Genomic DNA, 55,724 nt, shown 5'->3' on the forward strand with positions numbered 1-55,724 from the left:
CGGTCGAGTACCCACACCTTCTCGAACGGCCGAATCATCACACCGGTTACGGCCCACCAGGACGTTTCAGCAAGATCGTGTTATGAGCTCTAAGGCCAGCTGATACAGGCACTCACCTGTCGGCCCGTCTGCCCTCGCGGGCGGCGGGCTCAACCGCACCGCCTCTGGCGCAACTCCACCAAACACGTGCCACAGGCGAGAGCGAGCCTCACAACGACGCGGGCTCCGTATCCGATGCCAGACGGGCATGGAGTTCCACGTCGAAGCGGACGCCGTCGTATTCGAGTTTCTGCCGTTGCTGTCCTTCCACCGCGAAGCCAGCAGCGCGGGCCACTCGGCATGAGGCGGGATTGTTCACACGGTGTCCAAGCTCCAGCCGGAAGAGTTCCGCGTCGTCGAAAGCCCAGCGGGCCACGGCACGGCAGGCACAGGAAGCAATGCCCCGGCCACGAGCCGTTGCAGTCGTCCAATAGGACACCCATCCAGTGGCATGACGCCGATCCACTTGGCTGACACACACCTGGCCCAGAACGAGGTCATCGCCATCGACGACGGCGAAGGAATAGGCAGAGTCCGCAGCCCACTGGTCATCGCGAGCCGTTATCCACCGTTCGGCAGCCTGGACAGAATTGACTGGCTCGCTGGCCTGGCCACGCATGAGCGGATCCGCGAACGCGGCCACCACCCCCCAGGCATCCTCGGCCCTCCATCCCCGCAACACCAGGCCAGAGGAAGTATCCACACGATCGCGCACGGCGCGAGTCTTCCTCAGCAAACATCGCCTGTCACGTCGGTTTTCCCCAGCAGTTGAGTGAGTCGGCTTCCACCGCAGGGAGTGCCGTCATTTCTCGGTTCTGGCACAGATCTTGGGGAGTGGTCGCGGAGCGTCATCTCGGTGTTCGATTGTGAGATTCAGGCTTGATGCCCCATTTCATCGGAAGTGAGCTGTTGATGGCGCTGTGACCAGGGCGGTGCAGACTCGGTGAGATGAGCCGGGCTCAGAGCATGTCGGCGGTAGTGCTCCATTTCGCGCGGCGTCCCGTCGCCTTTCACTGGTCCTGCGCCGTATGCCCCTTCCTCTCGGACCGGGGAGGCCACTCAACGAGCGGTGGCGTCAATGAGGATTGCTCGAAGTCGTGCTTGGCACTCGGCAACGAAAGCGGGGAAGGTGTGTCGGTAGTAGGAGATGCCGCTGACGCCCACCGCGATCGCCCAGGCGCGGGCGCGGGCCCAGGTCGCATCGTCCAGGTTCAAGGTGTCCCAGTAGGCCTGTCGTGCTTGTGGCGGGAGGTCCCAGAGTGTGGAGTGCTCGGCGTCGGGAAAGCCGACCGAGAGTCCTCCGAAGTCGATGACTGCATGGAGCTTGCCTTCGCGGACCAAGAGGTTGGTCGGCTTGAGGTCGCCGTGGAGCCATACGTGGGGTCCGGAGGGCTCGGGCAGTGCGAGCGCGGCTCGCCACAACTGTTCTAGGGAGTCAACGTCGACCTCAGAACCCACAGTGGTTCGGCAATCGTTGAGACACCTGGCGATCCACTGGTCGCATGGCCCCAAGCTGCCTCCGCGGTACCAGCTGAGGTCATCTGCACGAGTCGCACCCATGAGGTCAATGTCGTGGAGTTCCCGCACGACCGCCGCCAGGTCGGCTCCGAAGGCGGCCCAGTCCTGGACGGTGGAAGGGCTGGCCTCGTCACCGTCAATCCAGCGGTAGACCGACCAGACTAGAGGGAAGACGTTGGTGGGCGTCCCGGCGTGGACGGGCTCGGGAATCGGAGATGCAAGTAGGGGCGCCAGGCGAGGAAGCCATTCCTGCTCCTTTCGCACGGACTGTCCCTTGTCGGCGGTTCGTGGGAGTCGCACGAGCAGGTCATTGCCCAGCCGATACATGGTGTTGTCCGTGCCCGCGCCGGCGGGCGACAACGGCAGGTCAGCCCACTCTGGGCGCTGGGCCTTCAGCAGCGACCGGACTAGCGTCTCGTCGACTGGGATCTCATCCTCGTGAAGCGTCACGTCGGAAGTCTCACCGCAAGAAGGAACGAGAAGCCAGTGACTTTCTGAGGTTCTGGTACAGAGAGTCGTCTCGGAGCGTTACTGGAGCAGGATCATCTTGCGGAGAAGTTCGAATCCGGCTCGGCCGTAGAGCTGCCTTTTGATCTTCTTGATGCGGTTCACGGCTCCCTCGATGCTGCCTGAGCTCCAGTCCAGGGTGAGCCCGGCGGTCACGGCGTCGAGGTCTCGGAGCAGGTGAAGTGCGAAACCGGTGAGCCCGGGTAGCCGGCTGTCGTCGACGGCGTCGATCCAGGCAGGGAGCGTGGCGCTGAGGCGGCCGCTGAGCATCTCGCCGAAATCGCGGACGTGTCCGGCGGCCGTGTCCAGTTCGGGGCAGCGGACCAAAACCTCCTTCAGACCGGCCCGGTCTTCCTCGGTCAGGGTCGCGGGGTGGCGGGTGAGCCAGCCGGTCACTTGCCGTACTGTCGGCGGCCGGGGCGGCGCCACGGACGGAGCCCCGCGCAATGTGGCTATGTGGGCGCGGACCATGCCATAGGTGACCGGTGCTTGCTCGTCGACCAGCTCGCTGTGCAGTCGGGTGACGCTGGTGCATCCCTCGGCGAATCGTCGTTCCAGGTAGGGCTTGTAGGGGTCCAGCCTGCTGGGCCGGGGCCGATTGTCGCGGATGGTGTCCTGCCAGCGGGCGGCGTTCGCGTATCGGAGCACGGTGTTGAGGCCCCAGCCCAGGTGCCGGGCGATCGCCCGGCGTGAGTGGCCCTGGGCGAGCATCTTGTGGACCAGGGCATGTGCTGCCTTCTTCCGCTCGGCCCGCCGGCCGGCGGGCACCGAGTCGTCCTGCGGCCGACCGGAAGCCAGTCGGGTAGCCTCCGGCAGCATGCCGCTGGGTGAAGGATTGTGTAGGCAGTCGCGATGGGCGGCGACGCAGGTCTCCACGGCTCGGCCGAGGCCCTGCCACAGATGGAACCGGTCTGCGACCTGCAGAGCGTCGGGGGCACCGCGCCGGGCGCCCTCGGCGTAGGCGCCCGCCCGATCCCGGCAGATGATCTCCACGCCGGGGTGACGGACCAGCCACGCGGCCAGTGGTCCGGCTTCACGCGTCGGGAGCACATCGACCACGCGATGGTCTTCGACGCTGGTCAAGACGGTGGAGTAGGTCTGGCCACGACGGATCGCAAAGTCGTCCACGCCCAGCACACGCGGCGTGCTGAACCGTGGATCGGGCAAGGCCATGACCCTGCGTAACAAGGTCATCCGTCCCGCGCCGAAGCCCAGCTGTGCCGCCAGCCGGGCGCCGGCCCGCCCGGCCAGCGCGAGCCCCACTCGCTCCAAGGCGTGGTTGAGCCGAGTTGTGAACCGTGCGTGCGGGGCGGCCAGCCGGGAGAACGGCTCGGCGAACGTCCGGCGCGGGCAGTCCGCCATTCCGCAGACGAAGCGCCGGACAGTCAGCCGGATCACAAAGCCCTGATCAGCGAGCGGAAGGTCTCAGCCTGCGCTGGTAACGGTCGTGGACTCGGTCCGAGAAGCGACCGCAGTCCGGACATGCAGCCTCGGTCACGCGGCCTCTCGCCACCACCTCGACGGTGCCGAACGCGGCCGTCACCGTTTCGACATCCACGTCGTCGACGCCGGCGAACACCAGCGAGTCCCAGAACGGTGCATCGGTCTGCATAACCAGCACCATCACCGCCCACAACCGACCGCAGCAGCGGCCAACAGACACCTGAGGGAGCGTCACTTCTGATCGACGGACAACAAGGCGTACGCGGTCTCAAGCGAACCCGGTCCTCGCAATCGAACATCGGGGTAACACTCCGCGACGACTCCCCAAGATCTGTGCCAGAACCCATTTCTCATCGACATCCAGGCGGCGAAAGATCACCAACCGCCTCCCAACCCCGTCCACATCTGCTGTTCCTAGACATGCACGAAGCCACCGCCCAGAGCGACTCCGAGCGCGACATCCAGCAGGATCTTGCCCGGATCATGCACCGCCCGCGGCTTGCGCCACGGCGCCAACGCCGTCGATATCGCGGTGTCCAGGCCCAACTTGCGGACACTCTCGACCAACAGCACCGCCCCGGCCTGCGAGACCGCCCCGCTGCCACCGCCCTCGACGCGAACACGCGGGTACAACCCGATACGCTTACTCACCTGGAGAGTGCTTCTTCCCGTGCAGCCAAAAGGACCCTAGACAAGTCCCATCGTTGCAGGTCAGGAGCACTCTCCGCTTATTTGATCAAGCATCGGACAACCCACCTCGCGAAAGCCCGAGGTTAGACACTCATGTCGAGTCTGGCGTAGTGGTGGTTCCTGGCCGGTCTGACATCCGTGGTGCGGCTGCTGCCATGAGCGCCCGACGAACCGCGCGCTGACCATGCTCCCCTTCCAAGCCGCTCTCCCAAGGTCTCACCGCCATGCCTCCACCGGCGCGGCTAGCTCCGGTCGACGGCATGGCAGCGTGGCTGAGGCTGGTGGGGGTGCAGCGAGGCACACACGTGCATGGTCGGTCGGCGCGCCCGCCGTCGTGGCTGACTGTCGTCGGCTGAGGCTCAGACACTCCGGGGGCCAGTCCGCCAAGGGACGTTCGAGGCGAAGGAACCGTGCCACTCGCGTGCCAGATCCTGCGGGGAACCACGGGGAGCAGCAGGAACTTGACTTGGATGCGACCAGGACGCCGACGCCACTTCGCCGCAGGTCAGCCCACTATCCGCCGCTAAGGACCCAAGCTTCCCAAGCTGAGGTTCTGGCCTCTAGCCTCCGCTCATGGTCGACATTCACCTTCCGCGGGCCTTGGTTGCTCTACACCTCGACGTGTACGCAGCTCGGTTGAGAGTGGTCGAGCATGTTCGTGCGCACGGGCCGGTAGGTGACTGGGAGCCCTGACGTCAACGCTGAAGCAGCCAGACTTCAGCAAGCCAGTGAAGCGCGTGAGACCGCCCTTCGGCAGGCAATCGAAGAGTGAGGGCCTCTTCGCCCCGAAGCAACTTGGTTGGTCGCTCGACCTTGGGCCGGCGTGGCTCTCACCTGCTGTGATGGTCCGCAGGTGTGTGCCGTTGTCCGCGGGCGTTGTCACGCAGTTACGTAGACATTCACGGCTATCGCTCAGGGGCGGACGTATTGGGCTGTGAGAGCGGGCAGGTCACAACCAGGCGGCAGGAGCCGCTCAGAGCATCGGCGCATCTCGGCCGCGGCGCCCCGTCGTTGACCGTGGTTGACCGCTCGGTGTGGCACGGTTGTGGCGCGCGGCCTCGATGTCCCGAAGCAACTTAATCAAGTAGTCCCATCGCCCCAAGCGCTTCCGCGCCGGAGCTTCCCATATCACGCAGATTCTTCGCCGCCTCGTCGGATTTTCGACTCAATTCATAAGCGTGCTGCCTGGTAAGAGGAAGTCCGTCTAATGCAAGGTGCAAGGCTACATATCGACGCTGCAGCTCCGTTAGTTCGATGGAATTGGAGCAGCTATAGTTTTTCGGTATCGTCAGGGCGAAATCAATTACATCTACAAGCGCTTGTCCCGGCATGTAATATATTTCTTCCATTGGGGCTCCTTCTGGGTTTTCTGTCGGTTGTACGCTTTCCACTAGCTCCGCCGGAATGTCTAGATAATGGTGGGCTACCCAGTGCATGTCCGGCTCCGACAGGGCATGAGATATTGCGGCGCGATCCCAAATGGCTAGCGTGCGCTCATTGAGGGATAGCTCATTGGCGAGTTTCATTCTCTTGCCGGATGGGATGGGCTGATTGGAGAAGAATATGATTCGGCTGAATTTGCGGTCCGAAGATGCAGCGATTCTTTCCACATCGTTTCTTATCTTCTTGGCATACTCTTTTTCGAGGCTGCAAGCTACGGCCACGGTCGCGGTGGTAGCCCGAAGTGAAAACCAGGTGGAGACTTCGTATGGAAGGGTGCTTTCGAAGCTTTCCGCGTCCCTCCCTCCGTCGCCACCTGAGCTCACCGGCCCAGTGGCTACCAGCAAATTCTTAGCTATGCGGCGTCGGGCAATTTCGGTACACAGTCGCTCGAATCGATGGTGTTCATTTCGTGAGCCTAGCTGGCTCAGGTAGTGATCAATCAGCTCGGCAAATTCTGCGGTGTTCATCTGGTGAACTCTCTCACTTTCGCTGGCTTTGTCAGAAATTCCTGATGAGTCGACTTTCGCGCTTTCTGCTCAGGCTTTGGTGTTCCTCATGGTTTAGCTGGTGTCGATGATTCTGCCAGTAGTGCGAGGCCGGCGGAACGGCTTTGGGTTGGAGCTGCTTTGGCGCGAGTAATCATGGCCCCGTAAGCTTCCTGCGAGTCGGGAAGTCTGTGGACCTGCCCGTTAAAGCATGACGTTGGGGCCATGATCTTTGAGGCTCGCGCCAAAGTGGCCGCCTAAAGCCGTGGAGCCGACCACCCCAGTCACGACGGCCCCTTCTCTCACACCAAGCGGCTGTGTGCTTTGAGCGCGGTACGGATGCCGGCCGGGCTGGAGCGGGGCGGAGACAGGAGCGCAGGCCCGGCCGGTGCCCGGGCCGCGCGCGGGGAGCGGAGCGAGCCGCCTTGATGAAGTAGAGAAAGTTCTATCGCACCGGCGTCAGGTGCTTGCCGTCATGGCTCCGCACGTGGGGCCCGTTCCCGTCGAGGGCATCCAGCAGCCGGATCGCGTAGACCTCGGACATCCACTCGGTGACCTCGTCCGGCGTGAGCCAGCCGACCGCGGTCGCTCGGTGCCAACGTCGCCACCGCCGGGTGCCTCGATCTTGCGCACCCTCAGGCCTGGTTGCGCTTCGGTATCGCCGGATGGCCCGCGCTCGCCTTTCTCGGCGGGACGCTCCTCGCCCACACCGAGACCCCGGTGGAGGACCGGATGTCCGTTCCTGCGGTGCCTGCGGCTGACTCTTTGGCGCTGGAGCTCGTCAACGAGGAACAGGCCCCGGGGCTGGAACCAGCGCCGATTCCTGCGGCTGATGAGTCTCCGGTCCCGCCTCCCGCCGACACATCTCCGCCCGTGCCGGCCGCGCTTGTTGCCCATGCCCGGAAGGTCGCCGACGACCACCGCGCCCGTACCGGCACACCGATCGACACCGACATCCTCCGCGCCCGCCTCGGAGTCCCGCCCCAACTCGCAGCCGCCATTGCCGCCCAGCTCGCCTAACCCGAGAGGAGACCCACCATGCCTGCCCGCGACCACTTCCACTCCGTGATGCGGATCGGACCGGTGCAGATCGGTACCCACCGCGATCGGCACGGCCGCACCCAGCACGCCGCCGTGTGCACCGCCGATCGCTGCGGTTGGTCGTCCGACTTCAGCAGCCAGTCCGCCGCGCAGCTCGCCGCCCGTACCCACCGCTGCAAGGTCCGCTGAAGGAGACCCGCCATGGAAGTACCGCTCTGGCTCGCCCTGATCGCCGTCGGCTGGCTCGGCGTGAAGCTGATCCGCCCGCCCTGGTGGCTCGTGCTCGTGCTGCTGCTCGGCGGCTACCTACTCGCCGGCAGCCTCCTGGCCCCGTGATTGACACCGCCGTCAAGTAACCCCGACCGAAGGGAGAACCGCCATGTTCCGCCCGAGGAACCCCACCAACCCGTTGCCGACCGGAACCGTCCGGAGCGACGTTCCCGCCGTGCCGCACCAGACCCCGGCCCCTACGGCTCCCGTACGTCCCACGGTTCAGCTCACGCCCGGTGCCGTCGTCGCCGTCATCGGTGGCGGTACGGCCGTGGTCCTGGTCGTCGGCGCGGTCCTGGTCTCCATGCTCCTCGCGGTCGCCGTCACCGCCGCGTCGCTCGCTATCAGCGCTCTGGTCATCCGGTCGCTCGTGGCGTCGCAGAACCACCGCTGACCGGCTTCCGGGCGGCCTCGATACCGCCAAGCATCCGCTGCCCGGAAGCCGTGCTCCTGCCCGAAACACAGATCCGGAAGGAAGCACCATCATGACCGACCGCACCGCCCGCCGCCGGGGGAGTGCACATGCCTGAGTCGCAGCTCGACCGGCTCACCCTCGGCGACCTGCTGAGGGCGGCCTCGGCCCCCGAGTTCCACCGCTGGGAGGACCAGATCCGCCGCACCGGTGGCTGCTCCGACCCAATTCACCTGACCGGTTGGACCCTCACCAAGGACAAGACCACCGGCGAGACCCTTCACCACTACTCGACCGAGACCGAGCCCGGCGGACGTCTCCGCCTCGCCTGCGGCAACCGCCGCGCTTCCCGCTGCCCCTCTTGCGCCTGGACGTACGCCGGAGACACCTACCACCTGATCCGCGCGGGCCTGGCCGGAGACGACCGCCGCGATGTCCCCGCCACCGTCCGGGAACACCCCCGCGTCTTCGCTACCCTGACCGCTCCGTCCTTCGGCCCGGTTCACAATCGGCCCGACAGTGGCACCTGCCGTTGCATGCATCCGAGCTCGGTACCGCCCTGAACCCCGAGACGTGCGACTACGCCGGATCGGTCCTGTTCAACAACCACGCCGGCGACCTCTGGATGCGGTTCACCACTCGCCTCCGACGGGAAATCGCGGCCCGCGCCGGACTCACGCAGGTGGAACTGAAGGAATCTGCCCGGCTCTCGTACGGCAAAGTCGCGGAGTTTCAGAAGCGTGGGGCGATCCACTTCCACACCGTGATGCGGATCGACGGGCCGAACGGGCCCGGCACCCTTCCTCCGTCCTGGGCCACCCTCGACCTGCTCACCGACTCAATACGCGCAGCCGCTCGACACAGTTACACCTCGGTGTCCGCTCCCGCCGCCGACGATCAGCCCGCTCGTACCTTCCGCTGGGGCACACAACTCGACGTCCGCCCGGTCGTTGCCTTTGGCGACGGCTCCGACGTCACCGAACAGGCTGTGGCGTCCCACGTCGCGAAGTACGCCACCAAAGCGGCGGAGAACACCGGCACTCTGGACCGCCGCATTGGTGAGCTCTCCGAACTCGATCGCCACAGCGTTCCCGACCACGCCCGCCGTCTCATTGCCGCATGCCACCTCCTCGATCCGCTCTACCCCGAACGTCGGTTGTGGGCCTGGGCGCACATGCTCGGGTTCCGCGGGCACTTCTCTTCGAAGTCCCGCCGCTACTCGACCACCCTCGGCGAGCTCCGCCAGGCCCGCGCCGACTTCCGTGCCGCGCAGGAATGGCAGTCCCTCGGCCTGGAGGACCGCATCCCGGACACCGTGCTCGTCCTGGCCGACTGGCAGTACGCCGGCCACGGTCACTCGCCCGGCGAATCCGTCCTCGCCGCGACCATCGCCCGTGGTCTCCAGCTCAACCGCGAGACCGCCCGTGCAGCCATGGCGGAGCTGGTCGACGAGGGTGAGTGGTGACCATGGCGCTTCCTCTGCCGCGTCGCTATCTGACGCCTGACGACCTGGTCGAGATGTTCGAGCTGCCCAGCGTCGAGACGGTCTACCAGTGGCGCCGGAAGCGGACCGGCCCCCGCGGCCTCCGTGTCGGCCGGCACCTACGCTTCGACCCCGACGACGTACGGGCCTGGGTCGACTCCCGCCGGAGCGAGGCGGCTGCCTGATGGCCGGACACATCCAGGACCGCTGGTTCGTGACCGTGACCGGCCCTGACGGTAAGCCGCGAAAGGTGAAGTCGGATCGCTACGGCTTGGGTTCCCGTTACCGTGCGCGCTACGTCGGGCCGGACGGCACGGAGAAGTCGAAGAGCTTCCCGGACCGACAGAAGCGGCTCGCTGATCAGTGGCTGGCCCATACCGAAGCGGACATGGCGCGGGGTCAGTACATCGATCCTCGCGCGGCCCGGACCACCTTCCAGCAGTACGCGGAGGGCTGGGTGTCCACGCAAGGGGACGACCCCAACACGCAAGCGTCGATGGAGTTGCAGCTCCGGTTGCATGCGTTTCCGTACCTCGGCACGCGTCCGCTCGGTTCGTTCCAGCCGGCGCACATCCGCGACTGGGTTCAGCAGCTTCAGGCGAAGGGCGTGCGTGGCTCGTACGCTCGGACGATCTACTCCAACGTGCGGGCGACACTGAGCGCGGCCGTGGACGACGGGCACCTTCCTCGGAACCCTTGCGCTGCCCGCTCGGTGCGGCCGCCGACCGTGGACACGAAGCGCGTCACGCCGTGGTCGACGGAACGGCTCTTCGCGGTGCGTGCGGGCATGCCGGAGCGGTATCAGGCGATGGTCGACCTGGGCGGCGGCTGCGGCCTGCGGCAAGGCGAGATCCTGGGCGTCGCGGTGGACTCGATCGACTTCCGGTCGGGCACGTTGCACGTCGTCCAGCAGCTCAAGCTGAGCCGCAGCAAGCCCGTCTTCGCTCCGCCCAAGGGCGGCAAGCTGCGGGATGTGCCGCTCCCCGGTCCTGTCGCTGACGCACTGCGGGCACACATGAGGCAGTTCCCGCCGGTCGAGATCACGTTGCCGTGGAAGGTCGCGGGCGGACCGCTGGTGACCAAGCGGCTCATCTTCATGGGACCGCGTGGGGGTCATGTCTGGCGTACCTCGTTGAACGAGGAAGCGTGGAAACCGGCCCTGGCTTCGGCTGGAGTCATCCCGACCTCGGCAGCCGGCGCTCCGCACGCCGAGTCACGCGAGAACGGCATGCACGCCATGCGGCACTTCTACGCGTCGGTGCTGCTGGACGCCGGGGAGAACATCAAGGCGCTTGCCGAGTACCTCGGCCACTCGGACCCTGGCTTGACGCTGCGGGTGTACGCGCACCTGCTGCCGTCGAGCCAGGAGCGTACTCGGAGTGCAGTTGCTGCAACGTACAAATCTGAGGCTTCGGCAATGTCTTCCGCTAGAGCAGCTGCTACAGGTGCTGGTACTCACGGGGGTGCCTAGTGTGCATCATGGCCTCGTATTGCAACCTCGTATTGCAACCTCGTATTGCAACCTCGTATTGGAACCTCGTATTGGAACCTCGTATTGGAACCTCGTATTGCAACCTCGTATTGGAACCTCGTATTGCACGCACGCTAGAGAACGGGGCGTCGGGGGCGTCGGGTGTAGGTACGCAAATGTCAGTGGGTCACCTGCGAGAGGGCTGGCCGTGGAACCAGCCCTGACCTGGTCAGGTCAACCTGAGCGGCCTCACCGCGTTGTCCACGTCCACGGGCGTGGACAATTCATCCATGGAGATAGACAGCCGCTACATCCTGCTAGATCCATCTACATTTCTACAGTCGATGTGGAAGTTGCGTCGGCCCTACCGCATTCACTCGGACCGTGCTGCAGATTTGGCTAAGGGGTGGCAGCTATGTCAAAGTCTCAGCGGCATAAGAATGCCGCCCGGCTAGGGGCGGCATTCGCCTCCGTGCCGCTTTTCAGTCATGACCTTGATCCGGTGTAACCAAAGCACAGCAGGAGAACTTCATGGTCCCACGTACGGGCATGAGCATCGACGTCCACCCACGTGATCTACCGATTGTTCTGATCGGCACGGGTGGCGGGGCACTCGCGCTGTGGGCAGACGCATCCCCTGAGATCGCCATCCCGGCGGCTCTACTGATCATGCTCGACATCCGCGTGCGCTTCTGGCGCGGTCAAGTCTGACGGCCCACAGACGGCCCAGCGCACCAAAAAGCCCCCCACCACGCGGAAAACCCGCAGGTGGGGGGCTTCTTCAGCTCTGCTTACTACTTCTTGCCCTGGTTCTTCACGGCCTCGATGGCGGCCTTCGCCGCGTCCGGGTCGAGGTACGTGCCGCCCGGCTTGACCGGGTGGAAGTCGGCGTCCAGCTCGTAGGCGAGCGGGATGCCGGTCGGGATGTTCAGGCCCGCGATGTCGGCGTCGGAGATGCCGTCGAGGTGCTTGACCAGGGCGCGCAGGCTGTTGCCGTGGGCGGCGATCAGGACCGTGCGGCCGGCCAGGAGGTCCGGGACGATGCCGTCGTACCAGTACGGCAGCATGCGGACGACGACGTCCTTGAGGCACTCGGTGCGCGGGCGCAGCTCCGGCGGGATCGACGCGTAGCGCGGGTCGCCGCTCTGGGAGAACTCGGTGCCGTCCTCAAGGGCGGGCGGCGGGGTGTCGTACGAGCGGCGCCACAGCATGAACTGCTCCTCGCCGAACTCGGCGAGCGTCTGCGCCTTGTCCTTGCCCTGCAGCGCGCCGTAGTGGCGCTCGTTCAGCCGCCAGGAGCGGTGGACGGGGATCCAGTGGCGGTCGGCGGACTCCAGCGCGAGCTGCGCGGTCCGGATGGCGCGCTTCTGGAGGGAGGTGTGCAGGACGTCGGGGAGCAGGCCGGCGTCCTTGAGCAGCTCACCGCCGCGGACTGCCTCCTTCTCGCCCTTCTCCGTGAGGTTGACGTCCACCCAACCGGTGAACAGGTTCTTCGCGTTCCATTCGCTCTCGCCGTGGCGGAGGAGGATCAGCTTGTACGGTGCGTCGGCCATGGGCCCGAGCGTAATCGAAGCCGTCCGGGCGCCGCGCGGCCGGTCACAGGGCGGACAGGCGGCGGCCTGGGGTGGGGGAAGGGTAGGGGAACGCGCGGGTGACGGGTGCGGGAACGCGCGGGTGACGGGTGGGGGAACGCGCGGGTGACGGGTGGGGTGCGCGGGCGTGACGGGTGGGGTGCGCGAGGGGTGCGGGGAGCCGGGGGTGTGGTGGATTGACGGTCGGCGTCAATTGACTGGCGCACCGGAAAGCAGCGTTCGTAATGTTCGTACAGCTGCCGGGCCTCTTACCGGTGGTGTCCGTTCCTTACGTCCCCGGGGGGATTCCGCATGTCTGTCGCCGGTCTCGGGCGGGCCGCACGGGAGTCCGTGTCCGGTCTCCCCAGGCAGTTCTGGTGGTTGTGGACCAGCACGCTGGTCAACCGTCTCGGGGCGTTCGTCGCCACCTTCATGGCGCTCTACCTGACCATGGACCGGGGGTACTCCGCCTCGTACGCAGGTCTGGTCGTCGCGCTGCACGGGCTCGGCGGGGTCGTCTCCTCACTCGGGGCCGGGGTGATGACCGACCGGCTGGGGCGCCGGCCCACGATGCTCATCGCGCAGACCTCGACCGCCGTGTCCGTGGCCGTGCTCGGGTTCATGGTCCATCCGGCGGCGATCGCGGCCGTCGCCTTCGTCGTCGGTATGGCGAGCAACGCCTCGCGGCCCGCGGTGCAGGCCATGATGGCCGACATCGTCCGGCCCGAGGACCGGGTGCGGGCCTTCTCGCTGAACTACTGGGCGATCAACCTCGGCTTCGCCGTCTCCTCGGCCGGGGCCGGGTTCATCGCCGAGTACAGCTACCTCGTCGGGTTCCTGGGCGAGGCCGCGATGACGCTGGCCTGCGCCTTCGTCGTCTTCATGAAGGTGCCCGAGTCGCGGCCCGACAAGCCGGCGGTGTCCGGGCGCGGGGCAGTCGACGAAGACGAGATCCGGCTCTCCACCGTGCTGCGCGACGGACGGTTCATGGGCGTCGTCGGGCTGTCCTTCGTCATTGCCCTGATCTTCCAGCAGGGGTACATGGGGCTGCCGGTGGCCATGGGGGCGGACGGGTTCTCCAGTTCCGACTTCGGTACCGCCATCGCCGTCAACGGTGTGCTGATCGTGGTGCTCCAGATCCCGGTCACGCGCTTCATCCAGCACCGCGATCCGCGCCGGCTGCTGATCGTGTCGTCGCTGCTGGCGGGGTACGGATTCGGGCTGACCGCGTTCGCCGGTTCGGTCGCCGTGTACGCGCTGACCATCTGCGTCTGGACGGTCGCCGAGATCGTCAACTCGCCCATCCAGAGCAGTCTCGTGGTGCGGCTCTCGCCCGCCCGGGGCCGGGGCCGCTACCAGGGCATGTACACGATGTCCTGGTCGGCGGCGGCGCTGGTCGCGCCGCTGATGTCGGGCCAGGTGATCGACCGGTTCGGGGCGCAGTGGCTGTGGGGGACGTGCGCCGTCCTGGGGACCGGGGCCGCCCTCGGGTACGGGATGCTGATGCGCAGGCTTCCCGCGGCGGAGGCGGAGTCGACGGTGGCGGCTTCGGCCCCGGCCCCGGCCCCGGCCCCGGCCCCGGCCCCGGAGCCGGAGGCGGTGCCCGGGGTGGTGCCGGAGGCGGTGCAGGCGACGGGCAGGGCAGGGCGGCCGAGCGGCTTCCCGGAGCCGGCCCGTCAGCCACGCAGGTAGGACAGGTCCTCGTCACTGAGGTCGAGATCGCCCGCCGCGAGGTTCTCCTCCAGGTGGTCGAGCACACCGGTGCCCGGAATCGCCAGCACCGACGGAGACGTCGCCAGCAGCGAGGCGAGCTGCACCTGAGCGGTGGTCGCGCCCAGGCGTGCCGCGACCTTGCCGAGCCGTTCGGTGTCGAGCGGGTTTCCGCCACCGCCGAGCAGGAAGTACGGCACGTAAGCGATGCCCGCCGCCTCGCACCCCGCGAGCAGCCCCGAGTCATCGGCGTACTCGTTCTGCACCGCCGTGACGGGCGCGATCGCCCGAGCCTCGGCGAACTGGGCGGCGTCGACATGGCTGACGCCCAGGTGCCGGATCAGCCCCTCCGCCCGGAGCTCGGCCAGCACCGCGAACCGTTCGGCGATCGACTCGCCACCCGGTTCGGCGAGCCCGCCCACCCGCAGGTAGACCAGGTCGAGCCGGTCCAGTCCGAGTGAGCGCAGATCCGCCTCGACCAGGCCGCGCAGTTCGTCGGGCGTCGCCTGCCTGCTCGGCACACCGTCCGGCCCGAGCAGCGGCCCGACCTTCGTCGCGATCACCAGGTCGTCACGGTAGGGGGTCAACGCGGTGCGGATCAGCTCGTTGGCCCACACCGATTCCCGGCCGTAGAAGCCGGCTGTGTCGATGTGGTTCACGCCCAGTTCCACGGCGCGCCGGAGCACCGCGACGCCGTTCTCCGAGGTGCGTGTCGGACCGTCGAAGGTACCCACGGCGAGGCGCATCGCGCCGAAGCCGAGCCGGTTGATGGTCAGGTCTCCACCGAGGGAGAAAGTCTTGATCGTCATGGGACTCATGGTGTCCGCGGCCACCGTTCCGGGCGAGTGCGTGGCAGTTTGCTGCCAGACTGGCGGGGTGCGGAATGAACAGGTGTTCTCGGTCCAGGGGGACGCGGAGCTGGTCGCGCGCGCCGGTCATCTCTTCGCGTCCGCGTGCACCGAGTTCCTGTGCGCCGCCCGGGATCTGAGGACCTGGTCCCAGCCGGAGGCCAGGGCATCGGTCCAGGAACGGATGCGTGCGGCGCCTGCCCCGGCCTTCACCACGCGCAAGCTGCTCAGCCCCGTGGCGCTCGTCGAGGAGGAGGCCCGCGCGCACCTGAGGGCGGTGCAGAGCAAGGGGGCCGAGGTTCGGATCAGCGGCTCGCCGCTGCCGTACGAGACCATCCTCATCGACCGGCGGGTCATGATCCTGGCCGACCGGGAGACCCCAGCCGGCCGTGAGTACACCGTGACGACGTCACAGATCCTGGTCGAAGGCGTCCACTCGCTGATCTCGGCGATCTGGGACAACTCCACCGATCTCGAAACCTATCTGCGCAGCGACGTCCCTCACCTCGACGCCGAGGGCCGCGCGATCCTCAAAGCTCTGAGTACGGGGCTCACCGACGCGTCGGCGGCCAGGCGGCTCGGTGTCTCGCTCCGCACCTACCGGCGGCGCGTGGCCGAACTGATGGCCGCACTCGAAGCGGACTCCCGCTTCCAGGCCGGGTTGCGTGCGGGCGAGCTGGGGCTGCCCCGCTGACCGCAGCGACCGTATGCCCGCCGTGCTCCGCTGCCCGCCGTGCTCCGCTGCTTTCCGTGTTCCGTAGCCTTCCGTGTTCCGTAGCCTTCCGCGTTCCGTAGCCTCCGCGTTCCGTAGCCTCCGTGTTCCGCAGTCTCCGTGTTCCGCGGACTTCGTGTTCCGCACGCGAAGGGCGCCCCGCGCGAAGCTGTGCGCTTCGCGCGGGGCGCCCTCCCGGCTCCGCGCCCGTCGTCCGACCGGGGCCGGTCAGCCGCTGCAGCCACCGCACTGGCACGGGGCCCCGGACTGGCAGCCGCATCCGCAGCCCGAGCCGCAGCCGCAGGCGCCGAGCACGGTCAGGCGCACCACGTCGGCGGCTGCCTCCTGCTGGGGGTCGGTCGTGGGGGAATCGGCCATGGTTCCTCCTCCTCGCGTACGACAGGGCCGTACGCCACAACGACGCGCGTACGACCGGGGCGCACGGACAAGGCGTGCCGCCCTACCCCATTGCATGCCCAACCGGGCGGGCGCATCAACGGCGCACGCGCGCAGAAACACATGTGCGATCCGATGCGACCGCGTACGCCGCCGAAGAACCACCCCGCCGCCCCGCCGTGCCAGTCCGGCCAGCCGCCCCGGCCAGCCGACCCAGCCCGCCCCCCCGCCCTGCCCAGCCGGGCCCGGCTTCCGGTTACGCGCTCTCCACCGGTGCCGGCTGCTGGATCTCGTCGGCGTGCTCGCCCGTCACCAGGTACACCACGCGCTTGGCGACCGACACCGCGTGGTCGGCAAAGCGCTCGTAGTAGCGGCCCAGCAGCGTCACGTCGACGGCCGTCTCGATGCCGTGCTTCCAGCGGTCGTCCATCAGGTGCTGGAACAGGGTGCGGTGGAGCAGGTCCATCTCGTCGTCGTCCTGCTCCAGCTGGAGCGCCAGATCGACGTCCTTGGTGATGATCACCTCGGCCGCCTTGGCCATCAGGCGCTGCGCCAGCTGGCCCATCTCCAGAATGGTGGCGTGCAGGTCGCGCGGCACCGCCGATTCCGGGAACCGCAGCCGGGTCAGCTTGGCGACGTGCTGGGCGAGGTCGCCCGAGCGCTCCAGGTCGGCACTCATCCGCAGCGACGTGACCACGATCCGCAGATCGGTCGCCACGGGCTGCTGGCGGGCGAGCAGGGCGATGGCCCGCGCCTCCAGGTCGTGCTGCAGGTCGTCGACCTTCTCGTCGGCGGCGATCACGCTCTCCGCGAGCTTGAGATCGGCGTCGAGCATGGACGTCGTCGCCCGGCCGATCGCCGACCCGACGAGCCGGGCCATCTCGACCAGACCTTCGCCGATCGAGTCGAGTTCCTCGTGGTATGCGTCACGCATGGAAGTCCCTCTCCAGTCCTCACCAGTGCCGGGGCCAGGTATGAACCCCACGCTGCCACCCTGGGCGGCATACGCGTCGGCTTTCGGCCGACCAAGTGAACCGGCCCTTGCCCCTCGGTGAACTCTGGGCGACGAGTGTTCGGATACGCACCCGGATGGCTGGGAGAGTCCTCCCGGACCCGCATAACCTTGACGTATGGACGTGAACGCGGCGGTCGCCGCAGCAGCGGCGATCGGCGGTGCCTGCACCGGCGTGATCGCCATGCTGGCGTTCCGCTGGAGCGAGCGCGACCAGAAGATGCCGACGCGCACCTCCCTGCGGCCCGACAGCAACGCACCCCTGCCCCCCGGAGTGGACACGGTCCTGTCCGTGCTCAGTTCCTCGGCGGTGGTGCTCGACGAGAGCGACGGCGTGGTCAAGGCCAGCTCCGCCGCGTACGCGCTGGGCCTGGTCAGGGGCGGGCGGCTCGCCGTCGACGCGATGCTGCACATGACCAGGGACACCCGCCGCGACGGTGAGATACGACAGGTCGAGCTGGACCTCCCCCGGCGAGGTACGGGCCGCGGCGAGACCCTCGCGGTCTCCGCCCGGGTCGCCCCGCTGGGCTCCCGGCTGGTGCTCCTGCTGGTCGAGGACCTCACCGAGGCCCGCCGCATTGAAGCGGTACGACGCGACTTCGTCGCCAATGTCAGCCACGAGCTCAAGACCCCGGTCGGTGCGCTCTCGCTGCTCTCCGAGGCCGTGATGGACGCCTCGGACGACCCGGAGGCCGTGGAGCGGTTCGCGGGGCGGATGCAGATCGAGGCGACCCGGCTGACCAACCTCGTCCAGGAGATCATCGACCTCTCCCGGGTGCAGAACGACGACCCGCTGGAGGACGCCGAGCCGGTCCGGGTGGACGAGCTGGTGGCCGAGGCCATCGACCGCTGCCGCCAGCAGGCCGGCTCGAAGCAGATCACCATGGCAGCGGGCGGCACCGCGGAGCTCCGCATCTGGGGCAACCGGGGCCAGCTCGCGGCGGCGCTCGGCAATCTCGTCGAGAACGCCGTCAACTACAGCCCCGCCCGTACCCGAGTGGGCATCGCCGCCAGGCACGTGTCCGTACCCGGCGGGGACCAGATCGAGATAGCCGTGACCGACCAGGGCATCGGCATCTCGGAGAGGGACCGCGAGCGGGTCTTCGAACGCTTCTACCGCGTCGACCCGGCCCGCTCACGGGCCACCGGTGGCACCGGCCTCGGCCTCGCCATCGTCAAGCACGTGGCCGCCTCGCACGGCGGGGAGGTCACGGTCTGGAGCTCGGAGGGCCAGGGCTCCACCTTCACCCTGCGGCTGCCCGAAGCGGGCGCCGCACGGGAACGGGACCGCAGCTCGGGCGGACCGCTCGTCGTCAACGAAGACGAGGGGCCCTACGGCCCCGCTCACCCCGACACCCTTGAACCATTTCCTGCCCCGGAGGTCCTTCCGTGACCCGAGTGCTTGTCGTCGAGGATGAGGAATCCTTCAGCGACGCTCTGTCCTACATGCTTCGCAAGGAGGGTTTCGAAGTCGCCATCGCGGCCACGGGCCCGGACGGTCTTGACGAGTTCGAGCGCAACGGCGCCGACCTCGTCCTGCTCGACCTGATGCTGCCGGGCCTGCCCGGCACGGAGGTCTGCCGCCAGCTGCGCAGCCGGTCCAACGTCCCCGTGATCATGGTCACGGCCAAGGACAGCGAGATCGACAAGGTCGTCGGCCTGGAAATAGGAGCCGACGACTACGTCACCAAGCCGTTCTCCTCGCGGGAGCTCGTCGCCCGCATCCGCGCCGTGCTGCGGCGCCGCGGTGAGCCGGAGGAGGTCACGCCGGCCGCCCTGGAGGCGGGACCGGTCCGGATGGACGTGGACCGCCACGTCGTCACGGTCTCCGGCGGCAAGGTCGACCTCCCGCTCAAGGAGTTCGACCTGCTGGAGATGCTGCTGCGCAACGCGGGCCGGGTCCTGACCCGTATGCAGCTGATCGACCGGGTCTGGGGCGCGGACTACGTGGGCGACACCAAGACCCTCGACGTCCACGTCAAGCGCCTGCGCGCCAAGATCGAGCCCGACCCGGGCGCACCGCGCTTCCTGGTGACGGTGCGGGGTCTGGGGTACAAGTTCGAGCCGTAGGCCGGCCCGTGCGTGGACTGAGCCGCCCGGCCGGCCCGTGTATGTGAACGGCGAAGGGCGCCCCGAACAGGAGGGCGCCCTTCGCCGTTCACGCACGGGCGTGTGCGTACGGCCTTCGGTCTGAACCGCGCTGCGAGGTGGGTGTGGACCGCGCGGCCGGGGTGCGTGCCCGTGCGGCACGCACCCGCGTGCGCGCTGCCGCGCAGTTCACGGATCGCGTGGCCGCCCACGCGCCCAAGCACCCGCGTGCGTGCCCGCGGTCAGTCCGTCTGTGCCGAGGCGGACGCGGCGTCGCTCGGGGTGATCTCGCCGCTGTCCGACTCCGACCCGCCCGCCGGAGCGCCCGACGACGCGGAGGTGGAAGCGGACGGGGAGGCCGGGGACTGCGACGGCGTCGGCACCGAGCTCGGGCCGAAGCCCTGGAAGTAGCTGGTCGCCGGGACGACGAACGCGCTGAGCGAGACCTCACCGGTCGAACTGAACCGGAAGACGACGGGCTGCGCGTTGCCGACCTGCGCGGCCTCGCGGCCGTTCGGGATCACGGCGGACGCGTTGCCCTGGCCGCCGAGGACCACCCTGCCGCCGGCCGGGACCACGACGGGGCCGGAGCCCGTGGCGGCGTGCAGCTCCACCGAGGCGCTCGTGCCGGGCAGCGTGACGGAGTCCAGGGTCTGCGACTTCGTACCGCTGTTGAACAGCGTCGCGGAGACGACGGCCGGACCCTCGGCGTTGCGCTCGGGCTGGGTGATGAGGTTCGCGTTCTGGATGCTGATGTCACCGGAAGTGGTGGCAGCAGTGTCCGGCCTGACCTTGAGCGTCGCGGCGTCATTGCCCGCACCGCACGCGGTGAGCGAGGCGATCGAGAACACGATGGCTGTGGCGGCGAGGGCGCCGTGTCGAAGGCTGCGGCTCACGGCGGCGGCAACTCCTTGAACGTTCGGACTTCGGACGGGGAGGGCGGGCGACGTAAAGCCGCCCTAAGGGTGTGTCAGCGGCCTTAGGCTACCGAGCCGTCCCTTCCGCCCCGCACCCGACCCGCCCCTTGCCGCCCCGGCACTTCCCGGGGCCGGGACCGGAACGGGGGCCGAGACCGGAACGGGGGCCGAGACCGGAACGGCGACCAGGACCGGAACACGGACCGGGACCGGCACAGGGGGCAGGGGTGCGCGTGCAGGCGCGCGCGGGCACGAGGCGCGGGCAGGGAACAGAGACAGGAACCGCGGGAGTCGTTCGGGCCGGTACCCGGCCGAGAATCGTCGGGCCGGTGCCGCGTGAAACCGGTCGACACACACCGTTCACATATCGCCAGTGATCAATTCATGAAGCGTGGCGCATTCCGTACGCATAACCGATCGCGCCGGAGCGCTGATCAATTCCATTGATCAGTCACACTTACATCCGCTTACATCCGCACGAGTGATCGATCTCCGAACGGAGTAGGGAAAGTTCCTCGCCCGGAAACCGGCAAAACGGGACGTTCGGTCGCTTCGGAGAGGGGTTCGGATGTGTGTAACGCACGCGTTTCGCCCCGCACGTACAGCGGCTCCGACCTGCGAATACCGTCTCCCGCGAGCCTTGCGCAGCACGTACGTGTTGCTGTTGTCAAGCCCCGAGATATGCCCTGACCTGCGAAAACGCCATTCAGGAGAAGCTGTTCTCGTGTTACCCTTGATAGCCACGGAAGGGGTACCTGTCACATGACGTTCAAGGTTGGCGACACCGTGGTCTATCCCCATCACGGGGCCGCGCTGATCGAGGCTATCGAAACTCGCCAGATCAAAGGCGTGGACAAGACCTACTTGGTGCTCAAGGTCGCCCAGGGCGACTTGACGGTTCGCGTGCCGGCGGACAATGCGGAGTTCGTAGGTGTGCGCGACGTGGTCGGGCAGGAGGGTCTGGACCGGGTCTTCGAGGTGCTGCGCGCACCGTATGCCGAAGAGCCGACGAACTGGTCCCGGCGCTACAAGGCAAATCTGGAGAAGCTCGCCTCCGGCGACGTCATCAAGGTCGCCGAAGTGGTTCGCGACCTGTGGCGGCGTGAGCGCGAGCGTGGACTCTCCGCAGGTGAGAAGCGCATGCTTGCCAAGGCTCGCCAGATTCTGGTGAGCGAACTCGCTCTCGCGGAGAACACGAACGAAGACAAGGCCGAGGCTCTGCTCGACGAGGTACTCGCGTCCTGAACCGGCTCGCGCCGGTCGTAAAAAAATGTGCCGCGGTGCCCGCTGACAACCGTATTCACGGTATGTCGTCGGGCGCTGCGGCATGTCTGGATTCAGCCACCGCGTGTCTGGATTTCGTACTGACCCGCCGATGCGTTGGCTTCATCGGCCATCCCCCCGATACCTTGCTCGCGATCTTGCGCAGTCGATCCCGAGCGGCCGGTGCGGCTTGTCCGCCATCGATCGGGTGTCACGGAAAGGGCCCGGTCGAATCGGGGCGTGGCGCCCGGCTCGCTTGTGGCCATACCCACGTCGGCCGTGCAAACAAACATGCCGAAGCTTCGGAGTGCAACCGATGTCTGATCACCCGCGTCCGTACCGCACCGCCGCCGTGATTCCGGCGGCGGGCCGGGGTGTGCGGCTCGGCCCGGGCGCCCCCAAGGCGCTCCGCGCGCTGAGCGGAACGCCCATGCTCATTCACGCGGTACGGGCCATGGCGGCGTCCCGTTCCGTCTCCCTGGTCGTCGTCGTCGCACCGCCCGACGGCGCCCCGGAGGTCAAGAACCTGCTCGACGAGCACTCCCTGCCCGAGCGCACCGACTACCTCGTCGTGCCCGGCGGCGAGACCCGTCAGGAGTCGGTGCGGCTCGGCCTCGACGCCCTGCCCGAGGGGGTCTCGGTCGTTCTCGTCCACGACGCGGCGCGCCCGCTGGTGCCCGTCGACACCGTGGACGCGGTGATCGAGGCGGTACGGGACGGGGCGCCCGCTGTCGTCCCGGCCCTGCCGCTCGCCGACACGGTCAAGGAGGTCGAGCCCGGTGCGCCGGGGGAACCGGAGCCGGTGCTCGGCACGCCCGCGCGGGCCAGGCTGCGCGCCGTGCAGACCCCGCAGGGCTTCGACCGCGACACGCTCGTGCGCGCGCACGAGGCCCTAGCCGTCGACGGCGAGGGGGCCACGGACGATGCGGGCATGGTGGAGCGGCTCGGGGCGCCCGTCGTGGTCGTACCCGGGCACGAAGAGGCGTTCAAGGTGACCCGGCCGCTGGATCTGGTGCTGGCCGAGGCGGTACTCGCACGCAGGAGGGCGAACGATGGCTTCTGAGGAAACGATGGCTCCCGAGGAACGGACCGGCCCCGTGATCCCGCTGGTCGGGATCGGCACCGACATCCACGCCTTCGAGGAGGGCCGCGAGCTGTGGTGCGCGGGGCTGCTCTGGGAGGGCGAGGGGCCCGGCCTGGCCGGGCACTCCGACGCCGACGTCGTCGCGCACGCCGCCTGCAACGCGCTCTTCTCGGCCGCCGGGCTCGGTGACCTCGGGCAGCACTTCGGCACCGGGCGGCCCGAGTGGTCCGGCGCCTCCGGGGTCACCCTGCTGACCGAGGCGGCGCGGATCGTGCGGGCCGAGGGCTTCGAGATCGGCAACGTCGCCGTTCAGGTCGTCGGGGTACGGCCGAAGATCGGCAAGCGGCGCGACGAGGCGCAGAAGGTGTTGTCGGCCGCCGTGGGCGCGCCCGTCTCGCTCTCCGCCGCCACCTCCGACGGGCTCGGCTTCACCGGGCGGGGCGAAGGTCTCGCCGGGATCGCGACCGCGCTGGTCCACCGCGTCGGATGACCCGGATCCAACCCGGCGGCTGAACGGGTCCACCGCGTCGGATGCCCCGGAGCCGCCGGGTCGGCTGACCTGCGGGACTTCCGGACCCCGAGCCTTGTTGCACATGGCTCGCAGGTACGCTGATGCGGCAAGCGATGTGTCGTACGAGGGCGGTGGGGTTCGCAGATGAGCGCGACGACGGTGGCGCCGGTACGGGCGGACGCCGACAGGTACGTACTGCGCACCGCCACCCCCGCGGACCTCGGCGGGGCGCGCGCCGTGATGCTCGACACCGTCTACCGCGACCTGCGGTCCGGATACGTGCCGCGCTGGCACGCCGACATCATCGACCCGGACACCGCCTATCTGCGCCCCGGCCGTTGCACCCTGCTGGTCGTCGAGTGCGACGGCGAGATCGTCGCCACGGGCGCCGTCCGCGACCGCGGGCCCCAGGCCCCGCCCAATCCGCGGTGGATCGCGGACCGCTTCCCGTCCGGCACGACCGCCCAGCTCTGCCGGATCTACGTGGCGCCCGCACACCGCAGGCGCGGTCTGGCGCGCCGGCTGGTCCGCGAGCTCTGCGGCTTCGTCGCGCGAGCCGGCGGGTACGAGGCGATCTACCTGCACACCGACCCCGCCGTACCGGGTGCCGAACCGTTCTGGCGGTCGCTGGCGGACGAGGTGTGCGACGAGCGGGCGCTGCCGGGCGGCGGCCAGGGCATCGTCCACTTCGCGCTGCCGGTGCCGCCTGCCGTCCCCGCCCCATAGATGACAATCGTTTTCATATAAGGTCGCTGCCATGCCCACGCCCCGACGCCGTCGCTCCGTGCTGCCGCTGACGCTCTCCGCGCTGGCCCTCCTCGTCCCGCTCGCCACCGCCTGCTCCTCGGACGCCTCCAACGGTTCCGCGCAGGGGAAACGGCTCCGGGTCGTCATGGCCTTCCCGCCCGCCCAGGCCATGTCCCCCTACGGCGACGACGCGGTCACGCTCAGCCGCCTCGCCGTGATCGAGGGCCTCACCACCCTCGACAGTGACGGCGGGGCCGAGCCCGCACTCGCGACCTCCTGGAAGCGGGACGACGACCGCACCTGGACATTCACCCTGCGCGACGCCACCTTCCAGGACGGTACGAAACTCACGTCCTCCGACGCCGTGCGCTCGCTGCGCGCCGCCGAGAAGGCGTCGCCCAAGCCGCGGGTCCTCAGCGACACCCGCCTCACCGCGTCGGCGCCGGACGCGCGGACCGTCCGGATATCCACCGCCGACCCCGACCCGCTGCTGCCCCAGCGCCTGGCGAACCCCTCCCTCACGATCCTGTCCGCCGCCGCTTACTACGACGGCAAGGTGACCCCCGCCGGGCACGCCACCGGCCCGTTCACGCTGACCGCGGTCAACGGCGCGGTCAGCGCCACCCTCCAGCGCAACGACAGCTACTGGGGCCCGAGGGCCAAGGCACCCGGAGCCGACGTGCAGTTCGTCGCCGACGGCACCGCACGCGCCAACGCCCTGCGCACCGGGACCGTCGACATCGCCGAGTACGTCCCCCTCTCGCAGACGTCCCTCCTCGGTGACGGGCTCGTCCACGCATTCCCCTCCGCACGCACCAACGGCCTCTCCCTCAACACCCGGCGCGGTGTCTTCGCCGACCCGGCCATGCGCGCCGCCGCCCGCGAGGCCATCGACTCCAAGGCCCTGGTCAAGAGCGTCTACGAAGGCCGCGCCGACACCGCCCAGGGCCTCCTCGGCCCCGGCGTGCCCTGGGCCGCAGCCGACCGCACGGCCCCCGCGAACCGGGCGAAGGCCGCCGACCGGGCCCAGGTGGCGAAGACGAAGGAGATCGTCCTCGCCACCTACACCAACCGGCCCGAACTGCCCGAGGTCGCCACCGTCGTCCAGCAGCAGCTCACCGCCCGCGGCTTCACCGTCAAGCAGGTGGTACGCGACTACGCCCAGCTGGAGGCCGACGCGCTGGCCGGCCGGTTCGACGCGTTCATCCAGGCCCGCAACACCCTCCTGGACACCGCCGACCCCGTCTCCTACCTCGCCTCCGACTTCACCTGCGACGGCACCTTCAACATCTCCCAGCTCTGCGACGAGCGGGTCGACGCCGCCGTGGCCAAGGCCGCCGGCCTCGCCGGCACGGATGCCCGCCACCGTGCCGAGATGACCGCCGAGGCCGACATCCTGGGCACCGACGCCCTCGTACCGCTGCTCCACGAACGCTTCGTCCAGGGGTACGACGAGAGCCGCGTCCACGGCGTCTCGCTCGACCCGATGGAACGCACCCTCATCACCGCCGACACCCGCGTCGGGTGACCGGGTGAAGCACCTGGCGGGACGGCTCGGCACCCTCTTCGCGGTCGTCGCCGTCATCGGGCTGCTGCCCCGGCTGACCCGCACCGATCCGGCGCTCACGATCCTGCACGCCCGCTACGCCGACCGGCCGCCCACCCCCGAGACCCTTGACGCGATCCGCGCCGAGACCGGCCTCGACGGCGGGCCCGCACACGTCCTCGGCACCTGGCTCCGCGGGCTCGGCCACGGCGACCTCGGCATCTCCTGGGTCTCCGGGCAGCCCGTCGCCCCCGACGTGGTCTCCGCGCTCGGCGTCTCCCTCACCCTGATGGGGGTCTCGCTCGCCGTCGCCGTGCTCCTGGCCGCCCTGCTCGCGGTGGGCACGCTCCGGCGCGGGGCACGGCGCCGGATCCGCACCGCACGGGCCGGGACGAGCGCCGCCGTACTCGCCGCGCTGCCGGAATTCCTGCTGGCCGCCGTGCTGGCCACCGTCCTCGCCGTGCGGCTCGGCTGGTTCCCCGCGCTCGGCTGGGGCACGCCCGCTCAGGCGGTGCTGCCCGCACTCGCCATGGGCATCCCGGCGGGGGCCCTGCTCGGCCGGCTGCTGGACGACGCACTGCCCGCCGCGTTCGCCGAACCGTGGGCGCGGACCGCGGCCGCGGGCGGACTGCCCGGACGCCGCGTCGCGCTGCACGCACTGCGCCGCACTCTGCCCGGACTGCTGCCCCAGCTCGGGCTGATCGTCGTCGGCCTCACAGGCGGCGCCGTCGCCGTCGAGACGCTGTACGCCGTACCGGGCCTCGGCGGCACGGCGCTCGGCGCGGCCCTCGCGCAGGACCTCCCCGTCCTCCAGGCCTGTGCGCTGCTCCTCCTGCTCCTGGGCGTCGTGGCGGGCGGCGCGGCCCGCCTCGCCACCCGCGCCCTGCTCGGGCCCGCCCTGCGCGACGGGGCCCTGCCCGCGCTGGTGCCCCCGGTGCTGCCGGCCCGCCGTACGGTCGTCGCCGGGGCGGCGGTCCTCGCCGCCCTCCTCGTCGCCGTGACCCTCGCGGGACTGCTGCGCGACCCGCTCCACGTCGACGCCGCGGCCCGCCTCGCCGGCCCGTCCGCCGCGCACCCCTTCGGCACCGACTCCCTCGGCCGCGACATCCTCGCCAGGCTGGGCCACGGAGCGGCCGACACGGTGCTCGCCGCGGTCGCCGTCTCCGCCGCGACCCTCCTGCTGGGCCTCGTCCTCGGGGCGGTACGGGCCGGGGCACTCACCGAGACCGCCAACGCGCTGCCCGCGATCCTCACCGGACTGGTCGTCGCGGGCATCGCCGGACCGGGCCCCTGGAGCGCCGCCGCGGCCGTGACCGCCGTCGCCTGGGCCCCGCTCGCCGCCCACACCTCCGCCCTGTACGCGCAGGAGCGTGCCGCCCCGCACATCACGGCCGCGCGCTCCCTGGGCGCCGGGCGCCGGCACCTGGCCCGCCGCCATCTGCTGCCCGCCGTCCTGCCCCCGGTCCTGCGCCACGCGGTCCTGCGCGTTCCGGCGATCGCCCTGGCCCTCGCCTCCCTCGGCTTCCTGGGACTGGGCACACAGGCCCCGGCGCCGGAGTGGGGCCGGATGCTGTCGGAGAACATGCCGTACGCGGAACGGGCCCCCTGGTCCGTACTCGCCCCCGCCGCCGCCCTCGCCGTCCTCGGCGCCCTGTCCGTCCTCACGGCAGCGGCGGTACGCGGCCGGACCCGGACGGGCGCCGCGTGACCGCGCACGCGCCGGCGCCCGGCCGACGGGCGGAAGGAGAAAGGGGAAGAGAGAGGGGAAGGGAAAGGGAAAGAGGGAGGGGAAGAGAGAGGGGAGGGGGAAGGGAAACGCAAGGGGAGGCGACTGCGGACCGTCCCGAGGTCCTGGCGACACCCCGAGAAACGACCGCGAGCGGACCCGAGGACGCCGCGACACCCCGGTACACCCCCTACCTGCGCCTCCTCGCCGCCACCCAGTTCGCCTTCAACGTCGGCTTCTACGCGGTCCTGCCCTACCTCGCCACCCACCTCGGCACCGGCCTCGGCATGGCCGGCTGGCTCGTCGGACTCGTCCTCGGCCTGCGCACCTTCAGCCAGCAGGGCCTGTTCGTCGTGGGCGGCGCACTCACCGACCGGTACGGCCCCCGACCCGTCGTCCTGGCCGGCTGCGCCCTGCGGATCGCCGGCTTCGGCTGGCTCGCCCTCGCCGGATCCACCACGACCGTCCTCGCAGCCGTGGTCCTCATCGGGTTCGCCGCCGCGCTGTTCTCACCCGCCGTGGAGTCCGAGACCGCCCGCGAGGCCGTCCGGCACGAGAAGGACACCGGAACCCCGCGCGCCCAGGTGCTGGCCGTGTTCTCCGCCGCCGGACAGGCCGGTGCCTTCATCGGTCCGCTGCTCGGCTCGCTGCTCCTGCTGCTCGACGCCGGATTCCGGGCGGCCTGTCTCGCCGGTGCGCTGGTCTTCGTCGGCGTCCTCGCCGGACACGCCCGGAGGATGCCACGCCGGGCTCCCGTCACCAGGGCGGCCGAGCCCCGGCGCTTCCCGCGCGAGGTCTTCGGCAACGGCCCCTTCCTCGTGCTCTGCCTCGCGTACAGCAGCTACCTGATCGCGTACAACCAGCTCTACCTCTCCCTCCCCGCCGAGGTGGAGCGCGCCACCGGTGCGCAGACCGCCCTCGGCTGGCTGTTCGCGCTCTCCTCACTCCTGGTCGTCTGCGCCCAGCTGCCGGTCACCCGCTGGGCCGCCCACCGCATCGCCCCGCGCACCGCCCTCGCCGCCGGACTGGCCGTCGTCGCCGCCGCCTTCGCCGCCGTACCGCTCACCCCCGCCGGGCCCGCCGGACTCCTGCCCGGTGCCGCGCTCGTGGTCCTGCTCACGCTCGGGCAGATGCTGCTGGTGCCCGCCGCCCGCGGCCTCGTACCGGATCTCGTCGACGACCGCCGCCTCGGACTCGCCACCGGAGCGCTGTCGTCCGTCTCCGGACTCGCCGTGCTCGGTGGCAGCGCGGCCACCGGGGCGCTGCTCGGCGTGCCCGGCCCGGTCCGGTGGGCGGTGCTCGCCGCCGTGCCGCTCGCGGGCGCCGCACTCGCCTTGACCCTTCCGGTGGGCAGAGACGGGAAGCGGAAGCGCTGACGCCGAGTCGGGGTACGGGTAAACGGGTAGAAGCACCGCCGACCCCCTTGGAGGACATACACCATGACCGCCGAACTCTCCCCGGAACTCAAGGCGCTGCTGGACACGCCCGTCTTCGTCATCGTCGCCACCGTCCAGCCCGACGGCAGTCCCCAGGTCTCCCCGGTCTGGGCGAAGCGCGACGGCGACGACGTGCTCATCTCCACGACGGTCGGCCGCCGCAAGGAGCAGAACCTCAGCCGCGACCCCCGGGTCTCCGTCGTCGTGCAGCCTTCCGACGCGCCGTACACGTACGCCGAGATCCGCGGCACCGCCGCGCTCACCACCGAGGGCGGCCAGGACCTCATCGACGAGCTGTCGGTGAAGTACACCGGCAAGCAGTACGCGGAGTTCAACCCCGAGGCCGGCGCCGACGGCGAACGGGTGGTCGTCCGGATCACTCCGCGCAAGGTCGTCGGACGCGTCTGAGGTGTCTTCCCCGCGGTTCGCCCGGAGGGGCGGGTCGCGGGGCGGACGGGGGGCGGATCGCGGGGCGGACGGGGGTTCGACGAAGTCCCCCCAAGGCGCTGCGCCGCCAGAAACTTTTCCCCGCGATCCCCGAGGGGCGCGGGGCACTGGTGCGCGCCCACTACCCTTGAGGCGTGACTATTCGCCTGTACGACACAAGCGCCCGGCAGATCCGTGACTTCGTACCGCTCACCGCGGACTGTGTCTCGATCTACCTCTGTGGCGCTACCGTCCAGGCCGCCCCGCACATCGGGCACATCCGGTCCGGGCTGAACTTCGACATCATGCGCCGCTGGTTCGAGTACCGCGGCTACGGCGTCACCTTCGTCCGGAACGTCACCGACATCGACGACAAGATCATCGCGAAGTCGGCCGAGCAGGGCCGCCCGTGGTGGGCCATCGGCTACGAGAACGAGCGGGCGTTCAACACCGGCTACGACGCGCTCGGCTGCCTCCCGGTCACCTACGAGCCCCGCGCCACCGGCCACATCCCCGAGATGGTCGAGATGATGCGGGGCCTGATCGAGCGCGGTCACGCCTACGCCGCCGACGGCAACGTCTACTTCGACGTGAAGTCGTTCCCCGGCTATCTCTCGCTCTCCAACCAGGACCTGGACGACCTGCGCCAGCCGTCCGGCGAGGGCGAGACCGGCAAGCGGGATCCGCGCGACTTCGCGATGTGGAAGGCCGCCCGCCCGGGCGAGCCCAGCTGGGAGACCCCGTGGGGCCGCGGCCGGCCCGGCTGGCACCTGGAGTGCTCCGCCATGGCCCACAAGTACCTCGGCACCGCCTTCGACATCCACGGCGGCGGCATCGACCTGATCTTCCCCCACCACGAGAACGAGATCGCCCAGGCCAAGGCCTACGGCGACGCGTTCGCGAAGTACTGGGTCCACAACGGCTGGGTCACCATGTCCGGCGAGAAGATGTCGAAATCGCTCGGCAACTCCGTCCTCGTCAGCGAGATGGTCAAGCAGTGGCGTCCGATCGTGCTGCGCTACTACCTCGGCACCCCGCACTACCGGTCGATGATCGAGTACAGCGAGGAGGCCCTGCGCGAGGCCGAGTCCGCGTTCGCCCGGATCGAGGGCTTCGTCCAGCGCGTCGTGGAGAAGGCCGGCGGTGAGGTCGCCCCGGCCGTCGAGGTCCCGCCCGCCTTCGCCGAGGCGATGGACGACGACCTGGGCGTCCCCCAGGCCCTCGCGATCGTCCACACCACCGTCCGCCAGGGCAACTCCGCACTCGCGGCGGACGACAAGGAAGCCGCCGTCGCCCGCCTCGCGGAGGTCCGCGCGATGCTCGGCGTCCTCGGTCTCGACCCCCTCGACGACCACTGGTCCGGCGAGAGCGACCGCGGCGACGACCTCCACGGCGTCGTCGACACCCTCGTACGCCTCGTCCTCGACCAGCGCCAAGCGGCCCGCGACCGCAAGGACTGGCCCACCGCCGACGCCATCCGCGACCAGCTCGGCCAGTCCGGACTCGTCATCGAGGACAGCGCCACCGGGCCACGATGGACACTCGGCCCGCGCCAGTAGTCCTCCCATGTGCCGCCCGGCGTTCCGGGCGGCACACTTCACTTGTACGCACGCATGTCTGAGAAGCAACGAAACAGGTAGGTCATGGCCGGGAACAGCCAGCGCAGGAACCGCCGCACGTCCAACAAGAAGGGCGCGCAGGTAGGCAGCGGTGGGCAGCGACGCCGTGGCCTGGAGGGCAAGGGCCCGACGCCGCCCGCCGCCGCCCGCAAGGGACACAAGAGGAACCGGGTCGCCAACGCCCAGGCCAAGCAGGCCGCGGCCCGCAGGCCCGCGCCGCGCCGCGGCGGCGTCAAGGGCACGTCCGAGATGGTCGTCGGCCGCAACCCGGTCTACGAGGCCCTGCGCGACGGCGTCCCGGCGACGACCCTGTACGTCCAGCAGTACATCGACAACGACGAGCGGGTCCGCGAAGCCCTCCAGCTCGCCGGTGAGCGCGGCAACATCAACCTGATGGAGGCCCCGCGCGTCGAGCTGGACCGGATGACGAACGGCCTGAACCACCAGGGCCTCGTCCTCCAGGTCCCGCCGTACGAGTACGCGCACCCGGAGGACCTCACCGCAGCCGCGTACGACAACGGCGAGGACCCGCTGATCGTCGCGCTCGACGGCGTCACCGACCCGCGCAACCTGGGGGCGATCGTCCGTTCCGTCTCCGCGTTCGGCGGCCATGGAGTCGTCGTGCCCGAGCGGCGCGCGGCCGGGATGACGGCGGGCGCCTGGAAGTCCTCGGCGGGCACGGCCGCCCGTACGCCCGTCTCCCGGGTGACGAACCTGACCCGGGCCCTGGAGGGCTACCAGAAGGCCGGCCTCACGGTCGTCGGCCTCGCCGCGGACGGCGAGCACACCGTCGAGGACCTGGAGGCCCTCGACGGCCCCGTCGTCATCGTCATCGGCAGCGAGGGCAAGGGCCTGGGCCGCCTCGTCGGCGAGACCTGCGACTACCGGGTCCGCATCTCGATGCCGGGCGGCGCGGAGTCGCTGAACGCCGGTGTCGCGGCCGGGATCGTCCTGTACGAGGTCGCGCGGCGCCGCGCCTGACGGGCCGGGCGGGGCTCCGGGGACACGCCTCAGCCCTGCCGCAGGTTCCGCACCCGGGTCAGGAGGAGTCGGGCGTGGCGGCGCGCCGAACGCTTGGCGCGCGCCAGCCTCTCGCGACGGACACGGTTCACGACCGACGGCGGGGCGCCGTCGGTGGAAACGCTCAGGGACAGCGGCAGGTCCGTGTCCCGCTGCCAGCCGCAGCTGGTGATGCGCACCTTCAGGTCCCAGACACCCGCGTTGCGCCCCGCGTTGAGGGTGTCCGGGGCGAGGTGGGCCACCGTGGTGTGCACCACCCGGAACCGGTCCGCCGCGCCCCGCGGCTTCCCCGACGGGGTGCGTTCGACGGCTGTCGTCGCCGGAAGGAAGAACTCCTCGCCGCCGCCCCGCCGTCGGGCCAGGACATCCATGCGCGCCGAGCCGAGCCGTTGTGTCACGTCGAGCGCGTCCGGACGGATGCCCGCCACGGGGGCGGTCAGGGCGTCGGTGCCGTCGGAGCGGTGGGTGAAGCCCAGCGGCGAGGAGCCCGAGTACAGCTCGCCCGTCGCCGTGATCTCCAGCGACGGGGAGATGTGGGCCGTCGCCCTCGCCCGTACCCGTGACTCCCACCCCGCCCATTCCAGGGCCTCCGCCATCCGGCCCTGGATCAGCAGGTCCGCCGCCGCCCGGCGGCTCGTCGGCAGCCCCGCGGCGACCCCGGGGGCGAATCGCGAGACGGCCACGGCCCGCGCCTCCCTGAAGAAGTCGGCCCGCCACTCCGTGGGGGCGTCGAGGAAGCGGCGCCCGCTCAGCCGGTCGACGATCTCCACGCGCAGCCACCGCCGGTGCAGCCTGTCGCGGAGTGCTCCCGGTCCGGTGTGCCGGTCGACGATGTCGAGGGCCTCCTGGAGATTGCCGAAGTAACCGGCCGGGTCGAAGGCGCGGAATCCGGCGTTCGAGGCGTCCGGGCGGCCCACGTGGTAGTAGCAGACGTAATCGGACAGCACGGAGATCCGCCGGGCGGCGAAGTAGGCGGCGGTGACGAAGACATGGTCCTCCAGCCGCCGCTCGTCCTCGGGAAAGCGCAGACCATGCTCCAGGAGGAACTCCCTGCGGAACATCTTGTGCGGGGTCAGGCTGTCGATGAGCGGGGCGTTCGCGAGCGTCGCCTCGGGGTGGTTCCTGCGGAACAGCTCGCGCGGGACAGCGCGGCGGATGCCCGCCATCCGGCCGACGACGACATCGGCGTCATGGGCGGTCGCGTACGCGTACAGCCGTTGCAGCGCCTCGTCACCGAACCAGTCGTCGTTGTCGGCGAACTGGACGTACGTACCCCGGGCACGCTCGATACCGATGTTGCGGGGGCGGGAGGGCCAGCCGGAGTTGGGTATGTGCACGACGTCGATGTGCGCGTGACGGGAGGCGAGGTCGTCGAGCCGGGCGCCCGTGCCGTCGGTCGAACCGTCGTCGACGAAGATCACCTCGAAGTCGCCGGGTGCCATGGACTGGCGCAGCAGGGAGGCGATCAGTTCGTCGATGTGCGGACCGGGGTTGTACACCGGGACGACGACGCTGACCCGGGGTTCGGGGGTGGTGCTCATGGGACGCGTACCTTTCGGGACGGGCGGGGACGGTCCGGACCGGACGTGGCCCGGTCGGGAAGCAGACCCCGGATGCGCAGCACCCGGCGTTCGACGGGGGCGAAGACGGCCGACTCGACGACGACACCGACGGCGAGGATCAGCAGGACGGCCGCCAGGACCAGGGCGGTGTCGTCCTGCTGTTTGCCGGAATCGAGGAGTTGGCCGACGCCGGGCAGTGGGGCGGTGGTGATCAGTTCGGCGGTCATCAGCGCCCGCCAGCCGAACGTCCAGCCCTGCCGCAGTGCGGCGACCAGACCGGGCAGTGCCGCGGGCAGCAGGATGTGGCGTACGTAGGGGAGGCCGTGCGCCCCCAGGGACCGGCCCGCCCGCAGCAGCAGGGGCGGGATCCGGCCGAGCGCCCCCGCGAGGCCGAGGGCCACCGGCGGTACGGCACCCAGCAGGACGACCGCGTACACCGCGCCCTCGGACTCCCCGAGGACGACCACCGCCAGCGGGACGAGCCCGGCCGCCGGCAGTGACTGGAGGGCGGACAGGACGGGCGAGAGCACCTCCCGGGCCGGCCGGACCCGGTGGACCAGCAGACCGGTCAGTACCCCCAGCACGACGGAGAGGACGAATCCCGCACCGGTCCGCAGCAGGCTGTGGCCCAGCGAGGGCAGCAGCGTGCCGTCCCGCCAGGTGCCGGCCAGCGCCGCCGCGACGGACGAGGGGGAGGGCAGCGTCGTGGAGAGGCCCCGGGCGTAGGCGGCCTGCCACAGCAGGAGGACACCCAGCACCGCGACGGCCGCGGCGGCCGGCGGACGGAGGCGGCGCCGCCGGGCACGGGACGGGGCGGTGGGGGCGGGGGCGTCCAGGGCGTCGAGGCCGTCGGAGACCTCGCCGGCCACCGGTTCAGCCGATACGGGCATGGCGCACGACCTCCTCCCGCAGCCGGGCGGTGATCGTGGCGGAGTCCGTCCCCGGTGCCCCGCCCTGCCATGCGTGCGCGACGCGCCCCGGCCGGGACGCCAGCAGGACGATGCGGGTGCCGAGGCGGACGGCCTCCGGCACGTTGTGCGTGACGAACACGACCGTGAGCCGCTGCTCGCGCCACACCCGGGTCAGCATCTCGTGCAGGACGTCGCGGGTGATCGCGTCGAGCGCGGCGAACGGTTCGTCCATCAGCAGGACGCTGCTGCCCTGCGCCATCGCACGGGCCAGCGCCACCCGTTGGCGCATCCCGCCGGAGAGCGTGTGCACGGGCCGGTCCCGCACCCCGTCGAGCCGCACCAGCGAGAGCAGCCGCTCCGTCTCGGCGTGCCACCGGGATCTCGGCACCCCGCGCAGCCGCAGGGCGATTTCGACGTTCCCGCCCGCGGTCAGCCACGGGAACAGGGCGTGTTCCTGGAACATCAGGGCGGGCCGGGGCTCGGGCCGGGACACGGTCCCCGACAGGGGTTCGACCAGTCCTGCCAGCAGGGCGAGAAGGGTCGACTTCCCGGATCCGGACGCGCCCAGCACACAGAGGAACTCGCCCTCGGCGACGGTCAGGTCGAGGTCCTCGACGACGGGAGCGGACCCGCCCGGATAGCCGTGGGTCACGCGGGACAGAGCAAGGGCCGGCACAGGATCACCGGACCATGCCCGCGGTGAGCGTGGCACCGTCGGCGTGGTCGATCAGGAGGAACGATCCGGTGCGCCGGCAGTCGGCGTACGAGTCCGTGAAGAGCGCCTCGGCGGTACGCAGCCGCACCCGGCCCAGGTCGTTGGCGGTGAGCCCGTGGGGTGCTCCGGTGATCTCCTCGACCACGGCCTTGACGGTGCGGGTGGTGTGCCTGACGAGCACCCGGTCACCGACGCGCAGTGGCCGGTCGGCGAGGTGGCAGACGTCGGCCTCGACCGTGCGGGTCGGCAGAGGTGCTTCGGCGGCGGGCACGATCAGGTCGCCCCGTGAGACGTCCAGTTCGTCGCCGAGCCGCAGAGCGACCGAGTCGGACGCGTACGCCGCCGGGACGGGCTCACCGAGCCGGTCGATCGCGGTGACGGTGGAGCGCCGCCCGGAGGGCAGTACGGTGACCTGCTCGCCGACCCGCAGCACTCCGGACGCCAACTGGCCCGCGTAGAGACGTCGGCCGTCGTGCCGTATGACGTACTGCACCGGGAACCGGGCGGGCCTCCCGGCGAGATCGTCGTCGGTGGGCACGGTCTCCAGATGCGCGAGCAGGGTCGGACCCGTGTACCAGTCCATGCGGGCGGAGGGCTCCACGACGTTGTCGCCGTTCAGCGCGGAGAGGGGGATCGCGGTGAACGAGGCCGGCCCCGGGACGCCGAGCCCCTGGGCGTGGCGGGCGAAGTCCTCGGTGACGCGGCGGAATTCCTTCTCGGACCAGTCGACGAGGTCCATCTTGTTGACGGCGAGGACGACGTGGGGGACGCGCAGGAGTGCGGTGACAGCGGCGTGGCGTCGGGTCTGTTCGACGACGCCGTTGCGGGCGTCGACCAGGACGACCGCGAGCTCGGCGGTGGATGCGCCGGTGACCATGTTGCGGGTGTACTGCACGTGGCCGGGGGTGTCGGCGAGGATGAACCGGCGGCGGGGTGTGGCGAAGTAGCGGTAGGCCACGTCGATGGTGATGCCCTGTTCGCGTTCGGCGCGCAGTCCGTCGGTGAGCAGGGCGAGGTCGGGGCCTTCCCGGCCGCGGTTGCGGGAGGCGTGCGCGACGGCTTCGAGCTGGTCGGCGAGGACCGACTTGGAGTCGTGGAGGAGGCGTCCGACGAGGGTGGACTTGCCGTCGTCGACGGACCCGGCGGTGGCGAACCGCAGCAGGGTGGTGGCCGAGAGCTGCCCGGTGGTGGCGGTGGTGGCTGTGACGGTGGTGGTGGTCATGGCGGGCCTCTCGTGGGATCAGCCGGATCGGGGAGCGGGGGCCGGTGCCGTGCGGCGCAGGGCGGTGGAGGGACTCATGGCGGTGCCATGGCGAGGGACGAGGGACGACGACGCGGCGAGGTGCGGTGCCGGGGCACGCGATCCCGGCCTGATCCACACGCGAGGCCCTCAGAAGTACCCTTCGCGCTTGCGGTCTTCCATCGCGGCCTCGGAGAGCTTGTCGTCGGCGCGGGTGGCACCGCGCTCGGTGAGGCGGGAGGCGGCGATCTCGGTGATGACGGCGTCCAGGGTGGTGGCGTCGGAGTCGACGGCGCCGGTGCAGGACATGTCGCCGACCGTGCGGTAGCGCACCTGCCGGATCTCGGTCCTCTCGTGTTCCCCGGGGCCGCCCCAGTCGCCGGCGGTCAGCCACATGCCGGAGCGGTCGAAGACCTCGCGCTCGTGGGCGAAGTAGATCTCCGGCAGCTCGATGCCCTCACGGGCGATGTACTGCCAGACGTCCAGTTCGGTCCAGTTGGAGATCGGGAAGACGCGGACGTGCTCGCCGGGGGCGTGGCGGCCGTTGTAGAGCTGCCAGAGTTCGGGGCGCTGGCGGCGGGGATCCCACTGGGAGAACTCGTCACGCAGCGAGAAGACCCGCTCCTTGGCGCGCGCCTTCTCCTCGTCCCGCCGTCCGCCGCCGAACACGGCGTCGAAGCGGTGCCGCTGGATCGCCTCGGTGAGCGGGACGGTCTGGAGGGGGTTGCGGGTGCCGTCGGGGCGTTCGCGGAGCTTCCCGGCGTCGATGTACTCCTGTACGGAGGCGACGTGCAGCCGCAGCCCGTGCTTCTCCACGGTGCGGTCGCGGTACTCCAGGACCTCGGGGAAGTTGTGCCCGGTGTCCACGTGCAGCAGCGGGAACGGCACCGGCGCCGGGGCGAACGCCTTCAGCGCCAGGTGCAGCATCAGGATCGAGTCCTTGCCGCCGGAGAACAGGATCACCGGCCGCTCGAACTCACCCGCCACCTCACGGAAGATGTGCACCGCCTCGGACTCCAGGGAGTCCAGGTGCCCTCGGGGGGCCGGGTCCTGCGGCGTCATACCGGGCTCCTTCCGCTGAGCAGTTCCAGCACCGCGGCCGCCGACTCGTCCACCGTCCACAGGTGCGACTCGATCCGCAGGTCCGGTGACTCGGGCGCCTCGTACGGGTCGTCGATCCCGGTGAGACCGCTGATCTCGCCGGCCGCCTGCTGGGCGTACAACCCCTTCACGTCCCGCGCCGAGCACACCTCGACGGGCGTCGCGACGTGCACCTCCCGATAGCGGGTTCCGCTCCTGGCGTGCCGTTCCCTGACCGCTGCCCTGCTGTCGGCGTACGGTGCGATGGCCGGGACCAGGGCGATGACCCCGTTCCGGGCCAGGACCTCGGCAACCATGCCGATACGCCGGACGTTGGTGTGCCGGTCCTCGCGGGAGAAGCCGAGACCCGACGAGAGGGTCTCCCGGAACTCGTCCCCGTCCAGCACCTCGACCCGGCGGCCCGCCTCGCGCAACGCGCGCTCCACGGCGCGGGCGATGGTCGTCTTCCCGGCGCTCGGCAGGCCGGTCAGCCAGACGGTGGCCCCGCAGCGACAGCCGTCCGCCGGGCTCAGCACGTGTATCCCCACGTCCGGGAAATCGCGCGGAGGTCCTCCGGTACGGCATGCGCGGCGGGCAGGGGGCGTGCCTTCTGGATTGTGCCGGCCTTGATGGTGTCGCTCCAGTCGCCGATGAATGCCTTGAAGGGGCCGTGGTCCTGCTCGCCGTAATCCAACATGGTGGATTCCCAGGGAACTCTCAGGAATTCACAGATTCGCTGGGTGACCGTTTCCGGATCCTCGGTGAGTTCTTCGTAGCGGACGGTGAGACCCGGCAGGGACGAGCGGGCCTCCTCCACGGCGTCGACGTACTTCTTCACCTCGGCGACCGTCTGGTCCGGATCGCGGTCCGGACGGCCGTTCATCAGTGAACTGACCATGGAGGCGGGGTGGCGGAGCAGGAAGATGTAGCGCGCCTGCGGCCAGGCCTCGTGCAGGCGGCGCCAGACGAAGGCGTTGCCCGGGGTTTTGTCGACGATGACGTCCTTGCCGCTGTGGGTCAGCTCCCTGTGCAGGATGCGGTCCCACAGCAGGTACTCCAACTCCTTTCCGTCCAGGCCCAGTTCGCTCATGGCCGTGTCGGTGTACTTCTTCGACCTGCGGACCTCCAGGGTGCGCAGATGCATCTCGTGCGGTGCGCGGATCGCCGGATGGCTGTTGAGGAGCACCCGCAGCAGCGTCGACCCGGAGCGCACCGAGGAGATGACGAACACCGGCGCGGGAACCAGCCGGTCCCCGCGTGGGGCGGGGCGGGCGCGGGGCGGGGCCTGCGTGCCCGGTGATCTCCACGCGCGCAGTGCGCGGCGGGCGCGGCGGGCGGCAGCCCGTACCCGTGGATCGTGCAGTGGCATCCGTTCGTGCCTCCTTGGGACCTGTGAATCCGCTTGCCGGAGAGCTGTTCTATCGCCGCTCCATGAATCGGGAATTGTTGCCGCCTGTGGCGAGAATGAATTATTTATGAGAGGTAAATGAGAGGTAAATGCATGGTATGGTCGCCCTTCGGAAAGGGAATTCGATTCCTTGGGGCCTGGGAGCTGCACACTGCTGTGGAGGCGTCGCGTGAAAGCACGGGTGCCGACGGGTGGCAGGGGGATCCGTCAGCGTCCGATCGCCCTGTCTCGGCTCATCCCTGCCTCGGCTAGCCCCTGCCTCGGCTAGCCCCGTGCCTCGGCCGAGCGGCTCGTCGCTGTGCCGGGGGCGGTGATCCTCTGTCCGGTCGACAGCGTCAGCGGGTGCTCCAGGCCGACGTCGGCATGCCGGGAATGCACCGGCCGCGCCCGCCCGGAGGGCTGTTGACGGGCCTCGGACACTAAGGGCCCGTCAAGGCAGTGTCCTAAACACACATCACTCGGTTAGATGAGTGTGGACACCAGAACGCCTCGGTTCGACGACCAACCCGCCCTGAGCATGACCAAGGTGGACAGCGACCCTGCGCAGGTCATCGTCAACCACGCCAGCTTCCGGGTGCAGCTCGCCCCGGGCCAGCGCCCGCGGCTGCGCGGTCTGGCCCCCGCCGGCACGCCCAGGATCCCCGCCATGAGCGGCTCCGCCGGAGCGGCGCGCGGCAGGCGCTCGCCCGTCGTGTGGAGCGGCAGGTCCTCCCCCGGTGACCCCGGCGCCACCGGACTCCTCCAGGCCGTACGGAACTCCACCGCCGGCCGCCCCGCCCGCGCCTACGACCCGTACGACCCCTACGCGGCGCCCCCCGGGCACGAGTTCGACGGCGGGCTCGGTGCGGGCGGCACCCAGGTCATCGAGCGCCTCGACGACACCCAGCCCAACCCCGTCGTCACCGCGCCCCGCCAGGGCGGCGGCCCCCTGCTGCCGCCCATGCGCCAGGCGGTCGGCGCCTACGACTCCGTCGAGACCGGACCGTACGGCCAGGAGGCATACGACGACGACGCGTACGGCGCGTACGCCGACGGCGCGTACGCCGACGGCGCGTACGACGACGCCACCGGAGCCCGCCGACGTCGCGGCAACGACTCCGTACGGCACGCGTACTACCCCGGGCGCCGGATGAACCTCGGCGTCGTGCTGCTGCCCATGCGGGTCTTCCTCGGCTTCATCTCCATCTACGCCGGCATGGGCAAGCTGTGCGACCCCGTCTACTTCGACGGGGGCGAGCGGGGCTCCATGGTCACGTGGCTCTCCTCGCTGCATCCCTGGGGGCTGGCCGAGCCTCTGCGCGACTTCGCGCTCTCGCATCCCGTCGGCGCCGGACTCACCGTCGCGTTCCTCCAGGTCGTCGTCGGTGTCCTGACCGTCCTCGGCCTCTGGCAGCGCGTCGCCGCCTCCATGGGAGCACTCCTCTCGGCCGCCCTGCTGGTCACCGTCAGCTGGCGCACCGTCGCCGTCTACGACGCGCCCGACATCATCTACCTCGCCGCCTGGAGCCCGTTGATCATCGCGGGTGCTCCCGTCTACTCCGTCGACGGACGGCTCGCCGGGGAGGCCTGGCGCAGGCTCGGCCCGCGCTCGGCGATCTGGGACCTGCGCCGCCGCGTGCTGCGCCGGGGCGCCGTCGTCGCCACCGTCGTCGTCGGCCTCACCCTTCTCGTGGGCTCCCTGCTCGGCGGCGCGGTCCGCTCCTCCCAGGTCGTCACCGTGCCCGGTCCCCACGGCGAACCGACCAACCAGCTCCCCGGCTCCCCGCTCCCGCTGGAGTCCGGGAGCGGCCGGGCCTCCCGCACACCGGACGGGCAGCGCCCCTCGGCCACCCGCGACAGCGCCTCCACGACCCCGTCCGCCAAGGCGTCCACGCCCGCCGCGGGAGCCGTCCGCGAGTCCGGGTCGGCGGCCGGCAGCGGGCAGCCCAGCCAGACTCAGGGCACCGCACAGCAGCCCCCGCAGCAGACGACTCCGCAGCAGCCTCCGTCCAGCAGTTCAGGACCGAGCTCTTCCGGCTCCACGGGCACCGGCGGCGGCTCCACCGGCGGCGACTCGGACAGCAGTGGCGGCTCCACCGGCGGAACGTCCGGCGGCGGGCAGAACCCCATCGGCGGCCTGCTCGGCTGACCTCACCCTCACCCCCCACCCCTCGTCCCTCGCCCGGACCTGCGGAGAGGGGCGGTCGCCGGTTCGTTCGCTCCGGTGACCGCCCCTCTCCCCATGCGCAGCCGGCTTCCCGCTCCTGCCGCCTTGCCCGTTCCCTCCGGCTTCCTGTTCCTGCCGGCTTTCCGCTCAGCCGACGTTTCCTACGGGACAGCCCCTATCCCTGCCGGCTTCCCCGCTCCTGCGCGTCCAGCTCCTTGGCCGCCTCGGTCAGGTCCTTCGCCGTGTCGATGGCCCGCCAGTACGCCCCGTGCGGGAGCGGGTACCCGGCCAGTCGGCGTTCGCGGGCCAGACGCGGGAACGTCGTCCGTTCGTGGTCGCCCCGGTCCGGCAGCAGCGTCGTGAACGTCGGCGAGAACACGTACACACCGGCGTTGATCAGATACGGCGACGGCGGCGACTCGATGAAGTCGGTGATGTGCCCGAACGCGTCCGTCTCCACGGCACCCCACGGGATGCGGGGACGGGCCAGGGCAAGGGTGGCGGTCGCGTCGCGCTCGGCGTGGAACGCGGCCATCTCGCGCAGGGAGAAGCGCGTCCAGATGTCGCCGTTGGTGGCGTACCAGGGCTCGTCGGGGTCGGGCAGCCGGGCGGCGGCGTACTTCAGCCCGCCGCCGCGGCCCAGCGGCTCGGCCTCCACGACGGTCGTCACGCGCAGCGGCAGCACCGCCGAGGCCAGCCAGTCCTGCAGCACCTCGGCCAGATGACCGCACGACACCACGGCGTCGGTCACACCCTCGGCGGCCAGCCAGGACAGCTGATGGCCGATGATCGGAGTCCCGGTGCCCGGGATCTCGACCATCGGCTTGGGGCGGTCATCGGTGTACGGGCGCAGCCGTGATCCCTGGCCACCAGCCAGGACCACGGCCTGCGTCGGATACGTATGCATGCCAGGCACGATATGCGGTGCCCGGACCGGTGGGTCAGCTGAACTGGGCGACACCCGAGGCGAAGGACGTGTCGCAGACGGGACGTGAGAACCGGTGGGCGCGCGTCGGACCGTACTGCTCGACCGCGGCGCGGCCGAGCGCCTTCGCGATCGACATGCAGTGCCGGGCGAGCGAGGGGCGGCCCTCGACGGAACGCTGAAGGTCCGTCAGCGCGACTCCCGGGTTCTTCTGCCGGAGCTCCACGAGCAGCCGGTCACGGAGCACGTCCTGCGGAGCGCGTGCCTTGGCACGCTTCGACACGTTCTGGGCGGACGCGGTCAGGACCTGCGACTCGGGGTTGTGCGCTGCCCACGGCACGCTGGTGACGGCGAGAGTCCCGGAGAGGACCATCACGACGGGCAGTACGAGAGCGAGGGTTCGGCCGATGCGGCGCGCGGTGTGGGTCACGCAGCGAGCGTAGCGGTCAGTGATGATTTGGCGACATTTCGTCACTCTTGAGGGGGATGGTTCGAGGATGTTTTTCGAATCACGTGTTGACGAACGGCGGAGAAATGACCGGTGTGCCGGGGATTTCGGCATCGTACGCGTTCAAACCCTCGCGTGTCCCGGGCGCGCGAACGGCCCCGCACGAAGAACGTGCGGGGCCGGTTGCGGTGCGGGTGCGCGGTGCGGGTGCGCGGGGTGTCAGGCGCTGAGACGTGCACCCGTCGAGGTGGAGAAGACGTGCAGCTCGTCGGGGCGCGGCACGACGTGCAGCTTGGTGCCCTTCTCCGGGACGGCGCGACCGCCGACGCGGACGACCAGGTCCTTGTCCGCGTCGCCGACCTGTGCGGAACCGTAGACGAAGCCGTCGGCGCCCAGCTCCTCGACGACGTTGACCGAGACGGCCAGACCGGCCGGGGCGTCGGCGCTGTCCTTCGAGAGGGCCTTCGCGGCGGCACCGCCGTGCTCGACGATGTCGAAGTGCTCGGGGCGGATGCCGACCGTGACGGTCGTGTCGCCCTTGTCCGCGGCGGCGGAGAGCGCCTCGCGGGAGACCGGGACGACGCTGTTGCCGAACTTCACGCCACCGTCGGTGATCGGGACCTCGATCAGGTTCATGGCCGGGGAGCCGATGAAGCCGGCCACGAAGAGGTTCGAGGGCTTGTCGTACATGTTGCGCGGCGAGTCGACCTGCTGGAGCAGACCGTCCTTGAGGACCGCGACACGGTCACCCATGGTCAGGGCCTCGACCTGGTCGTGCGTGACGTACACGGTCGTGATGCCCAGACGGCGCTGGAGCGAGGCGATCTGCGTACGGGTGGAGACACGGAGCTTGGCGTCGAGGTTCGACAGCGGCTCGTCCATGAGGAAGACCTGCGGCTCACGCACGATGGCGCGGCCCATCGCGACACGCTGCCGCTGACCACCGGAGAGCGCCTTCGGCTTGCGGTCCAGGTACTCGGAGAGGTCCAGCATCTTGGCGGCCTCTTCGACCTTCGCCCGGATCTCGGTCTTGTTGACACCGGCGATCTTGAGCGCGAAGCCCATGTTGTCCGCGACGGTCATGTGCGGGTACAGCGCGTAGTTCTGGAACACCATGGCGATGTCCCGGTCCTTCGGGGGCAGGTGCGTGACGTCGCGGTCACCGATGCGGATCGCGCCGCCGTTGACGTCCTCAAGACCCGCGAGCATGCGCAGGGAGGTCGACTTGCCACAACCGGAAGGACCGACGAGGACGAGGAACTCACCGTCCGCGATGTCGATCTCAAGCTGGTCCACGGCCGGCTTGGTGGAGCCGGGGTAGACGCGGGACGCCTTGTCGAACGTGACACTGGCCATGCTGAATCTTCTCCTTCACCGGCAGGAACGTGCCGGACGATCCGAGTAAGGGAGTGGAGTGATCTAGTCCACTTGGGTGAATCCTCAACGACGCTACCTGGCCATCTGGAATCTGTCAGTAGTTCGAGGGGTGCGAAATTCTGGGACCGCGCAGGGTGCGGTGTTGGTTACACTGCTCCGGCACGCCTCCTTAGCTCAGCTGGCCAGAGCAACGCACTTGTAATGCGTAGGTCGTCGGTTCGAATCCGACAGGGGGCTCGGCGTGAACCCCAGCTCAGATGTCCTCTGAGCTGGGGTTCTTTCGTTCAGCGGTCGCGGACGGCGGCGGCGGGAGCGGGCCGCGCGGGTGTCCGTGGTCTCCGTTGGGGTCTCGTAGCCCGTGACCTGGGGTTTTCCGCTGCCGGTGCAGAGCGTGCCAGGGGGCCGGGCGCCCGTGTCCGTGTGCGCTCAGTGCCGCCCCGACACCCGGTCCGCGGCCTTCGCGAGGGGGTCCGTGGCGAGGCGGGGTGAGGCGAGTTCGCGGCGGTCGGCTGTGCGGTAGGCGGCGTACATGCCGTGGACGCCGAGCCAGCGGAAGGGTTCGGGTTCCCAGCGGCGGACCTTGTGGTTGACCCAGGGCAGCGTGGTCAGTTCCGTGGGGCCGGACTGGCCGGAGTCCTGCTGGATCAGGTCGCGCAGGGTGCGGGCGGCCAGGTTGGTGGTGGCGACGCCCGAGCCGACGTAGCCGCCGGCCCAGCCGAGGCCCGTGGAGCGGTCGAGAGTGACGGTGGCGCACCAGTCGCGGGGGACGCCGAGGACACCGGACCAGGCGTGGTCGATGCGGGCGCCCGCCGTGACGGGGAAGAAGCGGACCAGGATCTCGCGCAGGGCCTCGATGGTGGCGGGGTGGGTGCGGGCTGTGTCGTGGAAGTGGGCCGCACCCGAGCCGAAGCGGTACGGGACGCCGCGTCCGCCGAGTGCGATGCGGTCGTCGGCGGTGCGCTGGGCGTACATGTAGGCGTGGGCCATGTCCCCGAGGGTCTCGCGGCCGTCCCAGCCGATGATGTCCCACACGGACCGGGGGAGCGGTTCCGTGGCGATCATGGAGGAGTTCATGGGGAGCCAGGTGCGCTTCTGGCCCTTGAGGTTCGCGGTGAAACCCTCGGTGCAGCGCAGGATGTACGGGGCGCGGACGATGCCGTACGGGGTGTGGGCGTGCTTGGGCTTGATCTCGGTGACGGGTGTCGACTCGTGGATGGTGACGCCGAGTGCCTCGACGACCGAGGCGAGGCCCTTGACGAGTTTGACCGGGTGCAGGCGGGCGCCGTGCGGCGTCCAGGTGGAACCGACGGCTCCGGTGATGTTGACGCGTTCGGCGGTCTCGCGGGCGCCGCGCAGGACACGGTCCTTCTCGCCGAACGCGATCTCGACGGAGTGGAAGTCCTTGAGCCGGGCCAGTTGGGCGGGGGTGTAGGCGACTTCGAGGACACCGCCCTGGTGGATGTCGGCGTCGATGTTCTCCTCGGCGGCCACGCGGACGACCTCGTCGACGGTGTCGTTCATCGCCCGCTGGAGGCGGACGGCGGCTTCGTGGCCGTGGAGCCTGGCGTAGCGGTCGCGGCCCGCGATGCCGTTGTAGAGCCAGCCGCCGTTGCGTCCGGAGGCGCCGTAGCCGCAGAACTTGGCTTCCAGAACGGTGATGTTGAGGAACGGGACGGCCTTCTTGAGGTAGTAGGCGGTCCACAGCCCGGTGTATCCGCCGCCGACGATGCAGACGTCTGCGGTGGCGTCGCCGGGCAGGGGTTCCCGGGGGGTGGGGGTTCCTTGGTCCGCGTACCAGAACGATATGCCGCCGTTGACGGTGCTGACGGTGCTCATGTTGCCCCTGCTTTGTCCGGTGGAGAAGTCCTGGTGTGAAGCCTGGTGGGGAGCCGTGGTGGGGAGCCGGGCTTCCTCTGGGGCGGGACGTTACTGCGCCGGAAGGGGTTTCGTCCTGTGCCGGGACCGGGCCAGCGGGTAGCAGGCGAGGCCGATGAGCACGGAGGCGAAGTGACCGAGGTCGGTGAAGGTGCGGCCGGTGATGAGCGGGATGCCGTAGAAGACGAGGACGGCGAAGAGATACACGTACTGCCAGGGCGACGGGATGCGGTACGTGAGGATTCCGACGACGCCCGCGAGTGCGTAACTGACCCCGACGTCGAGTGTGTTCGCGGCGGACGGCGGTACGTGTCCGTGCCGGATGGCCCAGGCCAGTACCCCTTCGCTCACGAGGGTGGCGAGGACATGGGCCGTGATGACCACGGCGAGCCAGCGCAGGGTGCCGAGCCAGCGTTCGGCCGGGGCGTGGAAGACGGTGTAGAGGGCGGCGTAGGGGAGCCAGGGGCCGCCGTCGATCCAGAAGGCGCTGGTGATCAGGACGCGTACGGGGTTCTGGGAGAGTTCGTGGATGTTGGTCGAGCGCTGGCGCAGGAAGTCCTCTTCGAAGTCCGGTGACATCTGATGGACGATGACGGTGGTGACGAAGAGTGCGGCCAGCCAGATGTAGGTGCCGGGCGCGCTGCGGATCCATGAGCCGACGCTGCGGATCCACGAGCCGGCGGTGCTGGGCGGCCGGGTGGGCGGGGCGGGGCTGCTCGGAGTCATAACCGATTGACGCACGGCTCTGCGAACGTCCGTGTGAACGACACTGTTGGACGCACCACTCCGCGAACGTCCGTGTGGGCGACGTTGCGGGACGCTCCGCTCTACGATCGTCCGTGTGGTCGACATCCCTGGCGAGCTGATCGAGATCCCCAGCGAGCTGATCGACACCCAGTCCACGTACAACGGGGCGGCCGGGCGGGCGTTTCTCGCCGCGTTGCCGGGGCGGGCCGCCGCGTTCCTGGAGAGGTGGGGGCTGCGGCGCGACGGCGAGGCGTTGTGCGGGGTGTGCGCGCTGGTGCTTCCCGTGGTGCGTGTGGCGGACGGGCGCCGGGCGGCGTTGAAGATCCAGCCGGTGGACGAGGAGACGGCGGGGGAGCCGGTCGCGCTGCGGGTGTGGGGCGAGGCGGACGCCGGGGCTGTGGAGCTGCTGGATCACGACCCGGCGACGGGCACGCTGCTCCTGGAACGGCTGGACGGGCGCCGCTCATTGATGGGGATGGCGGACGAGCGGGAGGCGGTACGGATTCTCGCGGGGCTGCTGGCCGGGCTGTCGTCCGTACGCGCTCCGGAGGACAGCGGGCTGCGGGGGCTGGGGGACATGGCGGCGCGGATGCTGGAGGCGGCGGCGGGGGCGGTGGCGGCGCTGACGGATGCGGAGGAGCGGCGGCTGCTGGCGGACTGTGCGGCGGCGGTGCGGGAGGTCGCGGGGGAGCCGGGGGACCGGTTGCTGCACTGGGATCTTCACTACGGAAACGTGCTGGCCGACGGGGAGGGCCGGTGGGTGGTCATCGACCCGAAGCCGCTGGTCGGCGATCCGGCGTTCGAGCTCCTTCCGGCGCTGGTCAACCGGTTCGACGCGGCGGCGGTGCGGTGGCGGTTCGATCTGATGACGGAGACGCCGGGGCTCGACCGCGAGCGGGCGCGGGCCTGGACGCTGGGGCGAATCCTGCAGAACGGTCTGTGGGCCGTGTCGGGCGGCGCGCGGCGCCTGGAACCGGACCAGGTCGAGATCGCGCGGCTGCTGTTGGGACGCAGGTAGCGGAGCGCGAAGCGCGTGGCCGTGCTGGCGCTGCTCCCATGAGGGAGCCCGTACTGGCGCTGCCTCCGTGAGCGTGGCCGTGCTGGCGCTGCTTCCGTGAGCGGGCCCGTGCTTACGCTGCTTCCATGATTCGTACCGCTACTCCCGCCGATGTCCCCGTCATTCATGCCATGGTCCGTGAACTGGCCGACTACGAGAAGGCCCTGCACGAGGCGAACGCCACCGAGGAGCAACTGCACGAGGCACTGTTCGGTGAGCGGCCCGCCGCGTATGCGCACATCGCCGAGTCGGACGACGACGGTGAGGCCGTCGGCTTCGCGCTGTGGTTCCTGAACTTCTCCACATGGCGCGGGGTGCACGGCATCTACCTGGAGGACCTTTACGTACGTCCGCAGCGGCGCGGCGGCGGGCACGGGAAGGCACTGTTGGGGGAGCTGGCACGGATCTGCGTGGAGCGCGGTTACGAGCGCCTGGAGTGGTCGGTGCTGAACTGGAACGCCCCGTCCATCGCGTTCTACGAGTCGCTGGGCGCGCGGCCGCAGGACGAGTGGACGGTGTACCGGCTGACGGACGGGGCGTTGTCGAAGCTCGGCGGGCGGTAGGGCCTTGTGCCCGGCGGCAGAGCGGCGGGTGTGAGCCGTCTTCCGGCTTCAAGGCTGCTTGAGGTCGGACTCTGTGGGGGAGGTACGGGTGACGGTCCGGTTCCCGGATGCCTTGAGGGCGAGCAGCGTCGCCTCCATTCCGCTGTTGAACGACACCTCGCTGAGCAGTCCGGGTGCGGCGACCTGATCACCCGCGAGGAAGATGCCGTCGCCGCGGTCAAGGGCGGGCCGGTCGCGCCAGGTGGTGCCGGGGCGGTCGACCGCCCCGGTGCGGCCCGAGGAGAGGGCCTCGCGGCGCCACACGGTGCGTTCGCGCCAGCCCGGGTATCCGAGGTCGAGCAGTTCCTCGGCGCGGGCGATGCCGACGGCTCTGGGCTCGCCGGGGGCGAGGGGGAGCTGTCCCTGGACGAGCTGTTGTCCGGCGGGTGCGAGGGTGCGGTCCTGGGCGCTGAAGCGTTCGATCCAGCCGGGGGCGTCGAGGTCGGACACGGCGAAGGCGTCGCCGCGCCGGGTGCGCAGGGCCAGGTCGATGAGCGCGGTTCTGCCGCTGTCCCAGGTCAGTGAGGGGTCGCGGAGCAGGACGCGGGCGGCGTCGAGGGAGGTGGCGACGATCACGGGGCCCTGCCGGGTCAGGGTGTCGAGGTCGCCGGCGTCGACGCGGGCCGCCGTCTCGATCCGGACGCTGAGGTTCCAGGCGTGGGCCGCCATCTGGTCGATGATCCGGGCCCAGCCGCCGACGGGGTAGCGGGCCTCGGGCGGCAGCGCGGCGGCGCGGCGCAACCGTTCCTGGACGAACGCGGCGGAGAGCGCACCGGGGTCGTGGTGGTAAAGCGCGACGGCGGCGTAGCGCGCTGCTGTGCGGGCGCCCGTCTCGCCGACCTGTCCGGTGGCCCAGGTGTGGAAGTCGGTGTCGACCGGGGCCTGTTCGGCGCGCCGGCGGCTGAGACGGAAGAGGGAGAGGGGTGGGGTGCGGCGCAGGGTGCCGTCGAGCCGGAAGCGGAGCCGGGCGCCTTCGAGGGGCGGGACGGTGGCGACGGGGCCCAGGATGTTGCGCCGGTCGAGCCAGGCCCAGAGGGGCCCGCGGCGGTAAAGGGCGTGGGGCCCGTCGTTGGTGCGGTACGTGCCCTCGGCGGTCCTGGCCCGTCCGCCGAGAGTGTGGTGGGCTTCGTGGAGGGTCACCTGGGCGCCGGATTCGGCGGCGGTGATCGCTGCGGTGAATCCGGCGAGGCCACCGCCGATGATGTGGATGCGCTGCATGTCCCGGTCTCCTTCTCCTTCGTCGAACGACGCTCCTGCGCACGGCGCTGCTTTTACGGCGCTGCTGTGTACGGGACGGTCGGCGGGCACGTGTTTGTGACATCGGCGAGGCGGCGTTGTCAGTGGCGTGGGTCACGATGGGTGCATGGCACGCAGTAGCAGGAAGACGGACACCATCGCAGCGGCACGGCGGCCTCAGGTGCGGCTCCCGCCACTCGCCCCGTACGACGGGGGAGGGCTTGAGCCCGATGGGGACTACGACGGTCTGCGGTTCGAGGGGACGGATCTCGCGGACGAGTCGGGTCCGGGTGCCCGGTTCATGGACTGCGCGCTGGACGGCTGCGCACTGGACCGTACAGAGCTGGTCAGAGCCCGCTTCATCGACTCGGTGCTGACGGGCGTCCGGGGTGTGGGCACCGACTTCGCGGGGGCGTCGCTGCGCGATGTGGAGCTGGTGGACGCACGGCTGGGCGGGGTGCAGTTGCACGGTGCGGTGCTGGAGCGGGTGTTGGTGCGCGGCGGGAAGATCGACTACCTGAATCTGCGGAAGGCGCGGCTGAAGGACGTGGTGTTCGAAGGCTGCGTACTGTCCGAGCCGGATTTCGGGGAGGCACAGCTCGTGCGGGTGGAGTTCCGCGACTGTGTGCTGAAGCGGGCCGACTTCAGCGCTGTGCGGATGGACGCGGTGGACCTGCGGACGGTCGCGGAGCTGGACATCGCGCGCGGGGTGGAGCGGCTGGCCGGCGCGGTGATCAGCCCGGCCCAGCTGATGGAGCTGGCACCGGCGTTCGCGGCGCAGATCGGGGTGCGGGTGGAGGCGTAGACGGTTCCTCCGGCCCGTTCGTCAGACCCGGGGGAAGCGGGCCTGGAGGTCCCAGATCACGGGGTTGTCGGCGAGCCCCTCGTGGAGGTCGGCGAGGTCGGCGATCAGATCGTGCAGGAAGTCGCGGGCCTCGCGGCGCAGCAGTGCGTGGTTGAAGGTGAGCGGGGGCTCGTCGCCGGGCATCCAGTCGGCCTCGACGTCCACCCAGCCGAAGCGGCGCTCGAAGAGCATCCGGTCGGACGACTCGGTGAAGTCCAGCTCGGCGAACTGCTGTCGGTGCGAGCGGTTGCCGCGCGGATCCTGGTCGATCTGCTCGACGATGTCGCACAGCGCCCAGGCGAAGTCGAGCACCGGCACCCATCCCCAGGCGGTGGACACCTCGCGGTCCGTCTCGGTGTCCGCGAGGTAGACGTCCCCGGAGAACAGATCGTGCCGCAGGGCGTGGACGTCCGCACGGCGGTAGTCGGTCTGCGGGGGGTCGGGGAAGCGTCGGGAGAGGGAGTAGCCGATGTCGAGCACGATCCGATGGTGTCATGCCCGGGCGTACGTCAACGCCGCGGTGGTTGGCCGCCGGATCGGGTGAAGAAACAGAAGAACGGGCGAATGGCACATGCCAGACGCATAAGTTCTCATCATGGTCAGCTCACCACATGAAGCGCAACATCGGATCTTTCAGGAGAATCCGACGTTGTTCGCCAGCGCCTTCCGTGCGCTGGGTGTCCCTTTTCCCGAGTCGGTCTCCGTCTCCCTCATGGATACGGATCTGACCGAGGTGCGCCCTGTCGAGCGTCATGTCGACACGCTGTTACGGATCGACGTCGTGGGTGGCAGCTGCTACCTGCTGGCGATCGAGGCACAGGGCAGGAAAGATCCGGACAAGCGGAGCAGCTGGGCTTACTACCTGGCCCATCTGTACGCGAAGTTCCGCTACCCACCTGTGCTGTTGGTCGTCTGCCGGGACAAGAGCACCGCGGAATGGGCGGCGGAACCGATCCGTATCGGCCTGGAGAAGCACCCGAGCCTTGCCGTGTACCCGCTGGTCCTCGGCCCGCACAACGTTCCGGCCGTGACCGACGCCGCGAAGGCCGCCGAGGACATCCCGATGGCAGTGTTCGCGGCGATCACACATGGTGGCGATCACGACATCACTGCCATACTGGAGGCCCTTGCTGCGGCACTCACGACCACGGATGCCGATGCTGCGGCGGTCTTCGCAGAATTCACCGAGGCCGGTCTGGGCGATACCCCGGCCCGCGAGATCTGGAGGAATTTGATGAGCACGAGCCTCAGCCACTTCCACGGCATCGTCGCCGAGAGCTTCCGCGACGAGGGACGGGAAGAGGGGCGGGAAGAGGGGCGGGAAGAGGGCATCGCGAAGGAGCGGGCTCTGAGCGTGCTGCGGACCCTGGATCGCCGAGGCATCACCGTGAACGATGCGTGTCGGGAGCGGATCGGCTTGTGCCGGGAGCTGCCGCTGCTCGATGTCTGGGTCGACAGGGCGTTCACGGTGAAGACGGTCGATGACCTGTTCGAGCCGAGCAGGAGTGACGCGGGTCCGGCTGCCTGAGCTCGGGCCTGCGGCGTCCGTCGGCGGCGTGGTGCGCAGGCGTCCCGGGCGTCTGCGGGGCTTCGCCACTGCGATGTGTCGCTGCTACGTGTCGCTGCGGCGTTCCGTGAAGAAGACGGACGGCGAGAAGGGTGGAGGAAGGGTCGCCCGGATCCTTCCGTTCCCGTGGTCGTCTTCCCGCGCTCGTCGCGGCATCCCCGCTCGGGGTTGGTCTACGGCAGCAGCCGCTGCTCCTTCGCCACGGCGACGGCGCCCGCGCGGGTGTCGACGCCTAGTTTGTCGTAGATCCGGCCCAGGTGCGTCTTCACGGTGGCCTCGCTGATGAACAGGGCGCGGGCGATGTCGCGGTTGCCCAGACCACGGGAGAGCTGGGCCAGGATGTCGAGTTCGCGCCCGGTGAGTGCGGGCCGCGGGGTGCGCATCCGGGCCATGACGCGGTCGGCCACGGGCGGGGAGAGCGTGGTGCGTCCCTGGGCGGCCGAGTGGATCGCGGCGAAGAGTTCCTCCGGACGTTCGGCCTTCAGCAGGTAGCCGGTGGCGCCCGCCTCGATGGCGCGGGTGATGTCGGCGTCCGTGTCGTACGTGGTGAGGACCAGCACGTGGACGCCGGTGGCGGCGATGCGGCGGGTGGCCTCGATGCCGTCGATGCCCGCGCCGAGCTGGAGATCCATCAGGACGACATCCGGGGTGAGCTTCGCGGCCAGGGCGACGGCTTCCTCGCCGCTGCCGGCCTCGCCGACGACCACGATGTCCGTGTCGCTGCCGAGCAGAGCGAGCAGACCGGCGCGTACGACGGCGTGGTCGTCGCAGAGCAGGATGCGTACGGGTGGCGCGGTCATGCGGGGTTCTCCGGGGTGATCGGGGGCGCGGTCATGCGGGAGTCCTCCGGAGGGGTCGGCGGTGCGGTTGTGGGGGTGAGGGGGACGGCGGCGGACAGGACCGTGCCGTCGCCGGGTGCCGACTCGATCGTCAGTGTGCCGCCGAGCTGTTGCAGCCTGGCACGTATCGCGGGCAGCCCGTGGCCGCGTACGCCGCCGGTGGGTCCGGGCTGCTGCGTGGGTGTGAAGCCCTGCCCGTTGTCGGCGATGTCCAGGACGATCCGGTCGTCGAGACGGGTCAGCGTCAGTGCCGCCTCGGTCGCCTGTGCGTGTTCCTTCACGTTGGCCAGTGCGCCCTGCGCGATGCGGAGCAGCGCGGACTGTACGCGGTCGGGCAGTGTGGTGCGTTGGGCTCCCTCCACGTCCACGTGGCAGTGGACGACGAGCCGCCCCTGCGCCTGCGCCGTCTCGCGTGCGGCCAGTGTGCGCAGGGCCGCCTCCAGGTCTCCGCCCTCCGCGAGATCGGCGGGCGCCAGGTCGTGGACGAAGCGGCGGGCCTCGGCGAGGCTGCGTTCCGCGATGCCCGTCGCTGTACGGACGTGGCGGCGGGCGGTCGCCGGATCGGCGTCCCAGGTGCGTTCGGCGGCCTGGAGCAGCATCTGCTGGCTGGACAGGCCCTGCGCGAGCGTGTCGTGGATCTCCATCGAGAGCCGTTGGCGTTCCGCGAGGGTTCCTTCGCGGCGCTCGGTGGCGGCCAGTTCGCGGCGGGTGCGCAAAAGATCGTCGATCAGTTCACCCTGCCGCTCGGACAGGTCGCGCTGGCGCACGGCCTGACGCTGCATATGGACGAAGACCGCTGTAGCGACCGCCGCCACCGCGGGCGGGGCGAGCACCAGGTTCGGGTCGAAACCGCCGGCCAGCCGCAGTTGCGCGGCGACGACGAACGCGGTGAGCAGGGCGACGAGCACGAGTGCGGCGCGTGGCGGAAGGATCCGCAAACCGGTGTAGAACAGCGGGACCGCGCACCACGCGAAGCTCGGCGCGAGCACGACCAGCACCATCCACACGGCGACCAGCACCCCCAGCCACACCACACTGCGGGGCGTCGGGCGCGAACCGAGCACCGGCCCGAGTACGTACAGCACGGCCAGGGCGACGGAGAGCGCGATGATCCACGGAGTGCGCGCCTCGCCGGGGTGCCGCAGCAGAAAGCGGGCGAGCGACGCACCGAGCAGCAGGAAGAAGGAGGCGTGCATCAGAAGCGTGAGCCACCGGGCATCCGGGTCGCCGGTCCCGTTCACGCCGGATGCCGGTCCGGGTCGGTGCTCCACCTCGTACCCCTCGCTCCTCACCGCCGTCAGCGCCGCTGACCTGCACGGGCACATCCATGGTCACCCCGGATGACCACCTCCGCATCAACCGATCGGCCGATGGAGCCGTCGGCCGTCCCGCGCGAGGCATCGAGCCGGTCCGTCGACCGTGCGGCGCCGGAGACGGCCGGAGGATCGATGGCAGAGCGGAAGAAGCCCGCCCCCTGTTGCTGAGGAGTTCGCCATGAAGAAGTTGTCGCTGCGCACCCGCGTCCTGACCGGTGCTGTTGCCGTCGCCGCCCTCGGTGCCGGAAGCTTCGGCGCCATGTCCGCCAACGCCTCCACCCCCGCTGCCGCGCCCGCCGCCACCGCCGTCAAGGCCGACGCGGCGAACCGGAACCTCCAGCAGACCACCCACCTGACCGTGGCCGCCGCCACCAGGGCCGCGCAGGCAGCGCTCGACGCCGCGAAGAAGGAGAACCAGCGGGTCTCCGTCGCCGTCGTCGACCGCAACGGCAACACCATCGTGACGCTCCGCGGCGACGGTGCGGGCCCGCAGGCGTATGAGTCCGCGGTGAAGAAGGCGTACACCGCCGTCTCCTGGAACGCGCCCACCTCCGATCTGGTCAAGCGTCTGGAGCAGGCTCCGAACCTCAAGGACATCCCCGGCACGCTGTTCCTCGCGGGCGGTGCCCCGGTGCAGGTCAAGGGAGCCCCGGTGGCGGGTATCGGAGTGGCCGGAGCCCCGAGCGGCGACCTCGACGAGAAGTTCGCGCAGGCCGGCGTCGCCGCCCTCACCAAGTAGGCCGAGCAGGGCGGCGACCGGGCCTGTCAAAGCACCCACGCCGTACATGCCACCGGGCCGCCGCCCCGCCGTCCCGCAGGTCGCTCCGTCCGCCAGACCACCGACCCGCGCCCCACCAACCCATGCCCCACCAACCCGCGCCTCCCCAACCCGCGCCCCCCAACCCACCGGCCACTTCGGCCACTTCGGCCGCTCCGGCCGTTCCAGCCACTCCGGCCGCTCCAGTCACCACCCCCGTTCCAGTGCCCCACCGCACCGGCATTCCGTGTATTCGGAACATTTCGCGCCTAGGATCACCGGTGTGAACCAGCGAACACCAGTCCGCCGCGCGACCCGCGCAGGCGCCTGCGCCCTGCTGGTTCTGACGGCTTCCACCGGTTGCACCGGTTGCACCGGCGGCACCGGCGGTGTCGAAGGCACGCCCGGCGCCGCCGGTCTGCGCGACCCGTACTTCCCGAAGCTCGGCAACGGCGGCTACGACGTCACCCACTACGACCTCGCCCTCGACGTCGACCCGGCCGCCCACCACCTGCGCGGCACCGCCACCATCACCGCGCGCGCCACGCAGGACCTCAGCGCCTTCAACCTCGACCTCGCAGGGCTCACCGTGCGGTCCGCGACGGTCGAGGGCCGTCCGGCCGCCGTCAACCGGGCGGGCCACGAACTCACCCTGCGTCCCGACGCCGGGATCGGTAACCGGCTCCACAAGGGCATGACGTTCCGTACGGTCGTCCGCTACTCCGGCTCCCCGCAGACCCTCACCGACCCGGACGGTTCGAAGGAGGGGTGGCTGAGGACCGCGGACGGATCGGTGGCGCTCGGTGAGCCGACCGGTTCCATGGCCTGGTTCCCCGGCAACAACCACCCGAGCGACAAGGCGTCGTACGACCTCGACGTGACCGTTCCCAAGGGCCTGACGGCCGTCTCCAACGGCGAGCTGACCTCCCGCAGGACCTCGGGCACCAGCACCACGTACCACTGGCACACCGCCGAACCGATGGCGAGCTATCTCGCGACGCTCGCCATCGGCCGCTTCGACGTGAAGACGTCGACCATGCCGGGTGGCATCAAGGTGTTCACCGCCGCGGACACGGCGGTGGGGGCGGACAGCGCGCGGATCCTCGCCAGGGTTCCCGAGATCGTGACCTGGGAGGCGGAACGTTTCGGGCCGTATCCCTTCTCCGCCACGGGCGCGATCGTCGGACGTCCGGGGGACGCCGGATACGCGTTGGAGACCCAGAACCGGCCGTACTTTCCCGGGCCGCCGGGTGCCGGACTGCTGGTCCACGAGATGGCCCACCAGTGGTTCGGGGACTCCGTCACGCCCGAGAGCTGGCGGGACACGTGGCTCAACGAGGGCTTCGCGACCTACGCGGAGTGGCTGTGGGAGGACGACCAGGGGGACAGACCGGTCCAGGACCGCTTCGACGCCGCCTTCGACGACGATGCCAACTGGGCCTTCCCGCCCGCCGATCCGCCCGGCGCCGCCGACGTCCTGAAGGCACCGGTGTACGGGCGCGGGGCGATGGTCATCCACAGGATCCGGCAGGCTGTGGACGACGACCGGCGCTTCTTCGCGCTCGTCAGGGGCTGGACGAGGGCTCACCGGCACGGCAACGCGTCGACCGCCGACTTCACCGCCTATGTGGAGAAGAC

At 70.1% G+C, this 55,724-nt stretch carries 53 protein-coding genes, 1 tRNA gene and 5 pseudogenes (1 of these 59 running past the window's edge); 31 read left to right on the forward strand and 28 right to left on the reverse strand.

The window, feature by feature from the left end; all coding sequences use genetic code 11:
• Positions 1 to 208: 208 nt before the first annotated feature.
• From ACFVUT_RS26165 to ACFVUT_RS26195, 7 genes and pseudogenes are all read right to left on the reverse strand, one after another.
• On the reverse strand, positions 209 to 754 hold the full coding sequence (locus ACFVUT_RS26165) for a GNAT family N-acetyltransferase (protein ID WP_389654918.1): 546 nt from the start codon (positions 752 to 754) through the stop codon (positions 209 to 211).
• A gap of 344 nt (positions 755 to 1,098) precedes the next feature.
• Entirely contained in the window at positions 1,099 to 2,007 is a 909-nt protein-coding gene (locus ACFVUT_RS26170) for an aminoglycoside phosphotransferase family protein (protein WP_389654916.1), read from the reverse strand.
• Between the two features lie 78 nt (positions 2,008 to 2,085).
• Positions 2,086 to 3,462 carry an ISL3 family transposase gene (locus tag ACFVUT_RS26175; protein ID WP_389654914.1) on the reverse strand — a complete coding sequence of 459 codons (1,377 nt, stop codon included), beginning with the start codon at positions 3,460 to 3,462 and terminating at the stop codon, positions 2,086 to 2,088.
• A 10-nt stretch (positions 3,463 to 3,472) separates the two neighbouring features.
• Positions 3,473 to 3,727 (reverse strand): hypothetical protein, encoded by a 255-nt coding sequence (locus tag ACFVUT_RS26180; protein WP_389671054.1) that lies wholly within the window; start codon positions 3,725 to 3,727, stop codon positions 3,473 to 3,475.
• Positions 3,728 to 3,939: 212 nt separating this feature from the next.
• A pseudogene (locus ACFVUT_RS26185) lies at positions 3,940 to 4,158 on the reverse strand (transposase); the annotation flags it as partial.
• Between the two features lie 1,115 nt (positions 4,159 to 5,273).
• The gene (locus ACFVUT_RS26190) at positions 5,274 to 6,107 is read right to left on the reverse strand and encodes a hypothetical protein (protein WP_389654910.1); all 834 of its coding nucleotides are present in this window, start codon (positions 6,105 to 6,107) and stop codon (positions 5,274 to 5,276) included.
• Between the two features lie 463 nt (positions 6,108 to 6,570).
• Positions 6,571 to 6,714: pseudogene (locus ACFVUT_RS26195) on the reverse strand (NUDIX hydrolase); the annotation flags it as partial.
• Between ACFVUT_RS26195 and ACFVUT_RS26200 the strand changes: the two are divergent.
• The 9 genes and pseudogenes from ACFVUT_RS26200 to ACFVUT_RS26240 all read left to right on the forward strand — a co-directional run.
• Positions 6,711 to 7,145: pseudogene (locus tag ACFVUT_RS26200) on the forward strand (SpdA protein); the annotation flags it as partial. The pseudogenes ACFVUT_RS26195 and ACFVUT_RS26200 sit on opposite strands and share 4 nt — an antisense overlap.
• A gap of 18 nt (positions 7,146 to 7,163) precedes the next feature.
• Positions 7,164 to 7,355, forward strand: coding sequence for a mobile element transfer protein (locus ACFVUT_RS26205; protein ID WP_389654908.1), 192 nt, complete (start codon positions 7,164 to 7,166; stop codon positions 7,353 to 7,355).
• A gap of 12 nt (positions 7,356 to 7,367) precedes the next feature.
• Complete coding sequence (locus ACFVUT_RS26210; protein WP_389654906.1) at positions 7,368 to 7,502, forward strand: hypothetical protein; 135 nt, start codon at positions 7,368 to 7,370, stop codon at positions 7,500 to 7,502.
• A 43-nt stretch (positions 7,503 to 7,545) separates the two neighbouring features.
• Complete coding sequence (locus ACFVUT_RS26215) at positions 7,546 to 7,830, forward strand: SpdD-like protein (RefSeq protein WP_389654904.1); 285 nt, start codon at positions 7,546 to 7,548, stop codon at positions 7,828 to 7,830.
• Between the two features lie 128 nt (positions 7,831 to 7,958).
• Positions 7,959 to 8,248 (forward strand): annotated as a pseudogene (locus tag ACFVUT_RS26220) (replication initiator); the annotation flags it as partial.
• Positions 8,210 to 9,313 (forward strand): replication initiator, encoded by a 1,104-nt coding sequence (locus tag ACFVUT_RS26225; RefSeq protein ID WP_389671056.1) that lies wholly within the window; start codon positions 8,210 to 8,212, stop codon positions 9,311 to 9,313. The pseudogene ACFVUT_RS26220 and the gene ACFVUT_RS26225, both read left to right, overlap by 39 nt.
• A gap of 2 nt (positions 9,314 to 9,315) precedes the next feature.
• Positions 9,316 to 9,516, forward strand: a complete 201-nt coding sequence (locus tag ACFVUT_RS26230) for a helix-turn-helix transcriptional regulator (RefSeq protein WP_389654902.1) — start codon at positions 9,316 to 9,318, stop codon at positions 9,514 to 9,516.
• Positions 9,516 to 10,802 (forward strand): tyrosine-type recombinase/integrase, encoded by a 1,287-nt coding sequence (locus ACFVUT_RS26235; RefSeq protein ID WP_389654900.1) that lies wholly within the window; start codon positions 9,516 to 9,518, stop codon positions 10,800 to 10,802. The genes ACFVUT_RS26230 and ACFVUT_RS26235 overlap by 1 nt, the downstream gene beginning before the upstream one ends.
• 549 nt (positions 10,803 to 11,351) lie before the next feature.
• Positions 11,352 to 11,513, forward strand: coding sequence for a hypothetical protein (locus ACFVUT_RS26240; protein ID WP_239085975.1), 162 nt, complete (start codon positions 11,352 to 11,354; stop codon positions 11,511 to 11,513).
• Positions 11,514 to 11,596: 83 nt separating this feature from the next.
• Here the strand turns inward: ACFVUT_RS26240 and ACFVUT_RS26245 are convergent, their stop codons facing one another.
• Positions 11,597 to 12,355 (reverse strand): phosphoglyceromutase, encoded by a 759-nt coding sequence (locus ACFVUT_RS26245; protein WP_389654898.1) that lies wholly within the window; start codon positions 12,353 to 12,355, stop codon positions 11,597 to 11,599.
• Positions 12,356 to 12,685: 330 nt separating this feature from the next.
• Between ACFVUT_RS26245 and ACFVUT_RS26250 the strand changes: the two genes are divergently transcribed.
• On the forward strand, positions 12,686 to 14,065 hold the full coding sequence (locus ACFVUT_RS26250; RefSeq protein ID WP_389654896.1) for an MDR family MFS transporter: 1,380 nt from the start codon (positions 12,686 to 12,688) through the stop codon (positions 14,063 to 14,065).
• Here the strand turns inward: ACFVUT_RS26250 and ACFVUT_RS26255 are convergent.
• Positions 14,050 to 14,892 (reverse strand): oxidoreductase, encoded by an 843-nt coding sequence (locus ACFVUT_RS26255; protein ID WP_389654895.1) that lies wholly within the window; start codon positions 14,890 to 14,892, stop codon positions 14,050 to 14,052. The genes ACFVUT_RS26250 and ACFVUT_RS26255 overlap by 16 nt on opposite strands.
• Positions 14,893 to 14,959: 67 nt before the next feature.
• Here ACFVUT_RS26255 and ACFVUT_RS26260 point away from each other — a divergent pair, with 67 nt between their 5' ends.
• Positions 14,960 to 15,625, forward strand: coding sequence for a DNA-binding response regulator (locus tag ACFVUT_RS26260; RefSeq protein WP_389654893.1), 666 nt, complete (start codon positions 14,960 to 14,962; stop codon positions 15,623 to 15,625).
• 246 nt (positions 15,626 to 15,871) lie between these two features.
• On the opposite strand, the gene ACFVUT_RS26265 is transcribed toward ACFVUT_RS26260, so the two are convergent.
• Complete coding sequence (locus ACFVUT_RS26265; protein ID WP_389654891.1) at positions 15,872 to 16,021, reverse strand: hypothetical protein; 150 nt, start codon at positions 16,019 to 16,021, stop codon at positions 15,872 to 15,874.
• 274 nt (positions 16,022 to 16,295) lie between these two features.
• Positions 16,296 to 16,973: a phosphate signaling complex protein PhoU gene (gene phoU / locus ACFVUT_RS26270; protein WP_389654889.1), complete on the reverse strand. Its 678-nt coding sequence runs from the start codon at positions 16,971 to 16,973 to the stop codon at positions 16,296 to 16,298.
• A 196-nt stretch (positions 16,974 to 17,169) separates the two neighbouring features.
• Between phoU and ACFVUT_RS26275 the strand changes: the two genes are divergently transcribed.
• Together ACFVUT_RS26275 and ACFVUT_RS26280 are read left to right on the forward strand one after the other, a co-directional pair.
• Positions 17,170 to 18,444, forward strand: a complete 1,275-nt coding sequence (locus tag ACFVUT_RS26275; protein ID WP_389654887.1) for a sensor histidine kinase — start codon at positions 17,170 to 17,172, stop codon at positions 18,442 to 18,444.
• A complete protein-coding gene (locus tag ACFVUT_RS26280; protein ID WP_030977814.1) occupies positions 18,441 to 19,121 on the forward strand; it encodes a response regulator transcription factor in 681 nt (226 codons plus the stop codon). Before ACFVUT_RS26275 ends, ACFVUT_RS26280 begins: the two co-directional genes overlap by 4 nt.
• A 260-nt stretch (positions 19,122 to 19,381) precedes the next feature.
• Here the strand turns inward: ACFVUT_RS26280 and ACFVUT_RS26285 are convergent, their stop codons facing one another.
• Complete coding sequence (locus ACFVUT_RS26285) at positions 19,382 to 20,035, reverse strand: DUF461 domain-containing protein (protein WP_389654885.1); 654 nt, start codon at positions 20,033 to 20,035, stop codon at positions 19,382 to 19,384.
• 783 nt (positions 20,036 to 20,818) lie between these two features.
• Here ACFVUT_RS26285 and ACFVUT_RS26290 point away from each other — a divergent pair.
• The 10 genes from ACFVUT_RS26290 to rlmB all read left to right on the forward strand — a co-directional run bounded on the left by ACFVUT_RS26290 (position 20,819) and on the right by rlmB (position 31,395).
• Positions 20,819 to 21,301: a CarD family transcriptional regulator gene (locus ACFVUT_RS26290; protein ID WP_006380568.1), complete on the forward strand. Its 483-nt coding sequence runs from the start codon at positions 20,819 to 20,821 to the stop codon at positions 21,299 to 21,301.
• A gap of 334 nt (positions 21,302 to 21,635) precedes the next feature.
• A complete protein-coding gene (ispD, locus tag ACFVUT_RS26295; protein WP_389654883.1) occupies positions 21,636 to 22,382 on the forward strand; it encodes a 2-C-methyl-D-erythritol 4-phosphate cytidylyltransferase in 747 nt (248 codons plus the stop codon).
• A complete protein-coding gene (gene ispF, locus ACFVUT_RS26300; protein ID WP_389654881.1) occupies positions 22,372 to 22,893 on the forward strand; it encodes a 2-C-methyl-D-erythritol 2,4-cyclodiphosphate synthase in 522 nt (173 codons plus the stop codon). The genes ispD and ispF overlap by 11 nt, the downstream gene beginning before the upstream one ends.
• 165 nt (positions 22,894 to 23,058) lie before the next feature.
• The gene (locus ACFVUT_RS26305) at positions 23,059 to 23,640 is read left to right on the forward strand and encodes a GNAT family N-acetyltransferase (RefSeq protein WP_389654879.1); all 582 of its coding nucleotides are present in this window, start codon (positions 23,059 to 23,061) and stop codon (positions 23,638 to 23,640) included.
• Between the two features lie 31 nt (positions 23,641 to 23,671).
• Positions 23,672 to 25,189, forward strand: a complete 1,518-nt coding sequence (locus ACFVUT_RS26310; RefSeq protein ID WP_389654877.1) for an ABC transporter substrate-binding protein — start codon at positions 23,672 to 23,674, stop codon at positions 25,187 to 25,189.
• 4 nt (positions 25,190 to 25,193) lie between these two features.
• On the forward strand, positions 25,194 to 26,915 hold the full coding sequence (locus ACFVUT_RS26315; RefSeq protein ID WP_389654876.1) for an ABC transporter permease subunit: 1,722 nt from the start codon (positions 25,194 to 25,196) through the stop codon (positions 26,913 to 26,915).
• 212 nt (positions 26,916 to 27,127) lie between these two features.
• Complete coding sequence (locus tag ACFVUT_RS26320) at positions 27,128 to 28,309, forward strand: MFS transporter (RefSeq protein WP_389654938.1); 1,182 nt, start codon at positions 27,128 to 27,130, stop codon at positions 28,307 to 28,309.
• A gap of 63 nt (positions 28,310 to 28,372) precedes the next feature.
• Complete coding sequence (locus ACFVUT_RS26325; RefSeq protein ID WP_389654874.1) at positions 28,373 to 28,777, forward strand: PPOX class F420-dependent oxidoreductase; 405 nt, start codon at positions 28,373 to 28,375, stop codon at positions 28,775 to 28,777.
• 173 nt (positions 28,778 to 28,950) lie between these two features.
• Entirely contained in the window at positions 28,951 to 30,354 is a 1,404-nt protein-coding gene (gene cysS / locus ACFVUT_RS26330; RefSeq protein WP_389654872.1) for a cysteine--tRNA ligase, read from the forward strand.
• Positions 30,355 to 30,438: 84 nt separating this feature from the next.
• Positions 30,439 to 31,395, forward strand: coding sequence for a 23S rRNA (guanosine(2251)-2'-O)-methyltransferase RlmB (rlmB, locus tag ACFVUT_RS26335; RefSeq protein WP_389654870.1), 957 nt, complete (start codon positions 30,439 to 30,441; stop codon positions 31,393 to 31,395).
• A gap of 29 nt (positions 31,396 to 31,424) precedes the next feature.
• Here the strand turns inward: rlmB and ACFVUT_RS26340 are convergent, their stop codons facing one another.
• From ACFVUT_RS26340 to ACFVUT_RS26370, 7 genes are all read right to left on the reverse strand, one after another.
• Positions 31,425 to 32,975, reverse strand: coding sequence for a glycosyltransferase family 2 protein (locus ACFVUT_RS26340; RefSeq protein ID WP_389654868.1), 1,551 nt, complete (start codon positions 32,973 to 32,975; stop codon positions 31,425 to 31,427).
• Positions 32,972 to 33,886 carry an ABC transporter permease gene (locus ACFVUT_RS26345; protein ID WP_389654866.1) on the reverse strand — a complete coding sequence of 305 codons (915 nt, stop codon included), beginning with the start codon at positions 33,884 to 33,886 and terminating at the stop codon, positions 32,972 to 32,974. Before ACFVUT_RS26345 ends, ACFVUT_RS26340 begins: the two co-directional genes overlap by 4 nt.
• Entirely contained in the window at positions 33,870 to 34,583 is a 714-nt protein-coding gene (locus ACFVUT_RS26350) for an ABC transporter ATP-binding protein (protein ID WP_389671058.1), read from the reverse strand. Before ACFVUT_RS26350 ends, ACFVUT_RS26345 begins: the two co-directional genes overlap by 17 nt.
• 4 nt (positions 34,584 to 34,587) lie before the next feature.
• On the reverse strand, positions 34,588 to 35,844 hold the full coding sequence (locus ACFVUT_RS26355) for a sulfate adenylyltransferase subunit 1 (protein ID WP_389654862.1): 1,257 nt from the start codon (positions 35,842 to 35,844) through the stop codon (positions 34,588 to 34,590).
• Positions 35,845 to 36,012: 168 nt separating this feature from the next.
• A complete protein-coding gene (cysD, locus tag ACFVUT_RS26360) occupies positions 36,013 to 36,924 on the reverse strand; it encodes a sulfate adenylyltransferase subunit CysD (RefSeq protein WP_389654860.1) in 912 nt (303 codons plus the stop codon).
• Positions 36,921 to 37,475 carry an adenylyl-sulfate kinase gene (cysC, locus tag ACFVUT_RS26365; protein ID WP_389654936.1) on the reverse strand — a complete coding sequence of 185 codons (555 nt, stop codon included), beginning with the start codon at positions 37,473 to 37,475 and terminating at the stop codon, positions 36,921 to 36,923. Before cysC ends, cysD begins: the two co-directional genes overlap by 4 nt.
• Entirely contained in the window at positions 37,472 to 38,311 is an 840-nt protein-coding gene (locus ACFVUT_RS26370; protein WP_389654858.1) for a sulfotransferase family protein, read from the reverse strand. The genes cysC and ACFVUT_RS26370 overlap by 4 nt, the downstream gene beginning before the upstream one ends.
• A 505-nt stretch (positions 38,312 to 38,816) precedes the next feature.
• On the opposite strand from ACFVUT_RS26370, the gene ACFVUT_RS26375 reads away from it, so the two are divergent.
• Positions 38,817 to 40,478, forward strand: coding sequence for a DoxX family membrane protein (locus tag ACFVUT_RS26375; RefSeq protein WP_389654856.1), 1,662 nt, complete (start codon positions 38,817 to 38,819; stop codon positions 40,476 to 40,478).
• Between the two features lie 193 nt (positions 40,479 to 40,671).
• On the opposite strand, the gene ACFVUT_RS26380 is transcribed toward ACFVUT_RS26375, so the two are convergent.
• The 3 genes from ACFVUT_RS26380 to ACFVUT_RS26390 form a co-directional block, all read right to left on the reverse strand.
• Entirely contained in the window at positions 40,672 to 41,403 is a 732-nt protein-coding gene (locus ACFVUT_RS26380; protein ID WP_389654854.1) for an NDP-sugar synthase, read from the reverse strand.
• A 34-nt stretch (positions 41,404 to 41,437) separates the two neighbouring features.
• Positions 41,438 to 41,851, reverse strand: a complete 414-nt coding sequence (locus ACFVUT_RS26385) for a hypothetical protein (RefSeq protein ID WP_389654852.1) — start codon at positions 41,849 to 41,851, stop codon at positions 41,438 to 41,440.
• Positions 41,852 to 42,088: 237 nt separating this feature from the next.
• On the reverse strand, positions 42,089 to 43,225 hold the full coding sequence (locus ACFVUT_RS26390) for an ABC transporter ATP-binding protein (protein WP_389654850.1): 1,137 nt from the start codon (positions 43,223 to 43,225) through the stop codon (positions 42,089 to 42,091).
• 184 nt (positions 43,226 to 43,409) lie between these two features.
• Between ACFVUT_RS26390 and ACFVUT_RS26395 the strand changes: the two genes are divergently transcribed.
• Positions 43,410 to 43,483 (forward strand) — tRNA-Thr (locus ACFVUT_RS26395).
• 189 nt (positions 43,484 to 43,672) lie between these two features.
• Here the strand turns inward: ACFVUT_RS26395 and ACFVUT_RS26400 are convergent.
• Together ACFVUT_RS26400 and ACFVUT_RS26405 are read right to left on the reverse strand one after the other, a co-directional pair.
• On the reverse strand, positions 43,673 to 45,082 hold the full coding sequence (locus ACFVUT_RS26400; RefSeq protein ID WP_389654848.1) for an NAD(P)/FAD-dependent oxidoreductase: 1,410 nt from the start codon (positions 45,080 to 45,082) through the stop codon (positions 43,673 to 43,675).
• 90 nt (positions 45,083 to 45,172) lie between these two features.
• Positions 45,173 to 45,847 carry a rhomboid-like protein gene (locus ACFVUT_RS26405; RefSeq protein WP_389654846.1) on the reverse strand — a complete coding sequence of 225 codons (675 nt, stop codon included), beginning with the start codon at positions 45,845 to 45,847 and terminating at the stop codon, positions 45,173 to 45,175.
• A gap of 124 nt (positions 45,848 to 45,971) precedes the next feature.
• Here ACFVUT_RS26405 and ACFVUT_RS26410 point away from each other — a divergent pair, with 124 nt between their 5' ends.
• Positions 45,972 to 46,886: an aminoglycoside phosphotransferase family protein gene (locus ACFVUT_RS26410; RefSeq protein ID WP_389654934.1), complete on the forward strand. Its 915-nt coding sequence runs from the start codon at positions 45,972 to 45,974 to the stop codon at positions 46,884 to 46,886.
• Positions 46,887 to 47,002: 116 nt separating this feature from the next.
• Positions 47,003 to 47,488, forward strand: a pseudogene (locus tag ACFVUT_RS26415) (GNAT family N-acetyltransferase); the annotation flags it as partial.
• A 48-nt stretch (positions 47,489 to 47,536) separates the two neighbouring features.
• On the opposite strand, the gene ACFVUT_RS26420 reads toward ACFVUT_RS26415, so the two are convergent.
• The gene (locus ACFVUT_RS26420; RefSeq protein WP_389654844.1) at positions 47,537 to 48,745 is read right to left on the reverse strand and encodes an NAD(P)-binding protein; all 1,209 of its coding nucleotides are present in this window, start codon (positions 48,743 to 48,745) and stop codon (positions 47,537 to 47,539) included.
• A gap of 145 nt (positions 48,746 to 48,890) precedes the next feature.
• Between ACFVUT_RS26420 and ACFVUT_RS26425 the strand changes: the two genes are divergently transcribed.
• Positions 48,891 to 49,568 carry a pentapeptide repeat-containing protein gene (locus tag ACFVUT_RS26425; RefSeq protein ID WP_389654843.1) on the forward strand — a complete coding sequence of 226 codons (678 nt, stop codon included), beginning with the start codon at positions 48,891 to 48,893 and terminating at the stop codon, positions 49,566 to 49,568.
• Between the two features lie 21 nt (positions 49,569 to 49,589).
• Here the strand turns inward: ACFVUT_RS26425 and ACFVUT_RS26430 are convergent, their stop codons facing one another.
• Positions 49,590 to 50,087, reverse strand: coding sequence for a hypothetical protein (locus ACFVUT_RS26430; protein WP_389654841.1), 498 nt, complete (start codon positions 50,085 to 50,087; stop codon positions 49,590 to 49,592).
• A 169-nt stretch (positions 50,088 to 50,256) separates the two neighbouring features.
• Between ACFVUT_RS26430 and ACFVUT_RS26435 the strand changes: the two genes are divergently transcribed.
• The gene (locus tag ACFVUT_RS26435) at positions 50,257 to 51,135 is read left to right on the forward strand and encodes a hypothetical protein (protein ID WP_389654839.1); all 879 of its coding nucleotides are present in this window, start codon (positions 50,257 to 50,259) and stop codon (positions 51,133 to 51,135) included.
• Between the two features lie 212 nt (positions 51,136 to 51,347).
• On the opposite strand, the gene ACFVUT_RS26440 is transcribed toward ACFVUT_RS26435, so the two are convergent.
• Positions 51,348 to 51,974: a response regulator gene (locus ACFVUT_RS26440; RefSeq protein WP_389654837.1), complete on the reverse strand. Its 627-nt coding sequence runs from the start codon at positions 51,972 to 51,974 to the stop codon at positions 51,348 to 51,350.
• On the reverse strand, positions 51,971 to 53,284 hold the full coding sequence (locus ACFVUT_RS26445; protein WP_389654835.1) for a histidine kinase: 1,314 nt from the start codon (positions 53,282 to 53,284) through the stop codon (positions 51,971 to 51,973). Before ACFVUT_RS26445 ends, ACFVUT_RS26440 begins: the two co-directional genes overlap by 4 nt.
• Positions 53,285 to 53,507: 223 nt before the next feature.
• Here ACFVUT_RS26445 and ACFVUT_RS26450 point away from each other — a divergent pair, with 223 nt between their 5' ends.
• The gene (locus ACFVUT_RS26450) at positions 53,508 to 54,068 is read left to right on the forward strand and encodes a heme-binding protein (RefSeq protein WP_389654833.1); all 561 of its coding nucleotides are present in this window, start codon (positions 53,508 to 53,510) and stop codon (positions 54,066 to 54,068) included.
• Between the two features lie 301 nt (positions 54,069 to 54,369).
• Positions 54,370 to 55,724 carry the 5' portion of a M1 family metallopeptidase gene (locus tag ACFVUT_RS26455; RefSeq protein ID WP_389654831.1) on the forward strand. Its footprint extends 73 nt past the window's final position, so 1,355 of the gene's 1,428 nt are visible here — the first part of the coding sequence; its start codon is at positions 54,370 to 54,372; its stop codon lies off the right edge, out of view.

The sequence above is a fragment of the Streptomyces sp. NPDC058051 genome (assembly GCF_042885475.1).
In the GTDB taxonomy this organism is placed as follows: domain Bacteria; phylum Actinomycetota; class Actinomycetes; order Streptomycetales; family Streptomycetaceae; genus Streptomyces.

Excerpts from the sequence above, each read along its gene's own strand:
- ACFVUT_RS26400 (WP_389654848.1), bottom strand. The coding sequence starts at position 45,082 with ATGAGCACCGTCAGCACCGTCAACGGCGGCATATCGTTCTGGTACGCG.
- ACFVUT_RS26310 (WP_389654877.1), top strand. The coding sequence starts at position 23,672 with ATGCCCACGCCCCGACGCCGTCGCTCCGTGCTGCCGCTGACGCTCTCC.
- ACFVUT_RS26215 (WP_389654904.1), top strand. The coding sequence starts at position 7,546 with ATGTTCCGCCCGAGGAACCCCACCAACCCGTTGCCGACCGGAACCGTC.
- ACFVUT_RS26305 (WP_389654879.1), top strand. The coding sequence starts at position 23,059 with ATGAGCGCGACGACGGTGGCGCCGGTACGGGCGGACGCCGACAGGTAC.
- ACFVUT_RS26340 (WP_389654868.1), bottom strand. The coding sequence starts at position 32,975 with ATGAGCACCACCCCCGAACCCCGGGTCAGCGTCGTCGTCCCGGTGTAC.
- phoU (WP_389654889.1), bottom strand. The coding sequence starts at position 16,973 with ATGCGTGACGCATACCACGAGGAACTCGACTCGATCGGCGAAGGTCTG.
- ACFVUT_RS26290 (WP_006380568.1), top strand. The coding sequence starts at position 20,819 with ATGACGTTCAAGGTTGGCGACACCGTGGTCTATCCCCATCACGGGGCC.
- ACFVUT_RS26370 (WP_389654858.1), bottom strand. The coding sequence starts at position 38,311 with ATGCCACTGCACGATCCACGGGTACGGGCTGCCGCCCGCCGCGCCCGC.
- cysD (WP_389654860.1), bottom strand. The coding sequence starts at position 36,924 with ATGACGCCGCAGGACCCGGCCCCCCGAGGGCACCTGGACTCCCTGGAG.
- ispD (WP_389654883.1), top strand. The coding sequence starts at position 21,636 with ATGTCTGATCACCCGCGTCCGTACCGCACCGCCGCCGTGATTCCGGCG.
- ACFVUT_RS26205 (WP_389654908.1), top strand. The coding sequence starts at position 7,164 with ATGCCTGCCCGCGACCACTTCCACTCCGTGATGCGGATCGGACCGGTG.
- ACFVUT_RS26380 (WP_389654854.1), bottom strand. The coding sequence starts at position 41,403 with ATGCATACGTATCCGACGCAGGCCGTGGTCCTGGCTGGTGGCCAGGGA.
- ACFVUT_RS26325 (WP_389654874.1), top strand. The coding sequence starts at position 28,373 with ATGACCGCCGAACTCTCCCCGGAACTCAAGGCGCTGCTGGACACGCCC.
- ACFVUT_RS26355 (WP_389654862.1), bottom strand. The coding sequence starts at position 35,844 with ATGACCACCACCACCGTCACAGCCACCACCGCCACCACCGGGCAGCTC.
- ACFVUT_RS26235 (WP_389654900.1), top strand. The coding sequence starts at position 9,516 with ATGGCCGGACACATCCAGGACCGCTGGTTCGTGACCGTGACCGGCCCT.
- ACFVUT_RS26390 (WP_389654850.1), bottom strand. The coding sequence starts at position 43,225 with ATGGCCAGTGTCACGTTCGACAAGGCGTCCCGCGTCTACCCCGGCTCC.
- ACFVUT_RS26425 (WP_389654843.1), top strand. The coding sequence starts at position 48,891 with ATGGCACGCAGTAGCAGGAAGACGGACACCATCGCAGCGGCACGGCGG.
- ACFVUT_RS26345 (WP_389654866.1), bottom strand. The coding sequence starts at position 33,886 with ATGCCCGTATCGGCTGAACCGGTGGCCGGCGAGGTCTCCGACGGCCTC.
- ACFVUT_RS26265 (WP_389654891.1), bottom strand. The coding sequence starts at position 16,021 with ATGGCCGATTCCCCCACGACCGACCCCCAGCAGGAGGCAGCCGCCGAC.
- ACFVUT_RS26450 (WP_389654833.1), top strand. The coding sequence starts at position 53,508 with ATGAAGAAGTTGTCGCTGCGCACCCGCGTCCTGACCGGTGCTGTTGCC.
- ACFVUT_RS26440 (WP_389654837.1), bottom strand. The coding sequence starts at position 51,974 with ATGACCGCGCCACCCGTACGCATCCTGCTCTGCGACGACCACGCCGTC.
- ACFVUT_RS26230 (WP_389654902.1), top strand. The coding sequence starts at position 9,316 with ATGGCGCTTCCTCTGCCGCGTCGCTATCTGACGCCTGACGACCTGGTC.
- ACFVUT_RS26275 (WP_389654887.1), top strand. The coding sequence starts at position 17,170 with ATGGACGTGAACGCGGCGGTCGCCGCAGCAGCGGCGATCGGCGGTGCC.
- ACFVUT_RS26405 (WP_389654846.1), bottom strand. The coding sequence starts at position 45,847 with ATGACTCCGAGCAGCCCCGCCCCGCCCACCCGGCCGCCCAGCACCGCC.
- ACFVUT_RS26255 (WP_389654895.1), bottom strand. The coding sequence starts at position 14,892 with ATGACGATCAAGACTTTCTCCCTCGGTGGAGACCTGACCATCAACCGG.
- ACFVUT_RS26250 (WP_389654896.1), top strand. The coding sequence starts at position 12,686 with ATGTCTGTCGCCGGTCTCGGGCGGGCCGCACGGGAGTCCGTGTCCGGT.
- ACFVUT_RS26420 (WP_389654844.1), bottom strand. The coding sequence starts at position 48,745 with ATGCAGCGCATCCACATCATCGGCGGTGGCCTCGCCGGATTCACCGCA.
- rlmB (WP_389654870.1), top strand. The coding sequence starts at position 30,439 with ATGGCCGGGAACAGCCAGCGCAGGAACCGCCGCACGTCCAACAAGAAG.
- ACFVUT_RS26190 (WP_389654910.1), bottom strand. The coding sequence starts at position 6,107 with ATGAACACCGCAGAATTTGCCGAGCTGATTGATCACTACCTGAGCCAG.
- ACFVUT_RS26245 (WP_389654898.1), bottom strand. The coding sequence starts at position 12,355 with ATGGCCGACGCACCGTACAAGCTGATCCTCCTCCGCCACGGCGAGAGC.
- ACFVUT_RS26240 (WP_239085975.1), top strand. The coding sequence starts at position 11,352 with ATGAGCATCGACGTCCACCCACGTGATCTACCGATTGTTCTGATCGGC.
- ACFVUT_RS26375 (WP_389654856.1), top strand. The coding sequence starts at position 38,817 with ATGAGTGTGGACACCAGAACGCCTCGGTTCGACGACCAACCCGCCCTG.
- ispF (WP_389654881.1), top strand. The coding sequence starts at position 22,372 with ATGGCTTCTGAGGAAACGATGGCTCCCGAGGAACGGACCGGCCCCGTG.
- ACFVUT_RS26210 (WP_389654906.1), top strand. The coding sequence starts at position 7,368 with ATGGAAGTACCGCTCTGGCTCGCCCTGATCGCCGTCGGCTGGCTCGGC.